This window comes from Citrobacter amalonaticus (genome assembly GCF_037053465.1).
Classification (GTDB): domain Bacteria; phylum Pseudomonadota; class Gammaproteobacteria; order Enterobacterales; family Enterobacteriaceae; genus Citrobacter_A; species Citrobacter_A amalonaticus_H.
In genome coordinates this window covers 56762-114432 of the sequence record NZ_JBALIF010000002.1, presented here as the reverse complement: position 1 = coordinate 114432, position 57671 = coordinate 56762, and the positions used below count along the sequence as shown (strand labels likewise).

At 52.6% G+C, this 57671-nt stretch carries 44 protein-coding genes (2 of these 44 running past the window's edge); 28 read left to right on the top strand and 16 right to left on the bottom strand.

Annotated features, from left to right (window positions below; translation table 11 throughout):
- A protein-coding gene (locus WB371_RS03345) for a PTS sugar transporter subunit IIB (protein ID WP_336218712.1) crosses the window boundary here: on the bottom strand, positions 1–255 show its 5' portion. The gene continues 21 nt to the left of window position 1, outside the view; 255 of the gene's 276 nt are visible here — the first part of the coding sequence; its start codon is at positions 253–255; the stop codon falls past the left edge of the window.
- Positions 256–376: 121 nt separating this feature from the next.
- Here WB371_RS03345 and WB371_RS03340 point away from each other — a divergent pair, with 121 nt between their 5' ends.
- Positions 377–1225, top strand: a complete 849-nt coding sequence (locus WB371_RS03340; RefSeq protein ID WP_336218711.1) for a MurR/RpiR family transcriptional regulator — start codon at positions 377–379, stop codon at positions 1223–1225.
- 231 nt (positions 1226–1456) lie between these two features.
- Here the strand turns inward: WB371_RS03340 and pflA are convergent, their stop codons facing one another.
- The 4 genes from pflA to ycaO form a co-directional block, all read right to left on the bottom strand.
- Complete coding sequence (pflA, locus tag WB371_RS03335; protein WP_336218710.1) at positions 1457–2197, bottom strand: pyruvate formate lyase 1-activating protein; 741 nt, start codon at positions 2195–2197, stop codon at positions 1457–1459.
- Positions 2198–2400: 203 nt separating this feature from the next.
- Positions 2401–4683: a formate C-acetyltransferase gene (gene pflB, locus WB371_RS03330; protein WP_043001198.1), complete on the bottom strand. Its 2283-nt coding sequence runs from the start codon at positions 4681–4683 to the stop codon at positions 2401–2403.
- 58 nt (positions 4684–4741) lie between these two features.
- A complete protein-coding gene (gene focA, locus WB371_RS03325) occupies positions 4742–5599 on the bottom strand; it encodes a formate transporter FocA (protein WP_336218709.1) in 858 nt (285 codons plus the stop codon).
- Positions 5600–6004: 405 nt separating this feature from the next.
- Positions 6005–7765 carry a 30S ribosomal protein S12 methylthiotransferase accessory factor YcaO gene (gene ycaO / locus WB371_RS03320; protein WP_336218708.1) on the bottom strand — a complete coding sequence of 587 codons (1761 nt, stop codon included), beginning with the start codon at positions 7763–7765 and terminating at the stop codon, positions 6005–6007.
- Positions 7766–7900: 135 nt separating this feature from the next.
- On the opposite strand from ycaO, the gene WB371_RS03315 reads away from it, so the two are divergent.
- The 13 genes from WB371_RS03315 to WB371_RS03255 all read left to right on the top strand — a co-directional run bounded on the left by WB371_RS03315 (position 7901) and on the right by WB371_RS03255 (position 22838).
- Complete coding sequence (locus WB371_RS03315) at positions 7901–8593, top strand: DUF421 domain-containing protein (protein WP_336218707.1); 693 nt, start codon at positions 7901–7903, stop codon at positions 8591–8593.
- 203 nt (positions 8594–8796) lie between these two features.
- A complete protein-coding gene (gene serC, locus WB371_RS03310; protein ID WP_336218706.1) occupies positions 8797–9885 on the top strand; it encodes a 3-phosphoserine/phosphohydroxythreonine transaminase in 1089 nt (362 codons plus the stop codon).
- 71 nt (positions 9886–9956) lie between these two features.
- A complete protein-coding gene (gene aroA / locus WB371_RS03305; RefSeq protein WP_336218705.1) occupies positions 9957–11240 on the top strand; it encodes a 3-phosphoshikimate 1-carboxyvinyltransferase in 1284 nt (427 codons plus the stop codon).
- Between the two features lie 181 nt (positions 11241–11421).
- Positions 11422–12105: a (d)CMP kinase gene (cmk, locus tag WB371_RS03300; protein ID WP_042320210.1), complete on the top strand. Its 684-nt coding sequence runs from the start codon at positions 11422–11424 to the stop codon at positions 12103–12105.
- A 113-nt stretch (positions 12106–12218) separates the two neighbouring features.
- Entirely contained in the window at positions 12219–13892 is a 1674-nt protein-coding gene (rpsA, locus tag WB371_RS03295) for a 30S ribosomal protein S1 (RefSeq protein WP_336218704.1), read from the top strand.
- Positions 13893–14033: 141 nt separating this feature from the next.
- Complete coding sequence (gene ihfB, locus WB371_RS03290; protein ID WP_000167332.1) at positions 14034–14318, top strand: integration host factor subunit beta; 285 nt, start codon at positions 14034–14036, stop codon at positions 14316–14318.
- A gap of 203 nt (positions 14319–14521) precedes the next feature.
- The gene (locus tag WB371_RS03285) at positions 14522–16786 is read left to right on the top strand and encodes a ComEC family protein (RefSeq protein ID WP_336218703.1); all 2265 of its coding nucleotides are present in this window, start codon (positions 14522–14524) and stop codon (positions 16784–16786) included.
- 36 nt (positions 16787–16822) lie between these two features.
- Positions 16823–18571: a lipid A ABC transporter ATP-binding protein/permease MsbA gene (msbA, locus tag WB371_RS03280; RefSeq protein ID WP_336218702.1), complete on the top strand. Its 1749-nt coding sequence runs from the start codon at positions 16823–16825 to the stop codon at positions 18569–18571.
- Positions 18568–19545: a tetraacyldisaccharide 4'-kinase gene (gene lpxK / locus WB371_RS03275; protein ID WP_336218701.1), complete on the top strand. Its 978-nt coding sequence runs from the start codon at positions 18568–18570 to the stop codon at positions 19543–19545. The genes msbA and lpxK overlap by 4 nt, the downstream gene beginning before the upstream one ends.
- 37 nt (positions 19546–19582) lie before the next feature.
- Positions 19583–20815 (top strand): winged helix-turn-helix domain-containing protein, encoded by a 1233-nt coding sequence (locus tag WB371_RS03270; protein WP_336218700.1) that lies wholly within the window; start codon positions 19583–19585, stop codon positions 20813–20815.
- A 51-nt stretch (positions 20816–20866) separates the two neighbouring features.
- On the top strand, positions 20867–21049 hold the full coding sequence (ycaR, locus tag WB371_RS03265) for a protein YcaR (protein ID WP_336218699.1): 183 nt from the start codon (positions 20867–20869) through the stop codon (positions 21047–21049).
- Positions 21046–21792, top strand: a complete 747-nt coding sequence (gene kdsB, locus WB371_RS03260) for a 3-deoxy-manno-octulosonate cytidylyltransferase (RefSeq protein WP_336218698.1) — start codon at positions 21046–21048, stop codon at positions 21790–21792. Before ycaR ends, kdsB begins: the two co-directional genes overlap by 4 nt.
- 152 nt (positions 21793–21944) lie before the next feature.
- Entirely contained in the window at positions 21945–22838 is an 894-nt protein-coding gene (locus tag WB371_RS03255; RefSeq protein WP_336218697.1) for a YcbJ family phosphotransferase, read from the top strand.
- Here the strand turns inward: WB371_RS03255 and elyC are convergent.
- Positions 22815–23594: an envelope biogenesis factor ElyC gene (elyC, locus tag WB371_RS03250; protein WP_336218696.1), complete on the bottom strand. Its 780-nt coding sequence runs from the start codon at positions 23592–23594 to the stop codon at positions 22815–22817. The genes WB371_RS03255 and elyC overlap by 24 nt on opposite strands.
- A 135-nt stretch (positions 23595–23729) precedes the next feature.
- Between elyC and cmoM the strand changes: the two genes are divergently transcribed.
- The 7 genes from cmoM (at position 23730) to WB371_RS03215 (ending at position 34454) form a co-directional block, all read left to right on the top strand.
- Positions 23730–24509, top strand: coding sequence for a tRNA uridine 5-oxyacetic acid(34) methyltransferase CmoM (gene cmoM, locus WB371_RS03245; protein ID WP_336218695.1), 780 nt, complete (start codon positions 23730–23732; stop codon positions 24507–24509).
- A gap of 3 nt (positions 24510–24512) precedes the next feature.
- Complete coding sequence (mukF, locus tag WB371_RS03240; RefSeq protein WP_336218694.1) at positions 24513–25835, top strand: chromosome partition protein MukF; 1323 nt, start codon at positions 24513–24515, stop codon at positions 25833–25835.
- Entirely contained in the window at positions 25816–26520 is a 705-nt protein-coding gene (mukE, locus tag WB371_RS03235) for a chromosome partition protein MukE (protein ID WP_336218693.1), read from the top strand. The genes mukF and mukE overlap by 20 nt, the downstream gene beginning before the upstream one ends.
- Positions 26520–30998, top strand: a complete 4479-nt coding sequence (gene mukB, locus WB371_RS03230) for a chromosome partition protein MukB (protein ID WP_336218692.1) — start codon at positions 26520–26522, stop codon at positions 30996–30998. Before mukE ends, mukB begins: the two co-directional genes overlap by 1 nt.
- Positions 30999–31233: 235 nt before the next feature.
- Positions 31234–33060: a L,D-transpeptidase gene (ldtD, locus tag WB371_RS03225; protein WP_336218691.1), complete on the top strand. Its 1827-nt coding sequence runs from the start codon at positions 31234–31236 to the stop codon at positions 33058–33060.
- 178 nt (positions 33061–33238) lie between these two features.
- Positions 33239–33787, top strand: coding sequence for a YcbK family protein (locus WB371_RS03220; RefSeq protein ID WP_336218690.1), 549 nt, complete (start codon positions 33239–33241; stop codon positions 33785–33787).
- 19 nt (positions 33788–33806) lie between these two features.
- Positions 33807–34454 carry an MBL fold metallo-hydrolase gene (locus WB371_RS03215; RefSeq protein WP_336218689.1) on the top strand — a complete coding sequence of 216 codons (648 nt, stop codon included), beginning with the start codon at positions 33807–33809 and terminating at the stop codon, positions 34452–34454.
- A 97-nt stretch (positions 34455–34551) separates the two neighbouring features.
- Here WB371_RS03215 and aspC read toward each other — a convergent pair whose 3' ends face one another.
- The 4 genes from aspC to pncB all read right to left on the bottom strand — a co-directional run bounded on the left by aspC (position 34552) and on the right by pncB (position 40431).
- Complete coding sequence (aspC, locus tag WB371_RS03210; RefSeq protein WP_336218688.1) at positions 34552–35742, bottom strand: aspartate transaminase; 1191 nt, start codon at positions 35740–35742, stop codon at positions 34552–34554.
- Positions 35743–35925: 183 nt separating this feature from the next.
- Positions 35926–37050, bottom strand: coding sequence for a porin OmpF (ompF, locus tag WB371_RS03205; RefSeq protein ID WP_336218687.1), 1125 nt, complete (start codon positions 37048–37050; stop codon positions 35926–35928).
- Positions 37051–37653: 603 nt separating this feature from the next.
- Complete coding sequence (asnS, locus tag WB371_RS03200; protein WP_336218686.1) at positions 37654–39063, bottom strand: asparagine--tRNA ligase; 1410 nt, start codon at positions 39061–39063, stop codon at positions 37654–37656.
- 165 nt (positions 39064–39228) lie between these two features.
- Positions 39229–40431 carry a nicotinate phosphoribosyltransferase gene (gene pncB / locus WB371_RS03195; RefSeq protein ID WP_336218685.1) on the bottom strand — a complete coding sequence of 401 codons (1203 nt, stop codon included), beginning with the start codon at positions 40429–40431 and terminating at the stop codon, positions 39229–39231.
- Positions 40432–40697: 266 nt separating this feature from the next.
- Between pncB and pepN the strand changes: the two genes are divergently transcribed.
- Positions 40698–43310 carry an aminopeptidase N gene (gene pepN / locus WB371_RS03190; RefSeq protein WP_336218684.1) on the top strand — a complete coding sequence of 871 codons (2613 nt, stop codon included), beginning with the start codon at positions 40698–40700 and terminating at the stop codon, positions 43308–43310.
- Positions 43311–43415: 105 nt separating this feature from the next.
- On the opposite strand, the gene ssuB is transcribed toward pepN, so the two are convergent.
- The 5 genes from ssuB to ssuE are packed head-to-tail and all read right to left on the bottom strand — an operon-like array spanning position 43416 to position 47664.
- The gene (gene ssuB, locus WB371_RS03185; RefSeq protein WP_336218683.1) at positions 43416–44183 is read right to left on the bottom strand and encodes an aliphatic sulfonates ABC transporter ATP-binding protein; all 768 of its coding nucleotides are present in this window, start codon (positions 44181–44183) and stop codon (positions 43416–43418) included.
- Entirely contained in the window at positions 44180–44971 is a 792-nt protein-coding gene (ssuC, locus tag WB371_RS03180) for an aliphatic sulfonate ABC transporter permease SsuC (RefSeq protein ID WP_336218682.1), read from the bottom strand. Before ssuC ends, ssuB begins: the two co-directional genes overlap by 4 nt.
- Positions 44972–44982: 11 nt before the next feature.
- On the bottom strand, positions 44983–46128 hold the full coding sequence (gene ssuD, locus WB371_RS03175) for an FMNH2-dependent alkanesulfonate monooxygenase (RefSeq protein ID WP_336218681.1): 1146 nt from the start codon (positions 46126–46128) through the stop codon (positions 44983–44985).
- The gene (locus tag WB371_RS03170; protein ID WP_336218680.1) at positions 46125–47096 is read right to left on the bottom strand and encodes a sulfonate ABC transporter substrate-binding protein; all 972 of its coding nucleotides are present in this window, start codon (positions 47094–47096) and stop codon (positions 46125–46127) included. Before WB371_RS03170 ends, ssuD begins: the two co-directional genes overlap by 4 nt.
- Positions 47089–47664 (bottom strand): NADPH-dependent FMN reductase, encoded by a 576-nt coding sequence (gene ssuE, locus WB371_RS03165; protein WP_336218679.1) that lies wholly within the window; start codon positions 47662–47664, stop codon positions 47089–47091. Before ssuE ends, WB371_RS03170 begins: the two co-directional genes overlap by 8 nt.
- Before the next feature lie 241 nt (positions 47665–47905).
- On the opposite strand from ssuE, the gene pyrD reads away from it, so the two are divergent.
- Together pyrD and zapC are read left to right on the top strand one after the other, a co-directional pair.
- Complete coding sequence (gene pyrD, locus WB371_RS03160; RefSeq protein WP_336218678.1) at positions 47906–48916, top strand: quinone-dependent dihydroorotate dehydrogenase; 1011 nt, start codon at positions 47906–47908, stop codon at positions 48914–48916.
- A 180-nt stretch (positions 48917–49096) separates the two neighbouring features.
- A complete protein-coding gene (zapC, locus tag WB371_RS03155; protein WP_336218677.1) occupies positions 49097–49639 on the top strand; it encodes a cell division protein ZapC in 543 nt (180 codons plus the stop codon).
- On the opposite strand, the gene WB371_RS03150 is transcribed toward zapC, so the two are convergent.
- A complete protein-coding gene (locus WB371_RS03150) occupies positions 49636–50751 on the bottom strand; it encodes a YcbX family protein (protein WP_336218676.1) in 1116 nt (371 codons plus the stop codon). The two genes, zapC and WB371_RS03150, sit on opposite strands and share 4 nt — an antisense overlap.
- 97 nt (positions 50752–50848) lie before the next feature.
- On the opposite strand from WB371_RS03150, the gene rlmKL reads away from it, so the two are divergent.
- The 4 genes in view from rlmKL to pqiB are tightly spaced (at most 14 nt apart) and all read left to right on the top strand, a layout consistent with a single transcriptional unit that may run on beyond the window.
- On the top strand, positions 50849–52957 hold the full coding sequence (rlmKL, locus tag WB371_RS03145; protein WP_336218675.1) for a bifunctional 23S rRNA (guanine(2069)-N(7))-methyltransferase RlmK/23S rRNA (guanine(2445)-N(2))-methyltransferase RlmL: 2109 nt from the start codon (positions 50849–50851) through the stop codon (positions 52955–52957).
- A gap of 11 nt (positions 52958–52968) precedes the next feature.
- Complete coding sequence (locus tag WB371_RS03140; protein ID WP_336218674.1) at positions 52969–54876, top strand: ABC transporter ATP-binding protein; 1908 nt, start codon at positions 52969–52971, stop codon at positions 54874–54876.
- Between the two features lie 14 nt (positions 54877–54890).
- Positions 54891–56144: a membrane integrity-associated transporter subunit PqiA gene (gene pqiA / locus WB371_RS03135; protein WP_336218673.1), complete on the top strand. Its 1254-nt coding sequence runs from the start codon at positions 54891–54893 to the stop codon at positions 56142–56144.
- A gap of 4 nt (positions 56145–56148) precedes the next feature.
- A protein-coding gene (gene pqiB / locus WB371_RS03130) for an intermembrane transport protein PqiB (RefSeq protein ID WP_336218672.1) crosses the window boundary here: on the top strand, positions 56149–57671 show its 5' portion. The gene runs 118 nt beyond the window's last position; 1523 of the gene's 1641 nt are visible here — the first part of the coding sequence; its start codon is at positions 56149–56151; its stop codon lies beyond the right edge, outside the window.

Sequence of the window (57671 nt, the reverse complement as noted above, 5' to 3'; positions counted from 1 at the left end):
GGTGAGAGCGGTTTCCATTTCTTCGCTGTTCATCAAGTCGGTTATACCGATAGCTTTGAATCCGGCGGCTTCGATTTCATCGGTGAGATCGCGCATGGTGATAACAAAATCGATCCCTTGCCAGGTGGCGAGGCCCGATAAAACATCGTGTTCGAGTTCGACATCCCAGCCATGTTTATCGATGATTTTCTGCGCTTTGATTTTGAGCATTAAGGAGCTGCCCATGCCAGTGCGACAGACAATAAGACCTTTCATTTTTTTTCTCCTGCATTGTAAAAATAATTATTTTTCTTTTATGTGTGTATGAAAAAAATTATTATCCCTGCAGGAAGAGAAAGATGTGATTGTGTTTGCATTTTGAGCAAAAAGGCGAAAAATGAGTCATATTAATACTAACTTGCTGATAAATATCAGGAATGAGGCAAGTGAACTCAGCCCCATTCTGGAAAAAGTAGGCCGTTTTGTGGCGGAAAATCCTGACTTTGTGATGCGGCACACAATTACTGAGTTGGCGGATTCGATCGAAACCAGCGAGGGAAGTATCACGCGCTTTTGCCGGGCATTTGGATTTAAAGGTTTCTCTGATTTCAGAACTGCACTTGCTCTGGAGCAAGGGGCAGCCCGTCCTGAAGAACAGGGGCATGAGGAGATCTCTGCCGTTGTAGCAAGCATTCGCGACAGTCATGCCATTATTAATACCCAGGAGTTACAGTCCGCGGCAGCCTGGCTCAACCAGGTGAATAACGTCGCTATTTATGCAGTCGGTACGGCAGTACCGGTAGCGCTTTTCTTGCAGATGAACCTGATTAAAATGGGGAAGGCAGCGAGTTTTGTTGAGCGTTTTTACCTTACAACGTCTTCCATCATGGTTGAGCCACAAAATCAGGGGATCATTGTGGTTCACACTGAACAGACATCGGCAGATATGATGCAGGCGCTGGCACTGGCAAAACAGCAGGGAGTGAAAATTCTTTCGCTCACACGAGGAACCTTCGCACCTTTGGGGCGTCTTTCAGACTGGAATTTACAGGCCGCTGTGGCGCTAAAGGGGGAAGGGGAATATGGGTTCGCTGAAATCGCAGGTGCAATGATGGTAGCGGACAAATTACTTAATGCGCTTGAGGTACAAGATGAGCGCTATGCGGAGTGTCGCAAAGCACATCAGAAGAGTATCTTCTCGATCGAGAGCGTAGCGAATAAGCTGTCTGAGTATTTTATGTCGTAAAACCTCTATTCAAACGGCGCCAGTTTTCAGAACGATATACTTTTAGCGCCGGGTGAGTAGCGCATTATCAAGATAAAAAACAGAACGCGATCGTATCTGCGGTATCGTCACCGTTGTAAAAGTAACGGAGCTTCGGTCCTGCGTTAGCCCGGACCGAAGTAAAGTAGAGTGTAAAAAGAAGAGCGAAATTCCATATCGCAAAAATCTGTCCATGAGTCATTTTCGGGTATATCAGTACATCACTTTGTGGCCATACTGCTCAAGAATACCCTTCACGCGTTCCATGGTCTCTTTCTTCGGTGGATGGACGCCATCAAGTTTATATTCTTCACCCATCGCTACCCATTTGTGTTTACCCAGCTCGTGATAGGGCAGAAGCTCGATTTTCTCCACGTTGCCCATATCTCGCGTAAATTCACCCAGACGATGTGCCGAATCGTCATCGTCAGACCAGCCAGGCACGACAACATAACGGATCCAGACGTTGATGTTTTTGTTTGACAGATAGCGCGCAAACTCCAGCGTACGATGGTTGGATACACCCACCAGGTTCTGGTGGATTTCATCGTTCATCTGTTTGAGGTCGAGCATTACCAGATCGGTGACTTCCAGCAATTCATCAATCACCGGATCGTAACGACGGACAAAACCATTGGTATCCAGGCAGGTATGGATACCTTCCTTCTTACAGGCGCGGAACCAGTCACGCACAAACTCTGCCTGCAGAATGGCTTCACCGCCGGATGCCGTAACGCCGCCGCCAGAAGCATTCATAAAGTGGCGATAGGTCACCACCTCTTTCATCAGTTCTTCAACGGTGACTTCTTTACCGCCATGCGTATCCCACGTGTCGCGGTTATGGCAATACAGGCAGCGCATCAGGCAGCCCTGGAAGAAGGTAATGAAGCGGATGCCCGGGCCGTCAACCGTACCACAGGATTCAAAGGAGTGAATGCGACCAATAACTGACATTGCGGTGTTTCTCCAGATGTGGCCCATCCGGGGCCGTGTTGGTGCACAGCTCACTGGCTGTGTCGAGTCTGTTTTGGCGGATATCCACTCAGTATAGATAGCTGACAAAACAGGCTATGTTGGGAAACGACCTGTTAAAAAGGCCCCACTGACGTGGAGCCTTTATTGTACGCCTTTTAACGCGTGATTTCAGTCAAAAACCATTACATGGTCTGAGTGAAGGTACGGGTGATAACGTCCTGCTGCTGTTCTTTCGTCAGGGAGTTAAAACGTACTGCGTAACCGGATACACGGATGGTCAACTGCGGATATTTTTCCGGATGTTCCATCGCGTCCAGCAACATTTCACGGTTCATAACGTTCACGTTCAGGTGCTGACCACCTTCGATGGACGCTTCGTGATGGAAGTAACCATCCATCAGGCCTGCCAGGTTGGTTTTACGAACTTCGTCGTCTTTACCCAGTGCGTTTGGCACGATAGAGAAGGTATAAGAAATACCATCTTTCGCGTAAGCAAACGGCAGTTTTGCAACGGAGGTCAGAGAGGCAACAGCACCTTTCTGGTCACGACCGTGCATCGGGTTAGCACCTGGTCCGAACGGCGCGCCAGCACGACGACCATCTGGGGTGTTACCGGTTTTCTTACCATACACAACGTTAGAGGTGATGGTCAGAACAGACTGAGTCGGGATAGCGTCACGATAGGTTTTCAGTTTCTGAATTTTCTTCATGAAACGTTCAACCAGGTCAACCGCCATGTCATCAACGCGAGCGTCGTTGTTACCAAACTGCGGGTATTCGCCTTCGATTTCGAAGTCGATAGCCAGACCGTCTTCGTCACGAATCGGTTTAACTTTCGCATATTTGATTGCAGACAGGGAGTCAGCAGCAACGGACAGACCAGCGATACCACACGCCATGGTGCGGATAACGTCACGGTCGTGCAGCGCCATCAGAGAGGCTTCGTAGCTGTACTTGTCGTGCATGTAGTGAATCACGTTCAGTGCGGTGACATACTGTTTTGCCAGCCAGTCCATGAAGTGATCCATGCGCTCCATGACTTCGTCATAGTTCAGCACGTCGCCTTTGATAGGTTCAGATTTCGGACCCACCTGCATTTTCAGTTTTTCATCAACGCCGCCGTTGATAGCGTACAGCATGGTTTTCGCCAGGTTTGCACGCGCACCGAAGAACTGCATTTGTTTACCAACAACCATTGGGCTTACGCAGCACGCGATAGCGTAGTCGTCGTTGTTGAAGTCCGGACGCATCAGGTCATCGTTCTCATACTGCAGAGAAGAGGTGTCGATGGACACTTTAGCGGCGAATTTCTTGAAGTTCAGAGGCAGTTTTTCAGACCACAGAACGGTGATGTTCGGCTCCGGAGACGGCCCCATGGTGTACAGGGTGTTCAGGAAACGGAAGCTGTTTTTGGTGACCAGAGTACGTCCATCAACGCCCATACCACCGATAGATTCCGTTGCCCAAATCGGGTCGCCGGAGAACAGTTCATCATATTCAGGAGTACGCAGGAAGCGAACCATACGCAGCTTCATGACCAGGTGGTCAATCATTTCCTGAGCGTCTTGTTCGGTGATTTTACCTGCTTTCAGGTCACGTTCGATGTATGCATCCAGGAAGGTAGAGACACGACCGAAGGACATTGCTGCGCCGTTCTGAGATTTAACCGCAGCCAGGTAACCGAAGTAGGTCCACTGGATAGCTTCCTGAGCGTTGGTAGCCGGACCAGAGATATCACAGCCATATTTTGCGGCCATCTCTTTGATCTGACCCAGCGCACGGTGCTGTTCAGCAATTTCTTCACGCAGACGGATAGTCGCTTCCAGGTTTACGCCGTTTTCCAGGTCAGACTGCAGGGAAACGAACTGCGCGTATTTGTCTTTCATCAGGAAGTCGATACCGTACAGCGCAACGCGACGGTAGTCACCGATGATACGGCCACGGCCATACGCATCTGGCAGACCAGTCAGAACACCGGATTTACGGCAGTTCAGAATGTCTTTGGTGTAAACATCGAAAACACCCTGGTTGTGGGTTTTACGATATTCAGTGAAGATTTTTTTCAGCATTGGGTCCAGTTCGCGGTTATACGCTTTGCAGGAACCCTCAACCATTTTGATACCGCCGAACGGGATAATCGCACGTTTCAGCGGCGCTTCAGTTTGCAGACCAACGATTTTCTCAAGGGCTTTGTTGATGTAGCCAGCGTCGTGAGAAGTGATGGTAGAAGCAACAGAGGTGTCAAAGTCAACAGGCGCGTGAGTACGGTTTTCCTGTTTAACGCCTTCCATTACGCTGTCCCACAATGCAGTGGTCGCATCAGTCGCGCCAGCCAGGAAGGACTCGTCACCCTCGTACGGAGTGTAGTTTTTCTGAATGAAGTCACGGACGTTTACTTCATTCTGCCAGTCACCTTTGGTAAAACCTTCCCAGGCTGTGGCTAACTTTTCATTAAGCTCGGACATGTAACACCTACCTTCTTAAGTGGATTTTTTATTTACTACGTGTGGCGGGCATCAGAGATTAATGATGATCGTTGCCACGTAGATAAATGACCCAGTATGTCAACCCAACCAACAAACCCCCGCCGATAATGTTACCGATCGTAACCGGAATCAGGTTATCAGTGATGAAGTTCATCACGGTCAGGTGAGAAAAACTCTCCGGTGTGGAACCGACTGCGCTCCAGAATTCCGGTGTCGCCAAATCACGGATTACAATACCCATAGGGATCATAAACATGTTTGCGATACTGTGCTCAAAACCGCTGGCGACAAACATCGCGACCGGCAGAACCATAATAAATGCTTTGTCCATCAGGCTACGGCCTGAGTAGCTCATCCACACGGCCAGGCAGACCATCAGGTTTGCGAGGATACCGAGACAGACGGCTTCAATAAAAGTATGGTGCATTTTGTGGTCGGCGGTTTGCAGGACGTTAAGTCCCCATTGGCCGTTAGCGACCATGTACTCACCTGAAAGCCACATCAGAACTACAAAGAGCAGGCAACCAATCAGGTTACCAAAATAGACGTTGAGCCAGTTTTTCGCCAACTGACCCCAGGTAATGCGACCGCTGGCTTTGGCAACCACAATCAACACGGTTGATGTAAAGAGATCCGCACCGCAGATTACGCAAAGAATCAACCCCAGAGAGAAGCAAATACCGCCAATCAGTTTTGCCATACCAAAAGGCATCGTACCCGTACCGGTCGTTGCAGTGATATAGAAAACAAAGGCGATGGAAATGAACACACCGGCAGTAATCGCCAGGTAGAAAGTCTTAAGCGGATGTTTCGTTGCTTTATAGACACCTGCTTCTTCGGCCACTTTGGCCATTGCGGCAGGAAGTAAAAGATCAAAAGGGTTGTCAGCTTTCACACTAACTCTCTCTTTATTAAGTCGGCGACGAGATACTAACAAAGCATTATAGATGAGAAATTGATGCAGATCATATCTCGCCTGGCTTATAGGCCCGTAAAGCGCATGGTTTTTATGCAATTACGGTGTAATTGTTTGATTATAAAGATAAAAATAAATTTTAAATTTTAGCAAATGTGTTGAAGATTTTCCTTCCAGGGTCTGTTAGCCAGTTAATTAATATAGAGTAATTAACAAATAAAGTAACAAAGCATTGTTGATTTATGTAATGTCAACTACCAATATTTAACCTTACCATTACATTTGTTTTGGTCTTTTCAAAAATAAATAAAGCGGGGCACTTAATGCGCCCCGTAATATAGCGTAGACAATTATTTAAGCCTACTCAGGTCAGGTTATTTGCCTTTATTTTGACCAGTATGCTGTTTTCGCTCGCTGCAATTTCTCATAGGCCTTCAGCAGAGACTGGTGGGACGCAAACGCCTTCAGATCGCTGTCAACGGGCTGCAGGCCATAGAATGCCGCTTCGCCGCTCAGCGCAGCGCTTGCCGCTTCAACGGCTTCTGCGCCATACATGCGTATAAAGGCGTTGAGATATTGCAGGGGCTCACGTTCCTCTTCCTGAGAGAGCAGCAGCAGCGTTTGCAGGCAGCGATAATAATTGGCACGTTCCGCGCTGAAGATTGACGCGTTGAACTCCATTGTCCATTCGGTCCAGATCAACGCCTGTTCCAGGTCGCCGCCCGCCAGTGCCAGCATCGCCTTCAGTTCACCAATGCGCAGGGTGTACCAGCCATTGTCCGGACCGGTTGCCAGACCCAACAACTCGCGCACGCGGGTAAAGTCATCAAACCCTTCTTCGTCCAGTTGTTCGATCAGATTAAGATAATCTTCTTTATCCCACGCACTGTCTGGCAGCGAGAGCAGGGTGTCCCGCAGATGGCTGCCCATGCTGTTGTTAGCCAGCCACAGATCTTCGGCAGGATAAATATCAGACATGCCGGGAACGATAATTCGGCAGGCGTAGACCCCGAGGTGCTCGTAATCGGCGATATACACTTCTTTGTCTTCGGCATTGAAGATAGCCATCAGGGTGGCGAACTCTTCTTCCGTGGTGCCGGAGAAACTCCAGTCAACGAACGGGTAGTCGGCATCCTGCTTGAACAGATCCCAGGAGATCAGACCGCTGGAGTCAATGAAGTGAGTTTCCAGGTTCGTATGTTCAGCCACTTCTTCATCGTCGAAGGTCGGCGGTGTGAAGACATCAAGGTCTTTAAGACCACGCCCCTGTAGCAGTTCGGTTACGGTACGCTCCAGTGCGACGCCGAAATCAGGGTGCGCGCCGAAAGACGCAAAGCACGTCCCGTTGGCCGGGTTAAACAGCACCACGCAGATCACCGGATACTGACCGCCCAGCGAACCGTCATAAGCAAAGATCGGGAAGCCTTCTGCTTCCAGTTTCGCGATGGATTCCACAACTGCCGGGTAGCGGGCCAGTACATCAGCCGGGATTTCCGGCAGACTGATGCTTTCAGCAATAATGCGGTTTTTCACATAGCGTTCGAAGACTTCAGAAAGCCCCTGTACGCGCGCTTCATTACGCGTGTTACCGGCAGACATGCCATTGGAAACATACAGGTTGCCAATAATGTTCATCGGGATATAGACAATCTGGTTATCCGACTGGCGGGTAAACGGCAGGCCGCAGACGCCGCGCTCTTCATTGCCCGATTGCAGATCGATAAGCATGCTGCCGGCCAGTTCGTTCTCGGGATCGTAGAATGCACGCAGACGCGCATCCAGCAGGCCGTCCGGCACGTCATCATTTTCAGTTAACGGGAACCATTTTTCGTTTGGATAGTGAACGAACGGACCGTTAGCGATAGTTTCCCCCAGCCAGAAATCAGCAAAGAAATAGTTCGTCGACAGACGCTCAAAATATTCGCCCAGCGCAGAAGCGAGTGCGGCTTTTTTCGTTGCCCCTTTACCGTTGGTAAAACACAGCGCGCACTCTTTGTCGCGAATGTGCACAGACCAGACGTTTGGCACCGGATTCAGCCACGAGGCTTCTTCAATATGGAATCCGAGATCGAGCAGTTTCTGCTGGAAGCGAGCGATGGAATCTTCCAGAGCGGCGTCTTTGCCGGGAATAAATGTTTGCGTCATGAAAATCACTTTTGTCGTACGGAAAGCGCGCAATGATACGGGTTTTATGTAACTGACGCTATCGTCGCCACGGACACGGCGTAAATAAAAGTTTTGGCTATGCTTTTATGCAGTCTTCCGGATAAGAGCATAAAAATGAAAGCGTTTGATTTACAACGTATGGCCCTGGATAAGGTGCCCCTGGAGTTTCTCGGCGAAGTGGCGCTGCGCAGTCTGTATACCTTTATTCTGGTCTTCCTGTTTCTCAAAATGACCGGTCGACGGGGCGTGCGGCAAATGTCGTTGTTTGAAGTGCTGATCATCCTGACGCTGGGATCGGCGGCAGGTGATGTGGCCTTTTACGATGATGTGCCCATGTTGCCGGTACTGGTGGTTTTTATTTCTCTGGCAATCCTCTACCGCCTGGTGATGTGGCTGATGGCGCGCAGCGAAACGCTGGAGGATTTGCTGGAAGGGAAACCTGTCGTCATCATTGAAGATGGCGAACTGGCGTGGTCAAAACTGAGTAATGCTAATATGACCGAGTTTGAGTTCTTTATGGAGCTGCGCCTTAACGGAGTTGAACAACTGGGACAGGTGAGACTGGCCATTCTTGAAACCAATGGGCAGATCAGCGTCTATTTCTTCGAAAATGAAAAAGTGAAGCCGGGGCTCAGTATCCTTCCTGCGTACTGTACGCAGCGTTTCAGGGTTATGCCGGAAGCGGGGGATTACGCCTGTGTTCGCTGTAGTGAAGTAATCGCTATGAATGCGGGTGACAGCCAATTTTGTCCGCGCTGTAAAAATCCAGAATGGTCGAAGGCCAGCCGGGCAAAACGGGTCGTTTGACAGCAAAAATATCGGTGTTTCACCTTCACTCCAGGAGATTCTGTTGTGTGAGCGAACACTCATTTTTGCCGTGGTCAGTTTTAGCCATTGCGGCGCGTGTCACTGAATGATAAAACCGATATCCACAGGAATAACGTATACCCACTCTCTGTTCATGTTCGAAAAGAGAATGGGTTTATAACAACGCAAGGTGGTGAGGGGAAATGGCTCAGGTCTTCAATTTTAGTTCAGGTCCGGCAATGTTACCGGCAGACGTGCTCAAACTGGCTCAAAAGGATCTTTGTGACTGGAACGGTCTTGGGACGTCCGTCATGGAAGTGAGTCACCGCGGCAAAGAATTCATCCAGGTCGCAGAAGAAGCGGAGCAGGATTTTCGCGATCTCCTGAATATTCCCTCAAACTACAAAGTGCTGTTTTGTCACGGTGGCGGTCGCGGCCAGTTTTCCGCTATTCCTCTGAACATTCTCGGCGACAAAACAACGGCCGACTACGTTGATGCGGGTTACTGGGCCGCCAGCGCGATCAAAGAAGCGAAGAAATATTGCACCCCGAATGTGATTGATGCCAAAGTTACCCTTGATGGTAAGCGCGGCGTTAAACCGATGCGCGAGTGGCAGCTTTCAGAGGGCGCGGCGTATCTGCATTACTGTCCGAACGAAACTATTGACGGGATCGCGATTGATGAAACGCCTGATTTTGCCTCAGATGTGGTGGTCGCTGCTGATTTTTCCTCTACCATCCTGTCAGCGCCGTTAGATGTTTCGCGCTATGGCATCATCTACGCCGGTGCGCAAAAGAACATTGGTCCGGCCGGGCTGACTATCGTCATTGTGCGTGAAGATTTGCTGGGTAAAGCCAATGTGGCGTGCCCGTCTATCCTCGATTACACCATCCTGAACGACAATGACTCCATGTTTAATACGCCACCGACTTTCGCCTGGTATCTCTCCGGCCTGGTGTTTAAGTGGCTGAAGGCCAATGGCGGTGTGGCGGCGATGAATAAAATCAATCAGCAAAAAGCCGAACTGCTGTACGGCGTGATTGATAAAAGTGACTTTTACCGTAACGATGTAGCGACCGCGAACCGTTCACGCATGAACGTACCGTTCCAGTTGGCAGACAGCGCGCTGGATAAACTTTTCCTGGAAGAGTCTTTTGCTGCGGGCCTGCACGCGCTGAAAGGCCACCGCGTTGTTGGCGGTATGCGCGCGTCCATTTACAACGCGATGCCGCTGGAAGGGGTTAAAGCGCTGGCTGATTTCATGATCGATTTCGAGCGCCGTCGCGGTTAATTATTGCCTCTGTTCATCCCCACAGCACAGCCTGTGGGGTTTTTATTTCTGCCTTTTGAGAGTTGAGTTTCATGGAATCCCTGACGTTACAACCCATCGCACGAGTTGATGGCACGATTAATCTGCCAGGCTCAAAGAGCGTCTCTAACCGCGCGCTGTTACTGGCGGCACTGGCACACGGCACCACCGCTCTGACGAACCTGTTAGACAGCGATGACGTTCGTCATATGCTTAACGCCCTGAGCGCGCTGGGGATTCATTACACTCTTTCAGCGGACCGCACGCGCTGTGAGATCTCTGGCAACGGTGGTCCGCTGCATGCTGAAGGCGCTTTAGAACTGTTTCTCGGCAATGCCGGAACGGCGATGCGACCACTGGCTGCCGCGCTGTGCCTGGGTGAGAACGACATTGTTCTGACCGGCGAACCGCGTATGAAAGAACGTCCGATTGGTCACCTGGTGGATGCGTTGCGTCAGGGCGGGGCGAAAATCGACTATCTGGAGCAGGAAAACTATCCGCCGCTTCGTCTGCGTGGTGGTTTTACCGGGGGACAGGTTGAGGTCGACGGTAGCGTTTCCAGCCAGTTTCTCACTGCACTTCTGATGACGGCTCCGCTGGCACCCCAGGATACGGTGATTAGCATCAAAGGCGAGCTGGTATCGAAACCGTACATCGATATCACGCTGAACCTGATGAAAACCTTTGGCGTCGGAGTCGAAAACCAGAATTACCAGCGTTTTGTCGTGAAAGGCGGTCAGCAGTACCACTCTCCTGGTGTCTATCTGGTTGAAGGCGATGCCTCCTCTGCATCTTACTTTCTTGCGGCTGGTGCCATTAAAGGTGGGACGGTGAAAGTGACCGGGATCGGGCGTAACAGCATGCAGGGTGATATTCGCTTTGCCGATGTGCTGGAGAAAATGGGCGCGACAATCACCTGGGGGGATGACTTTATTGCCTGTACCCGGGGTGAACTGAATGCCATTGATATGGACATGAACCACATTCCGGATGCAGCGATGACCATCGCCACTGCGGCGCTCTTTGCCAACGGCACCACGACGCTACGTAACATCTATAACTGGCGCGTGAAAGAGACCGATCGTCTGTTTGCGATGGCGACCGAACTGCGTAAAGTAGGCGCCAAAGTGGAAGAGGGGCATGATTTTATCCGTATCACGCCACCGGCACAGCTCAAGTTTGCTGAGATAGGCACTTATAACGATCACCGCATGGCGATGTGTTTCTCGCTGGTGGCGCTCTCTGACACGCCGGTCACGATCCTTGATCCGAAATGTACTGCTAAAACCTTCCCGGACTATTTCGAGCAGTTAGCGCGTATCAGTACGCCTGCCTGAACAACGTAAAACATTGTCATCTTTCGGGCTGGTTCCTCTCCAGCCCGCTATAATTGCGCAATTATTCTTCATCTGATTACAGACAAAACCGGTTTTTGCACACAACGTTAACGATTGTGGCCGTTGGCGCGTATAATGCGCGGCGTTTACGTTAACAGTACGCCTGTTTAAGGAGAAAAAGATGACGGCAATTGCTCCGGTAATTACCATTGATGGCCCAAGCGGTGCAGGAAAAGGCACCTTGTGCAAAGCAATGGCGGAAGCACTGCAATGGCATCTGCTGGACTCGGGTGCAATTTATCGCGTACTGGCGCTGGCGGCATTACATCATCATGTCGATGTCGCCTCAGAAGATGCGCTGGTGCCGCTGGCAACGCATCTTGATGTCCGCTTTGTCTCAACGGATGGCAACCTGGAAGTGATCCTGGAAGGGGAAGATGTCAGTGGGGAAATCCGCACGCAGGAAGTCGCCAATGCCGCTTCTCAGGTTGCTGCTTTCCCGCGAGTGCGTGAAGCGCTTCTGCGTCGTCAGCGGGCATTCCGTGAGGCGCCGGGACTGATCGCAGATGGTCGAGACATGGGGACCGTCGTTTTCCCGGATGCGCCGGTTAAAATATTCCTTGACGCGTCCTCAGAAGAGCGTGCGCATCGCCGTATGCTACAGTTGCAGGAGAAGGGCTTTAGTGTTAACTTTGAACGCCTTTTGGCCGAGATCAAAGAGCGCGACGATCGCGACCGAAACCGTGCTGTAGCGCCATTAGTTCCCGCTGCTGATGCTTTAGTTTTAGATTCAACACGATTAAGCATTGAGCAAGTGATTGAAAAAGCGCTACAATACGCGCGCCAAAAACTGGCACTCGCTTAAGTGCGACCGAATTTGCAGTACCCCCGTTGCAATGGAATGACAGCGGGTATGTTAAACAACCCCATCCGGCATGGAGCCAGGTGGACGTTAAATATGAAACCTGAAGATTAAACATGACTGAATCTTTTGCTCAACTGTTTGAAGAATCCTTAAAAGAAATCGAAACCCGTCCGGGTTCCATCGTTCGCGGTGTTGTTGTTGCTATCGACAAAGACGTTGTTCTGGTTGATGCAGGCCTGAAATCTGAATCTGCAATCCCTGCAGAGCAGTTCAAAAACGCAGCTGGCGAACTGGAAATCCAGGTGGGTGACGAAGTTGATGTTGCTCTGGATGCAGTAGAAGACGGCTTCGGTGAAACCCTGCTGTCTCGTGAGAAAGCGAAACGTCACGAAGCATGGATCACGCTGGAAAAAGCTTACGAAGATGCTGAAACTGTTACCGGTGTTATCAACGGCAAAGTTAAGGGCGGCTTCACTGTTGAGCTGAACGGTATTCGTGCGTTCCTGCCAGGTTCACTGGTAGACGTTCGTCCGGTGCGCGACACGCTGCACCTGGAAGGCAAAGAGCTTGAATTCAAAGTCATCAAGCTGGATCAGAAGCGCAACAACGTTGTTGTTTCTCGTCGTGCCGTGATCGAATCCGAAAACAGCGCAGAGCGCGATCAACTGCTGGAAAACCTGCAGGAAGGCATGGAAGTTAAAGGTATCGTTAAGAACCTCACTGACTACGGTGCATTCGTTGATCTGGGTGGCGTTGACGGCCTGCTGCACATCACCGATATGGCCTGGAAACGCGTTAAGCATCCGAGCGAAATCGTAAACGTTGGCGACGAAATCACTGTTAAAGTGCTGAAGTTCGATCGCGAGCGTACCCGTGTATCTCTGGGCCTGAAACAGCTGGGCGAAGATCCGTGGGTAGCTATCGCTAAGCGTTATCCGGAAGGTACCAAACTGACTGGTCGCGTAACCAACCTGACTGACTACGGCTGCTTCGTTGAAATCGAAGAAGGCGTTGAAGGCCTGGTACACGTTTCCGAAATGGACTGGACCAACAAAAACATCCATCCGTCCAAAGTTGTTAACGTTGGCGATGTAGTGGAAGTGATGGTTCTGGATATCGACGAAGAACGTCGTCGTATCTCCCTGGGCCTGAAACAGTGCAAAAACAACCCATGGCAGCAGTTCGCGGAAACCCACAACAAGGGCGACCGTGTTGAAGGTAAAATCAAGTCTATCACTGACTTCGGTATCTTCATCGGCCTGGACGGCGGCATCGATGGCCTGGTTCACCTGTCTGACATCTCCTGGAACGTTGCAGGCGAAGAAGCAGTACGTGAATACAAAAAAGGCGACGAAATCGCTGCAGTTGTTCTGCAGGTTGACGCAGAACGTGAGCGTATCTCCCTGGGCGTTAAACAGCTCGCAGAAGATCCGTTCAACAACTGGGTTGCACTGAACAAGAAAGGCGCAATCGTAAACGGTAAAGTGACTGCTGTTGACGCGAAAGGCGCAACTGTAGAACTGGCTGACGGCGTTGAAGGTTACCTGCGCGCTTCTGAAGCATCCCGTGACCGCGTTGAAGATGCTACCCTGGTTCTGAGCGTGGGTGACGACGTTGAAGCTAAATTCACCGGCGTTGACCGTAAGAACCGTGCAATCAGCCTGTCTGTTCGTGCTAAAGACGAAGCTGATGAGAAAGATGCCATCGCAACTGTTAACAAACAGGAAGATGCAAACTTCTCTAACAACGCAATGGCTGAAGCTTTCAAAGCAGCTAAAGGCGAGTAATTCTTTGAAACTTCGGGATGTTTCGTCCCGAAGTAAGACGAGATTACTTGACAGATTATAGAATTCGTTCTGTAATCAATGACAAAGGGCGGCCACGGCCGCCCTTAATCAATGCAGCAGCTTATTGGAACCGGAGGAAGCATGACCAAGTCAGAATTGATTGAAAGACTTGCCACTCAGCAGTCTCATATTCCCGCGAAAGCGGTTGAAGATGCTGTAAAAGAGATGCTGGAGCATATGGCCTCGACTCTTGCGCAGGGCGAGCGTATTGAAATCCGCGGTTTCGGCAGCTTTTCTTTGCACTACCGCGCACCACGTACCGGGCGTAACCCGAAGACTGGCGATAAAGTGGAGCTGGAAGGAAAATACGTTCCGCACTTTAAGCCGGGTAAAGAATTGCGCGATCGCGCCAACATTTACGGTTAAGTTTTTCGCAAAACGTGACCTCAGAAAAAGCACCGTAAAGGTGCTTTTTTCATATTTCGCTTCCTGAACAGGAAGAGAGATCGCATTTCATGACGCACGTTACCGCTCAGAGATAAATACAGCGGAACCTCGTGCGTAAAACCGCTTTTTGCCACCAGACAACGCCTCAATGAATCAGCACACTTCCGCCAATGGAGGTGTTCATGAAATTAACGACGGTCAGTCTGTGCGCGTTATGCGGCATATTCCCGCTGATCTTGCTGCCAACGTTGCCTGGGACATTGTGCGTTCTGGCGCTGTTTACCGTGGCCTGCCTGTTAAGTCTTCTGCCTTACAATGTGATGCAATGCTCTGCACTGGTTCTGTTATTTTTTTTATGGGGCGTCATGGCAGCAAAGCAGTCGTTGTGGGCGGTAAATACGCTGCCAGTGAAGACTCAGGACGCTATCGTAGAAATCACGGCGACAGATAACCAGACGACGCATACAGGGCGGATCACGCACCTTAACGGACATGCGCTTTTCCCGCCGGTAGGCATCGTGCTTTATGATCAATACCTGCCATTACCGCCATGCGCAGGACAGCGTTGGGCGATGACGCTCAAGGTCCGTGCTGTTCACGGAGAGTTAAATGAGGGCGGATTTGATAGCCAGCGTTATGCATTAGCGCAGCATCAATTGCTTACGGGGCGTTTCTTAAAGGCCAGGGTTATCGACAGCGCATGCAGTCTGCGCGCCCGTTACCTCGCTTCGCTAACTTCTTCTTTGGCACCATATCCGTGGCAGCAGGTGATACTCGGGTTGGGAATGGGGGAGCGCTTACTGGTCCCGCAGGAAGTAAAAGAGACAATGCGCGATACCGGTACCACGCATTTAATGGCAATTTCCGGTTTGCATATTGCTTTTGCAGCATTACTCGTCGCAATTCTGCTTCGCGGCGGGCAATTCTTACTCCCGACACGCTGGATCCACTGGCAGTATCCCTTAGTTGGCGGGCTTCTCTGCGCCGCGTTTTACGCCTGGTTGACGGGGTTGCAACCGCCAGCGTTACGGACGGTGGTGGCGTTACTGGTATGGGGAGCGCTGAAATTAAGCGGACGGCAATGGAGTGGGTGGTCGGTGTGGTGGTGTTGTCTGGCGGCAATCGTGGTCGTCGATCCTGTTGCCATTCTCTCTCAAAGCCTCTGGCTATCTGCATTTGCGGTTGCCGCGTTGCTATTCTGGTATCAGTGGTTTCCGTGTCCTGCCTGGTCCTTACCCCGGGCTGGACAAATGCTGGTTGAACTGGCTCACCTTCAACTGGGGATGACCCTGTTGCTCCTGCCGTTACAAATTGCGCTGTTTCACGGCATTAGCCAGACCTCTTTTGTTGCAAATCTGTTTGCCGTGCCGCTGGTGACGTTTATCAGTGTACCGTTGATTCTGGCGGGTATGCTGGTACACCTGACCGGACCATTAATAATAGAAAATGGATTATGGTTTCTGGCTGATCGCTCGCTGGCAATATTGTTCCAGGGACTCAGGCAATTGCCTGCGGGATGGCTCAGTGTCGATGAGCGTTGGCAGTGGCTGGTCTTTGCTCCCTGGCTTATGCTTATTGCCTGGCGATTTACGGCATGGCGCGTTTTGCCCGGCATCTGTCTGGCCATGTTGGCCCTGCTGAGTTGGCCGTTCTGGAGTTCCTCTCACTGCGGGACATGGCAGGTACACATGCTGGACGTCGGACAAGGATTAGCAATGGTCATTGCCCGCAATGGTAAAGCGGTGCTTTATGATACCGGGCCAGCCTGGCCGGGAGGAGACAGTGCCCAACAGACGATCATTCCGTGGCTGCGCTGGCATCATCTGCAACCTGAAGGAATTATTCTCAGCCATGAGCATCTTGATCACCGGGGTGGACTACACTCTTTGCAGAGTGTCTGGCCAATGCTTTGGATCCGCAGTCCCTTGGGCTGGAGGGACCATTTACCGTGCAATCGTGGAGAGACATGGCAATGGGAAGGGCTACGTTTTAGCGCCCATTGGCCGCTGCAAGGAGATCAAACGCAGGGAAATAACCGCTCCTGCGTCGTAAAAATTGATGATGGTACGCACAGTATTCTGCTGACGGGCGATATAGAGTCCGTGGCGGAACAGAAAATGCTTAGCCATTACTGGCAACATCTTTCGGCAACGGCTATTCAGGTTCCACATCATGGCAGCAATACATCCTCGTCATTAGCGTTGATTCAACGCGTTAATGGCCGGGTGGCGGTGGTCTCTGCATCGCGCTATAACGCCTGGCGGCTACCTTCGTGGAAGGTCGCGCAGCGCTATCAACAACAGGACTACCAGTGGCTCGATACGCCACACCAGGGGCAAATTTCGCTGGTTTTTTCAAAAGAAGGCTGGCGAGTCTACAGCCTACGGGAGCAAATTTTACCGCGTTGGTATCATCAGTGGTTTGGCGTGCCAGACGATAACGGGTAGAATATGCGGCTATTTCAACAAATGCTGGTTTTTTGAATGCATAACGATAAAGATCTCTCTACGTGGCAGACGTTTCGCCGACTGTGGCCAACCATTGCGCCTTTCAAATCGGGTCTGATCGTGGCGGGTGTTGCGTTAATCCTCAACGCGGCCAGCGATACCTTCATGTTATCGCTCCTCAAACCATTACTGGACGATGGTTTTGGTAAAACAGATCGCTCAGTGTTGCTTTGGATGCCGCTGGTGGTGATCGGGCTGATGATATTGCGTGGTATCACCAGCTATATTTCCAGTTACTGTATTTCCTGGGTGTCCGGCAAAGTGGTGATGACCATGCGTCGCCGCTTATTTGGCCATATGATGGGTATGCCCGTTTCCTTCTTTGACAAGCAGTCCACCGGGACGCTGTTATCGCGGATTACCTATGATTCTGAACAGGTTGCCTCTTCCTCTTCCGGGGCGCTGATTACTGTTGTGCGCGAAGGCGCATCGATTATCGGCCTGTTTATCATGATGTTTTATTATAGCTGGCAACTGTCCATCATCCTCGTGGTGCTTGCGCCGATTGTGTCGATTGCGATTCGTGTCGTCTCTAAACGTTTTCGTGCCATCAGTAAAAATATGCAGAATACGATGGGGCAGGTGACGACCAGCGCTGAGCAAATGCTGAAAGGCCACAAAGAAGTGCTGATCTTCGGCGGTCAGGAAGTGGAAACCAAACGCTTCGATAAAGTCAGCAACCGAATGCGTCTGCAAGGGATGAAGATGGTGTCAGCGTCTTCTATTTCCGATCCTATTATCCAGTTGATTGCTTCCCTGGCGCTGGCATTCGTCCTGTATGCAGCAAGCTTCCCAAGCGTGATGGACAGCCTGACGGCAGGGACGATCACCGTGGTCTTCTCTTCCATGATTGCGCTGATGCGTCCACTGAAATCACTGACCAACGTCAACGCCCAGTTTCAGCGTGGTATGGCGGCGTGTCAGACCTTGTTTGCGATTCTGGATAGCGAGCAGGAAAAAGACGAAGGTAAACGTGTTATTGAACGTGCGACAGGCGATCTCGAATTCCGCAATGTGACCTTTACCTATCCGGGCCGCGAAGTGCCTGCGCTGCGCGACATTAATCTGAAAATCCCTGCGGGTAAAACCGTTGCGCTGGTAGGGCGTTCAGGTTCCGGTAAATCAACCATTGCCAGCCTGATCACGCGTTTCTATGACATCAATGAAGGCGAGATCCTGATGGATGGTCACGATCTGCGCGAGTACACGCTATCCTCGTTACGTAATCAGGTCGCGCTGGTGTCGCAAAACGTCCATCTGTTTAACGACACTGTGGCGAATAATATCGCCTACGCCCGCAACGAGGTGTACACCCGCGAACAAATTGAAGAAGCGGCCCGCATGGCGTATGCCATGGACTTTATCAATAAGATGGATAACGGCCTTGATACGGTGATTGGTGAAAACGGCGTGCTGCTTTCGGGTGGTCAACGTCAACGTATCGCCATTGCCCGTGCGCTGCTGCGTGATAGCCCCATTCTGATCCTTGACGAAGCGACGTCTGCGCTGGATACCGAGTCTGAGCGTGCTATTCAGGCGGCGCTGGACGAGTTGCAGAAAAACCGTACCTCGTTGGTGATTGCGCACCGTCTTTCCACGATTGAACAGGCCGACGAAATTGTGGTTGTGGAAGATGGGGTGATTGTAGAACGCGGTACGCATGTTGAGCTGCTGGAACATCGTGGCGTCTACGCTCAACTGCACAAAATGCAATTTGGTCAATGATCGCACGAATCTGGTCAGGTGAGTCGCCCTTGTGGCGGCTATTGCTTCCTCTCTCCTGGCTTTATGGTCTGGTGAGCGGCGTGATTCGCCTTTGCTATCGGCTCGGGTTCAAGCGTGCCTGGCGAGCGCCGGTGCCGGTAGTGGTGGTGGGCAACCTGACGGCTGGCGGCAACGGTAAAACGCCCGTGGTTATCTGGCTAGTCGAGCAACTTCAACGACGCGGTATCCGTGTCGGCGTCGTTTCCCGTGGCTACGGTGGAAAAGCGGCGTCTTATCCGTTATTGCTGAATAGCGAAACCACAACCGCCGAGGCAGGTGATGAGCCGGTATTGATTTTCCAGCGTACCGGGGCGCCTGTTGCGGTATCGCCCGACAGGGCGGAAGCGGTGGCCGCAATTTTAGCGAATCATAATGTGGATATCATCGTAACGGATGATGGTCTGCAACACTATCGTCTGGCGCGTGATGTCGAAATTGTGGTAGTGGATGGCGTTCGTCGGTTCGGTAACGGCTGGTGGCTTCCGGCCGGTCCAATGCGTGAACGCGTGAGTCGTTTGAAATCTGTGGATGCCGTTATCACCAATGGCGGTATACCGCATGCGGGAGAGATCCCGATGCGCCTGGCACCCGGTCTCGCCGTAAACCTGCGTACAGGTGAGCGGCGTGATGTCGCGCAGTTGCACAATGTTGTTGCGATGGCGGGTATTGGTCATCCTCCGCGTTTTTTCGCCACGCTTGAGGCATGTGGCGTCCACCCGCAAAAATGTGTTCCTCTGGCGGATCATCAGGCACTGACTGCTGAGGACGTCAACGCTTTGTTGAGTAACGCACAAACGCTGATCATGACGGAAAAGGATGCTGTTAAGTGTCGCGCCTTTGCCAGGGATAACTGGTGGTATCTCCCTGTTGATGCGTGTCTGTCCGGGGCAGAACCTGAGGCATTACTTGAAAAATTGACCTCGCTGGCTCGTTAGTTCGACCACGGCAGCGAACGAACGATGGGAGTCATGAATGTCGTTGCCACACCTCTCTCTTACGGATGCCCGTAACCTTCATCTTGCCGCTCAGGGGTTATTAAAAAAACCGCGCCGCCGTGCAGTGGCAAGCGATATTCTGCCGACAATTACCCGCATGTCGCTGTTGCAAATCGACACCATCAACGTTGTCGCGCGTAGCCCCTATCTGGTGCTGTTCAGCAGACTGGGCGATTACACGTCGCAGTGGCTGGATGAGGCGCTTACACACGGCGAACTGATGGAGTACTGGGCTCATGAAGCCTGTTTTCTGCCGCGCAGCGACTTTATGCTGATACGTCACCGGATGCTGGCGCCAGAAAAAATGGGCTGGAAGTATAAAGCGGCGTGGATGAAAGAACATGCCCACGAAATTAGCCAACTGTTAGAGCACATCCATCATAATGGACCGGTTCGATCTGCCGATTTTGAGCACCCGCGCAAGGGTGCCAGCGGCTGGTGGGAGTGGAAACCGCATAAACGGCATCTGGAAGGGCTATTTACCGCCGGCAAAGTGATGGTTGTCGAACGGCGTAATTTCCAGCGTGTGTACGATCTCACTCATCGCGTCATGCCGCACTGGGACGACGAACGTGATTTGCTTTCACAGGCGCAGGCTGAACGTGTCATGCTGGACAACAGTGCGCGCAGTCTGGGGATTTTCCGCGAACAGTGGCTGGCCGATTACTACCGTCTGAAACGGCCTGATGTAAAAGAGTGGCGCGACATACGAGCTGAGCAGCAGCAAATTTTCCCCGTAGAGGTCGAAACGCTGGGAACACTGTGGTTGCACGCCAACCTTCTTCCGTTTCTTGAACAGGCGCTGGCGGGAAAATTGACCGCGACCCATAGCGCCGTGCTGTCGCCGTTTGATCCGGTGGTGTGGGATCGTAAACGGGCGGAACAACTCTTTGATTTCAGCTACCGTCTGGAGTGCTATACGCCAGCGCCGAAGCGGCAATACGGTTACTTTGTCCTGCCCTTGCTGCATCGCGGGCAGTTAGTCGGGCGCATGGATGCCAAAATGCATCGTAAAACGGGCGTGCTGGAAGTCATCTCGCTTTACCTGGAAGAGGGGGTAAAGCCAGGCGTAATGCTGCAAAAAGGGCTTAAACAGGCAATAACGGATTTTGCCCGCTGGCAAAATGCGACTCGCATTACCCTGGGGCACTGCCCGCAAGGTCTTTTTGTCGACTGTCGCCTGGGTTGGGAAATAGACGCAGTCGCGTGAGTGTGTATGATAAGATTCCCCGATTCACTACCCGGTCCATCTGGAGGAACTATGGATCATCGTCTGCTTGAAATCGTTGCCTGCCCGGTCTGTAACGGGAAACTCTGGTACAACCAGGAAAAACAAGAGCTTATCTGCAAACTGGATAACCTCGCCTTTCCCCTGCGTGATGGCATTCCCGTGTTACTGGAAACCGAAGCCCGCGTATTAACGGCTGATGAGCGTAAATCATGAGTTTTGTCGTCATTATTCCTGCCCGTTATGCATCTACGCGTCTGCCGGGTAAACCGCTGCTGGACATTAACGGCAAACCCATGATTGTGCATGTGCTGGAGCGCGCGCGTGAATCCGGTGCTGAGCGCATTATTGTTGCAACCGATCACCAGGACGTGGCGCGTGCGGTGGAAGCGGCGGGAGGCGAGGTGTGCATGACCCGCGCCGATCACCAGTCCGGCACTGAGCGCCTTGCTGAAGTGGTTGAAAAGTGTGGCTTCAGCGATGACACGGTCATTGTCAATGTGCAGGGTGATGAGCCAATGATCCCGGCTGTCATCATTCGCCAGGTCGCGGAAAACCTGGCGCAGCGTCAGGTCGGAATGGCTACGCTCGCGGCACCGATTCACGGCGCAGAAGAAGCTTTCAATCCTAATGCGGTGAAAGTGGTGCTGGATGCAGAAGGTTATGCGCTCTACTTCTCGCGCGCGACAATCCCCTGGGATCGTGATCGCTTTGCAAAAAGTCTGGAAACTGTTGGCGACACCTTCCTGCGTCATCTCGGCATTTATGGCTATCGTGCTGGGTTTATCCGCCGTTATGTGAGCTGGCAACCCAGTCCACTGGAAAATATTGAAATGCTGGAGCAACTTCGCGTGCTGTGGTATGGCGAAAAAATCCATGTGGCGGTAGCGAAAGAAGTGCCCGGTACTGGCGTGGATACCGCAGAAGACCTTGAGCGCGTTCGCGCTGAAATGCGTTAATTTCCTTTGCGACATTCCGCTCTGTGATGAGAGGAGTGTCGTACCGTTACGATTTTCCTCGCTTTTTCTTTTCAGGAATTGATCTCATCCAGGTGACATCTGGCGATGGGGCGCTCATTATAAAAGCAGTAGCTTTTATGAGGGCAATCTGAATGGAACAGCTGCGCGCCGAATTAAGTCATCTGCTGGGCGAAAAACTGAGCCGCATTGAATGCGTGAGTGAGAAAACCGACTCAGCGTTGTGGTCACTCTATGACAGCCAGGGTAATCCGATGCCATTGATGGCGCGAACCTTCACCACACCGGGTGTCGCACAACAAGTGGCCTGGAAAACAACCATGCTGGCGCGAAGTGGCACTGTGCGTATGCCGGTCATTTACGGTGTGATGACCCACGAGGAACATCCCGGGCCGGATGTATTACTGCTGGAGCGTCTGCGCGGCGTCCCGGTTGAAGCACCGGCGCGAACGCCAGAGCGCTGGGATCAGCTTAAGGATCAGATTGTCGAAGGGCTGCTGGCATGGCACCGGCAGGACAGCCGTGGCTGCGTCGGGGCGGTGGATAATACTCAGGAAAACATCTGGCCGTCCTGGTATCGGCAACGCGTCGAGGTGCTGTGGAGCACCCTCAATCAGTTCAACAACACCGGGCTGACGATGCAGGATAAACGTATTCTGTTTCGTACCCGTGAGTGTCTGCCTGCATTATTTGAAGGTTTTAACGATAACTGTGTGCTGGTTCACGGCAACTTCAGTCTGCGCAGTATGTTGAAAGATGCCCGTAGCGATCAGCTCCTGGCAATGGTTGGGCCGGGCATCATGCTGTGGGCGCCCCGGGAGTATGAACTGTTTCGACTAATGGATAATGCGCTGGCGGAAGGTCTGCTCTGGCATTATCTGCAACGCGCGCCAGTGGCGGAGTCGTTCATCTGGCGGCGCTGGCTCTATGTGTTATGGGATGAAATCTCCCAACTGGTCAACACCGGGCGTTTTAACCGGTCGAATTTTGATCTGGCCGCGAAATCACTCTTGCCCTGGCTCGCCTGAGGTACCTTTCAGCCACTGCCAGACCCTTCCCAGCGTCTCATAACCTGCACGGTCGCTGTGCATCAGCCATACGGGCGAAGGAATAGCGCGCTCCCAGGGATTCAGCGGTGAATCAATGGCTAACTGATTGGCCGGAGCGGGCCGGGGGTTTAGCCCGGCCTGTCTGAAAAAAATCATTGCCCGCGGCAGGTGAGACGCGGATGTCACCAACAGAAAAGGCGCGTTGCCAATCGCCTGCTTCACGGCGGCGGCCTCTTCCTCAGTATCTTTTGGCTCGTTCAGCGTAATAATATCCGCTAAGGGAACGCCCAGTGATTGCGCCACGCGTGCGCCGGCCTCAGCCGTACTCACAGGATTCGTTCTGGCGTTTGCGCCGGTAAAAATCAGTTTCGATCCCGGGTTCGCCCGCCACAAACGAATCCCCTCATTGAGACGCGGCAGGCTGTTATTGATCAAATTGGAACTGGGAGCCCATTGAGGATTCCAGGTATAGCCTCCACCTAACACCACAATGTACTTCACTTTCTGTGTGTTCTGCCAGGTTGGATAGCTATCCTCAATGGGGCGCAGTAAGCGATCCGCGACGGGTTGCAGACTGAGTAAGAGGAGAACCAGCCAGCCAACGCTGATAAATATCTTTCCCGTTTTCTGAAAACGAGTGCACCAGAGTAGCGCCAGGCCAATACCCATGATAAGAAGCAGAAAAGGGAGGGGCAGTAGCATACCGCCAATCACTTTCTTGAGTGTGAAAAACATCCTTATTGGTTCCTTTTTTAACCACCCGGCAGAAGAATAGTCGGGATATTACACCAGACAGGTTCATTCTCCGCGCGGGTGTGACAAAATAGCGGTTTTATCAGAGAACAGCCAGACCAGCCAGTGGAGAGCCCGATGCGCGATCGCAATTTTGATGACATCGCTGAGAAGTTTTCCCGTAATATTTACGGCACGACGAAAGGTCAGCTCAGGCAGGCGATCCTGTGGCAGGATCTGGACCGTATGCTGGAGGACCTCGGACCACAGAAATTACGGGTGCTGGATGCTGGAGGCGGTGAGGGGCAGACGGCCATTAAAATGGCGGAGCGTGGTCACCATGTGACCTTGTGCGATCTCTCCGGGGAAATGATCGCCCGTGCGCAGCAGGCGGCTGAAGCAAAAGGTGTGAGCGATAACATGCATTTTATACAATGCGCTGCTCAGGACGTTGCTACGCATTTGGAAAGCCCCGTTGATCTGATATTGTTTCACGCTGTGCTGGAGTGGGTAGCCGAACCGGTCAGTGTGTTAGAAACCCTGTGGTCGGTACTGCGTCCCGATGGCGCACTGTCGTTAATGTTCTACAATGCCAACGGTCTGTTGATGCATAACATGGTGGCCGGGAACTTTGACTATGTGCAGGTGGGGATGCCTAAGCGTAAAAAGCGTACGCTTTCGCCAGACTATCCCCGTGAGCCGGGACAGGTTTACCAGTGGCTGGAACGGATCGGCTGGCAAATTACCGGTAAGACCGGTGTGCGCGTGTTTCATGATTATCTGCGTGAGAAACATCAGCAGCGTGAGTGTTATGAGATATTGCTCGAACTAGAAACGCGTTATTGTCGCCAGGAGCCGTATATCAGCCTGGGTCGATACATTCATGTCACCGCGCGTAAACCGCAGATGCAAGGATAACTTATGAGTGAATTTTCCCAGACAGTCCCCGAACTGGTTGCCTGGGCCAGAAAAAATGACTTTTCTATCTCGCTGCCGGTAGACCGACTCTCGTTCCTTCTGGCGGTTGCCACCCTGAACGGTGAGCGCCTTGACGGCGAGATGAGTGAAGGCGAACTGGTGGATGCGTTTCGCCATGTCAGTGATGCGTTTGAGCAAACCAGCGAAACCATTGGCGTGCGCGCGAACAATGCGATCAACGATATGGTTCGTCAACGTCTGCTGAACCGCTTTACCAGCGAGCAGGCCGAAGGGAACGCGATCTATCGCCTGACGCCGCTCGGTATTGGTATTACCGATTATTATATCCGCCAGCGCGAGTTTTCCACGCTGCGTCTGTCGATGCAGTTGTCGATCGTGGCGGGTGAACTTAAGCGTGCGGCAGACGCGGCGGACGAAGGCGGTGATGAGTTTCACTGGCACCGCAATGTTTACGCGCCGCTCAAATATTCGGTGGCCGAGATTTTTGACAGTATCGATTTGACCCAGCGCATCATGGATGAGCAGCAGCAGCAGGTGAAAGACGATATTGCTCAGTTGCTGAATAAAGACTGGCGGGCAGCGATTTCGAGTTGTGAGCTGCTGCTTTCGGAAACGTCCGGCACGTTACGGGAATTACAGGATACGCTGGAAGCCGCTGGCGACAAATTACAGGCCAACCTTTTGCGGATTCAGGATGCAACGCTGACCCAGGAGGACCTGCATTTTGTCGATCGTCTCGTATTTGACCTGCAGAGCAAGCTGGATCGTATTATTAGCTGGGGCCAGCAATCCATCGATCTGTGGATTGGCTATGACCGCCACGTCCACAAATTTATCCGTACCGCCATTGATATGGATAAAAACCGCGTCTTTGCCCAGCGCTTACGTCAGTCGGTTCAGACCTACTTTGACGACCCGTGGGCACTGACCTACGCCAACGCCGATCGTCTGCTGGATATGCGTGATGAAGAGATGGCGTTGCGTGAGGAAGAGGTCACCGGGGAACTTCCTCCGGATTTAGAGTACGAAGAGTTTAACGAAATCCGCGAACAACTGGCGGCGATTATCGAAGGCCAACTGGCCATCTATAAATCCAAAGAGACGCCGTTGGATCTCGGTCTGGTTGTGCGTGAGTATCTTGCACAATACCCGCGTTCACGTCACTTCGACGTGGCGCGTATTGTTATCGATCAGGCGGTACGTCTTGGCGTAGCGCAAGCAGACTTCACCGGACTGCCCGCAAAATGGCAGCCGATTAATGATTACGGAGCCAAGGTACAGGCGCATGTCATTGACAAATATTGAACAAGTGATGCCGGTTAAGCTGGCGCAGGCGCTGGCGAATCCGTTATTTCCGGCGCTGGATAGCGCATTACGTTCAGGCCGTCATATTGGTCTGGATGAACTGGATAATCATGCCTTTTTGATGGACTTTCAGGATTACCTGGAAGAGTTTTACAGCCGCTATAATGTGGAGCTGATCCGCGCGCCGGAGGGATTCTTCTATCTGCGTCCACGTTCGACGACCATTATTCCGCGGTCCGTTCTGTCCGAGCTGGACATGATGGTCGGCAAAATTCTCTGTTATCTCTATCTCAGCCCGGAGCGTCTGGCGAATGAGGGAATTTTTACCCAGCAGGAGCTGTACGATGAACTGCTGACGCTGGCTGACGAAGCAAAACTGTTGAAACTGGTGAATAACCGTTCCACCGGTTCTGACGTTGACCGCCAGAAGTTACAGGAAAAAATGCGCTCGTCTTTAAACCGGCTGCGTCGTTTAGGCATGGTGTGGTTTATGGGGCACGACAGCAGCAAGTTCCGCATTACGGAATCGGTGTTCCGCTTTGGCGCGGATGTTCGTACCGGCGATGACCCACGCGAGGCGCAACGCCGCTTGATCCGCGATGGTGAAGCCATGCCGGTCGAAAACCACCTACAGCTCAATGATGAGACCGAAGATAATCAGTCGGATAGTGGAGAAGAAGAATAATGATTGAACGCGGTAAATTTCGCTCACTGACGCTGATTAACTGGAACGGTTTCTTTGCCCGTACCTTTGACCTGGATGAACTGGTTACCACTCTTTCTGGGGGGAACGGGGCGGGTAAGTCCACCACCATGGCGGCGTTCGTGACGGCGCTGATCCCTGACTTAACGCTGCTGCACTTTCGTAACACCACTGAAGCCGGAGCGACCAGCGGCTCACGCGATAAAGGCCTGCACGGTAAGCTGAAGGCGGGTGTCTGTTATTCGATGCTGGATACGATCAACTCCCGCCATCAGCGCGTGGTGGTCGGCGTACGTCTGCAACAGGTTGCCGGACGCGATCGTAAAGTCGACATCAAACCGTTTGCCATTCAGGGACTGCCAATGTCAGTGCAGCCCACGCAACTGGTAACGGAAACCCTGAACGAACGCCAGGCCCGCGTTCTGTCACTGAACGAGCTGAAAGAGAAGCTCGATGAGATGGAAGGCGTGCAGTTTAAGCAGTTCAACTCAATTACTGATTACCATTCATTGATGTTCGATCTGGGCATCATTGCCCGCCGCCTGCGCTCTGCGTCTGACCGTAGTAAATTCTACCGTCTGATTGAAGCGTCGCTATACGGCGGTATTTCCAGCGCGATTACCCGTTCTCTGCGCGACTATTTGCTGCCGGAAAATAGCGGCGTGCGTAAGGCATTCCAGGATATGGAAGCCGCTCTGCGGGAAAACCGTCTGACGCTGGAAGCCATTCGCGTGACGCAGTCCGACCGCGATCTGTTCAAACACCTGATCAGCGAAGCCACCAACTATGTAGCGGCGGACTATATGCGTCACGCCAATGAGCGCCGGATCCATCTGGATAAAGCGCTGGAATTTCGTCGTGAACTCTATACCTCGCGTAAGCAACTGGCGGCGGAACAGTATAAACACGTCGACATGGCGCGTGAGCTGGGTGAACAAAACGGGGCGGAAGGCGATCTCGAAGCCGATTATCAGGCGGCGAGCGATCACCTGAACCTGGTGCAAACCGCGCTGCGTCAGCAGGAAAAAATTGAGCGTTATGAAGCGGATCTTGATGAATTGCAGATCCGTCTCGAAGAACAAAATGAAGTGGTAGCGGAAGCCGCCGATCGTCAGGAAGAGAACGAAGCGCGCGCCGAGGCCGCTGAGCTGGAAGTCGATGAGCTGAAAAGTCAGCTAGCGGATTACCAGCAGGCGCTGGACGTGCAGCAAACCCGCGCAATTCAATATAACCAGGCGATTTCCGCGCTGGAGCGCGCTAAATCGCTTTGCCATCTGCCAGATTTAACGGCGGAGAGCGCTGCGCAATGGCTGGAAACATTCCAGGCAAAAGAGCAGGAAGCGACGGATACCTTGCTCTCTCTTGAGCAGAAAATGAGCGTGGCGCAAACGGCGCACAGCCAGTTCGAGCAAGCGTATCAGTTAGTGGTGGCGATTAACGGGCCGCTGGCGCGTAATGAAGCCTGGGACGTTGCCCGCGAACTGTTGCGCGAAGGTGTTGATCAGCGTCACCTGGCCGAGCAGGTTCAACCGCTACGCATGCGTCTGAGCGAACTGGAGCAGCGTCTGCGCGAACAGCAGGAAGCCGAACGTCTGCTGGCGGAATTCTGTAAACGCCAGGGCAAGAATTTCGATATTGATGAGCTGGAAGCCCTGCATCAGGAGCTGGAAGCGCGCATTGCCTCGCTGTCTGATAACGTCTCCAGCGCGCATGAACAGCGCATGGCGTTGCGTCAGGAACAGGAGCAGTTACAGTCCCGCATTCAGCATTTAATGCAGCGTGCGCCAGTCTGGCTGGCAGCGCAAAATAGCCTGAGCCAGCTCAGCGAGCAGTGTGGCGAAGAGTTTACCTCCAGCCAGGAAGTCACCGAATACCTGCAACAATTGCTGGAACGCGAACGTGAAGCGATTGTGGAACGTGACGAAGTCGGCATGCGCAAAAACGCGGTCGACGAAGAGATTGAGCGTCTGAGTCAGCCTGGCGGGTCGGAAGATCAACGCCTGAACGCACTGGCCGAACGTTTTGGCGGCGTCCTGCTGTCGGAAATCTATGATGATGTCAGCCTTGAAGATGCGCCGTACTTCTCTGCACTGTATGGGCCGTCCCGTCATGCCATTGTGGTGCCGGATCTGTCGCTGATCGCCGATCAACTGGAAGGGCTGGAGGAGTGCCCGGAAGATTTGTATCTGATCGAAGGGGATCCGCAGTCGTTTGACGACAGCGTTTTCAGCGTCGATGAACTGGAAAAAGCGGTGGTGGTGAAGGTAGCCGATCGCCAGTGGCGCTATTCCCGCTTCCCGTCCGTACCGCTGTTTGGTCGTGCGGCGCGTGAAAACCGGATTGAGATTCTGCATGCTGAACGCGAAGGGTTGTCTGAACGTTTTGCCACACTCTCTTTTGACGTACAGAAAACGCAGCGCCTGCATCAGGCGTTCAGCCGCTTTATCGGCAGCCATCTGGCGGTCGCGTTTGAGCCCGATCCGGAAGCAGAAATTCGCCAGCTGAATGCGCGTCGTGTTGAACTGGAACGTACGCTGACGACCCATGAAAATGACAATCAGCAACAGCGCCTCCAGTATGAGCAGGCCAAAGAGGGCGTTTCTGCACTGAATCGCCTGCTGCCGCGTCTGAATCTGCTGGCGGATGACAGCCTGGCGGACCGCGTCGAAGAGATCCGTGAGCGTCTGGATGAAGCACAGGAAGCCGCGCGCTTTGTGCAACAGCACGGTAATCAACTGGCGAAACTGGAACCGATCGTCTCAGTGCTGCAAAGCGATCCGGAGCAGTTTGAACAGCTAAAAGAAGATTATGCGTATTCCCAGCAGACGCAGCGCGATGCGCGTCAGCAGGCGTTTGCGCTGACGGAAGTGGTTCAGCGTCGTGCGCACTTCGGCTACTCCGACTCAGCGGAAATGCTCAGCGGTAATAGCGATCTGAATGAAAAACTGCGTGAACGACTGGAACATGCAGAAGCCGAACGTACCCGCGCCCGTGAAGCGCTGCGTGGACATGCGGCACAGCTCAGCCAGTACAATCAGGTACTGGCCTCGCTGAAAAGCTCTTACGACACCAAGAAAGAATTGCTCAACGATTTACAGCGTGAACTGCAGGATATCGGCGTCCGCGCCGACAGCGGGGCGGAAGAACGGGCACGAATTCGCCGTGATGAACTGCATGCGCAGTTGAGCAATAACCGCGCGCGTCGTAACCAGCTCGAAAAAGCGCTGACCTTCTGCGAAGCGGAGATGGATAACCTGACCCGCAAGCTGCGTAAACTGGAGCGCGATTATCACGAAATGCGTGAGCAGGTGGTGACCGCAAAAGCCGGGTGGTGCGCGGTCATGCGGCTGGTGAAAGACAGTGGCGTAGAGCGTAGGTTGCATCGTCGTGAACTGGCCTATCTCTCAGGTGATGAGCTGCGTTCGATGTCGGATAAGGCGCTGGGTGCGCTGCGTCTGGCGGTTGCGGACAACGAACATCTGCGCGACGTCCTGCGTCTGTCTGAAGATCCTAAACGTCCGGAGCGCAAGATTCAGTTCTTCGTCGCGGTTTATCAGCATCTTCGCGAGCGTATTCGCCAGGATATTATTCGCACCGACGATCCGGTGGAAGCCATCGAACAGATGGAAATCGAACTGGGCCGACTGACCGAAGAACTTACCTCCCGTGAACAGAAGCTGGCGATCAGCTCTCGCAGCGTGGCGAACATTATTCGCAAGACCATCCAGCGCGAACAAAACCGCATCCGCCAGCTCAACCAGGGCTTGCAGAGCGTGTCGTTCGGCCAGGTTAACAGTGTGCGTCTGAACGTTAATGTCCGTGAAACGCATGCCATGCTGCTGGAAGTGTTGTCTGAGCAGCATGAGCAGCATCAGGACCTGTTCAAAAGCAACCGTCTGACCTTCTCTGAAGCGTTAGCGAAACTGTATCAGCGTCTGAATCCGCAGATCGATATGGGACAGCGCACGGCACAAACCATTGGCGAGGAGTTGCTGGATTACCGAAACTACCTTGAAATGGAAGTGGAGGTTAACCGCGGTTCCGACGGCTGGCTGCGTGCGGAGTCCGGCGCGTTGTCGACCGGGGAAGCGATCGGTACCGGTATGTCGATACTGGTGATGGTTGTTCAGAGCTGGGAAGATGAAGCGCGTCGCTTACGCGGGAAAGATATCTCCCCGTGCCGCCTGCTGTTCCTCGATGAAGCCGCGCGACTTGATGCCCGTTCTATCGCGACATTGTTCGAGCTGTGCGAGCGTTTGCAGATGCAACTTATCATTGCAGCGCCGGAAAACATCAGTCCGGAAAAAGGCACCACTTATAAACTGGTCCGTAAAGTCTTCCATAATACGGAGCATGTTCATGTGGTCGGTTTGCGCGGCTTTGCGCCGCAATTGCCTGAGCCACTTCCCGGCGTGACTGATGCTCCGTCAGAGGCCAGCCAGATAACAAAAGGCGGCTGACAAACGATGGACTGCCCGGTGGCGTAAGCTTATCGGGCCGACCAAATTTGTATAACGCATTGATATGGCGATTTTATGTAAGCCGGATAAGGCGTCAGCCGCCATCCGGCAAAACCTCCACCGATTTTCTTTAAACTTCTTTACATTAGGTTAGGCAATCACATCTTTGCCTTTCTATAATAAAATAAAGCTCCGGTAGATGTGAGCATGTCGTAATGTAACCAGAGGGCAAGGGATGTTGCTTAAAAAAATGAGTGGTCGTCGGCTTTCGGCAATGAGTTTGTGTCTGGCTGTAGCATTCGCTCCACTGTTCAGTGTTCAGGCCGATGAGCCTGAAGTTATTCCTGGCGATGCACCTGTTGTTGCCAGTGAGCAAAGCCTCGCTCAGCCGCAGGCGCAATCTGCGGCAACTGCCATGATGGCGGGTTTACAGCCTCTCCCTGAAGGGGCGGCGGAAAAAGCGCGTACTGAATTGCAGTCACATCTCCCCGCTGGCTACACGCCGGTGTATATGAACCAGCTTGAACTGCTCTACGCAGCACGCGATATGAAACCGATGTGGGAAAATCGCGACGCCACCAAAGCGTTCCAGCAGCAGCTTGCTGAGGTGGCTATTGCCGGTTTCCAGCCGCAATTTACGACCTGGGTGGCCCTGTTGACCGATCCGTCCGTCAACGGTTTGACGCGCGATCTGGTGCTGTCCGATGCCATGATGGGTTATCTCCACTTTCTCGCTAATATTCCGGTAAAAGGGAATCGCTGGCTTTACAGCAGTAAGCCGTATGCGCTGGCGACGCCGCCGCTGTCGGTGATTAACCAGTGGCAGGTTGCGCTGGATAATGGGCAGCTCCCGACATTCATTGCCGAACTGGCGCCTCAGCATCCGCAATATGCGTCGATGCATGCTTCGCTAGTGCAACTGGTCGGAGATTCTCGCCCGTGGCCGCAGTTAACCAGCAAAACGACGCTGCGACCGGGTCAGTGGAGTAATGATGTACCGGCACTGCGTGAAATCCTGCAGCGCACCGGAATGCTGGAAAGCGGGCCAAAAATTGCGCTGCCTGAAGATGGAACATCCGCAGAAGCGGTGGTGAGTCCATCTGCGGCTAATGTTGATCAGAACGCACCGCGCAGTAAGCCGGCTCCGGCGGTACGTGCGGCCTATGATAACGAGCTCGTCGAAGCCGTTAAGCGTTTCCAGTCCTGGCAGGGACTGGGGGCGGACGGGACCATTGGACCTGCCACACGTGACTGGTTAAATGTGACCCCGGCGCAGCGTGCGGGCGTGCTGGCGCTCAATATCCAGCGTCTGCGTCTGCTCCCGGCGGAGCTGTCGACGGGAATTATGGTCAATATTCCGGCATACTCGCTGGTCTATTATCAGAACGGCAATGAGGTGCTGGCATCCCGTGTCATTGTCGGACGTCCTGATCGTAAAACACCAATGATGAGTAGTGCGCTGAATAATGTGGTGGTCAACCCGCCGTGGAATGTCCCGCCGACGCTGGCGCGAAAAGATATTTTGCCAAAACTGTGGAACGATCCGGGCTACCTCGAACGTCATGGCTATACGGTGATGCGCGGCTGGAACAGTAAAGAGGCGATAGATCCCTGGCAGGTTGATTGGTCAACGATCACGCCGTCAAACCTGCCGTTCCGCTTTCAGCAGGCACCCGGCGCGCATAACTCACTTGGCCGCTACAAGTTCAATATGCCAAGTTCAGATGCCATCTATCTACACGATACGCCAAATCATAATCTGTTCCAGAGAGATACCCGGGCGTTGAGTTCGGGTTGTGTACGCGTGAACAAAGCGTCGGAACTGGCGAATATGTTGCTACAGGATGCGGGCTGGAACGATACGCGGATTTCCGATGCGTTGAAGCAGGGCGATACGCGCTATGTCAATATCCGCCAGACAATCCCGGTTAACCTTTACTACCTGACGGCATTTGTTGGCGCGGATGGACGCACGCAGTATCGTACAGATATTTACAATTATGATCTCACAGCGCGATCCAGCGCACAAATCGTGGCAAAAGCAGAACAATTAATCAGGTAAATGAAGACGTTCTGGTTAATCTGTTGTCGTAATAGTTGGCAGTGACAGGGGCATCGGGCCAGAAGCCCCGCCATTACTGGAGTCAGGTTATCTTGACGGCGGCTTTGTTGCCAGTTAAGGTGCCTCCCGTGCGCTGAAGCATATAGACGATAACTCTTGACCTGTAGACCTTATTACCATGGATACATTTGACGCTAATCGCCGCAAACTGCTGGTGTTAGGTGGGGCTGCCCTCGGCGCCGCCATCTTACCTTCGCCTGCATTTGCCACACTCTCTACCCCGCGTCCGCGCATTTTGACTCTCAACAACCTCCATACGGGAGAGTCAATTAAAGCGGAATTTTTTGATGGCAGAGCTTATATTCAGGATGAATTAGCCAAACTTAACCATTTTTTCCGTGACTACCGCGCGAATAAGGTAAAGTCCATCGATCCGAGGCTTTTCGACCAGCTTTTTCGTTTGCAGGGGTTGTTGGGAACCCGCAAACCAGTGCAGTTGATATCCGGCTACCGGTCGCTGGATACCAATAATGAATTGCGTTCTCGCAGTCGTGGGGTTGCAAAGCAAAGCTATCACACGAAAGGCCAGGCCATGGATTTTCACATTGAAGGGATTTCGTTAAGTAATATTCGCAAAGCCGCGTTATCTCTGCGCGCAGGTGGTGTAGGATACTACCCACGCAGTAACTTTGTGCATATTGACACCGGGCCGATGCGGCACTGGTGATTAACGAAACAGGAGCAGTATGAACTATCGTATTATTCCGGTCACCGCCTTTTCCCAGAACTGCTCATTGATCTGGTGTGAGCAAACGCGTCTTGCTGCGCTTGTCGATCCTGGCGGCGATGCCGGGAAAATTAAACAGGAAGTGGACGCCAGTGGCGTAACGTTGACACAGATTCTGCTTACGCATGGGCATCTCGATCATGTCGGGGCTGCGGCGGAACTGGCGCAGCATTATGCCGTACCGGTATTCGGGCCGGAAAAAGAAGATGAGTTCTGGCTGCAGGGATTACCTGCTCAGAGTCGCATGTTTGGCCTGGGTGAGTGTCAGCCACTGACTCCGGACCGTTGGTTTAACGAAGGAGACCGTGTCAGCGTAGGGAATGTGACTTTACAGGTGTTACATTGCCCTGGTCATACGCCCGGACACGTTGTTTTCTTTGACGAGCATTCCCGGCTTCTTATTTCAGGCGATGTGATTTTTAAAGGCGGCGTAGGGCGCAGTGATTTCCCGCGCGGCGATCACAACCAGCTGATTGACTCAATCAAACGTAAGTTGCTGCCACTGGGCGATGATGTGACCTTTATTCCCGGTCATGGACCGCTGTCGACGCTGGGCTACGAACGGTTGCATAATCCGTTCCTGCAAGATGAAATGCCTGTCTGGTAACAGAACGATAATTCCTGCCAGGCCGGATAAGACGTGAGTCGCCATCCGACAAAAAAAGCCCGCATCCGCGCGCGGGCTTTATCTTTTGAGTGAATCCTTACAGCACGGCGACAATCGCTTCACACAGCGGCGCCATATTATCCGGTGTCATACCGGCAACGTTTACACGGCCGGAAGCCACCGCGTAGACACCAAACTCTTCACGCAGACGCAGAACCTGTTCTTTGGTCAGGCCGCTGAAAGAGAACATTCCATTTTGCTTAATGATAAAGCTGAAATCGCGCTCAGCACCTTTCTCCTGCAGGGTATTCACAAACAGCAGACGCATACGCTGAATGCGCTGGCGCATGTCGGTCAGTTCCTGCTCCCAGATTGCGCGGAGCGCATCGTTGCTAAGGATTGTTGCAACAACGGACGCACCGTGGGCCGGAGGGTTGGAGTAGTTTGCACGAATCGCCGATTTCATCTGGCTGAAAGCGCGGTCAACGGTTTCCGCATCCGCGGCTACCAGCGTACAAGCTCCCACGCGTTCGTTATACAGGCCAAAGTTTTTAGAGTAGGAACTCGCAACGATCAGCTCTTTGTGCAGCGCGGCAAACGCGCGAAGGCCTTCCGCATCTTCTTCCAGACCGCGGGCGAAGCCCTGGTAAGCGAAATCGAACAGCGGTAACCAACCTTTTTCTACGGAAAGCTGGGCTAAGGTCTGCCATTGCTCCAGCGTGGGATCAATACCGGTTGGGTTGTGGCAGCAGCCGTGGAACAGAACAACATCGCCCGCCTGGGCTTCGTTCAGGCTGTTCAGCAACGCGTCGAAATCCAGAGAATGGTTCTCTGCGTCGTAATAACGGTACTCGCAGACTTCAAGACCCGCAGAATTGAAAACGCTCTTATGATTCGGCCAGCTTGGATTGCTCACCCATACGCGTTTTACCGAAGTATTTTTCGCCAGGAAGTCTGCCGCGACGCGCAGAGCGCCGGTACCGCCTGGTGTTTGCGCCGTGCGGGCACGCTTGTCGCTAACCAGCGCGCTGCCCTTGCCGAACAGCAATTCCTGTGTGCAACGGCCGAATTCCGGAATACCGTCAATGCCGAGGTAGTTTTTTGTTGTTTCATTTTCGAGTAAATACTGCTCGGCTTTTTTAACACTGGTCAGCACTGGCGTTTTGCCAGTTTCATCTTTATAGACACCGATCCCAAGGTTAATTTTTGAAGGACGGTCATCAGCACGAAACAGATCGGCCAGACCCAGAATAGGGTCGGCAGGAGCGGCGGTTATGTTCTCAAACATGACGAGGTTCCATTGTGGTTACTGAAGGGAAATCCGTTATCAGGTTAACGGTAGATTTACAAAATGCCAACCGTTAGTGATGAAAAGTCCGTAGGTTTTGTGAAGTCGCAAGATTTTGCTATTCGGCATAAAAAAACAGGACCGAAGTCCTGTTTTTTAGGCATTTAGCAAAGGGCTCTGCTATTAGAACTGGTATACGATACCGACAGCGACGGTGTCGTCAGAGCCTACGCCCAGTTTGTTGTCAGAATCGATCTGGTTGATGATGTAGTCAACATAGGTAGACATGTTTTTGTTGAAGTAGTAAGTTGCACCGACTTCAACGTAGTTCACCAGATCTTCGCTACCAACACCTTCTACGTCTTTCGCTTTAGACTTGGTGTAAGCGATGGACGGACGCAGACCGAAGTCGAACTGGTACTGAGCCACTAACAGGATGTCCTGAGTTTTGTTCGCGAAACCACCGCTGATCGGGGTAGCGTTACGGGTTTCACCGTAGTTCGCTGCCAGATAGATGTTGTTCGCATCGTATTTCAGACCGGTTGCCCACTGCTCAGCTTTTTTGCCCTGACCACGGAGCAGCGGATTCTCTTGTGCATCGGTACGGTCAGCTGCGCCGTAAGCACCGACAATGCCGAAGCCTTCGAATTCATAGCTGATTGAACCGCCAACGCCGTCGCCGTTAGAACGACGAACATCGCTGAAGTTGTTGCTGGTCGGATCGGTTGGGTCAACTTCGTAGCTGCTTGCGCGCTCGTTTTTACCCAGATACTGCACGCCAAAGTTCAGGCCTTCAACCAGACCGAAGAAGTTGGAGTTACGGTAAGTTGCAACGCCGCCCACACGACCTACGAAGAAGTCATCGGTGTATGCGGTATCGCCACCAAATTCTGGCAGCATATCGGTGTAACCCAGCGCATCGTATACGATCCCGTAGTTACGACCATAGTCGAAGGAGCCAGCGTCACCGAATTTCAGACCTGCGAAGGCCAGACGGGTTTTGTTGCCATTCTGTGCGTCAGAACCACCTTCGGAATTGCTACCCTGGAAGTTGTATTCCCACTGGCCGTAACCGGTCAGTTGGTCATTAATCTGTGTTTCCCCTTTGAAGCCAAGACGAGCATAAGTCTGGTCGCCATCGCCAGCATAGCTGTTTTCGCCATTGTTTTTAGAAAAATAGTGCAGACCGACAGCTTTACCGTACAGGTCCAGCTTGTTGCCGTCTTTGTTATAGATTTCTGCAGCGTTAGCTGCGCCGGCTACCAGCAGGGCAGGGATTACCACTGCCAGAATATTGCGCTTCATCATTATTTATTACCCTCATTGGTTTTTTTATGACACCTGCCACTGCCGTCAATAAATTCTGTCAATAAATATTTACGGAACTATTGATGAGAGTTTGGTGTCTTTATGTGTCTGACAGGCATCTTTCCATTCAAACCAGGGTTTCGCTACAGTGAAAGTGCTACAAAGGTAAAGAATTAGTTTCAAAAAGAAAAAATATGTAACCAAATGTTGAATTTTTGGAACTTTGTGAACGACTTCAAACTTCGAAACGATTTCAGTTTCAAAACTCGCCACCCTTATCTATTTATATGATTTTCTTATCTTTAATTTAGATAAAAGAAAAGGCATGTACAGAAAGTAGCCGTATTCGATTTTGCTTATGGCAGTTTATGGACGTCTGGAATGCTGTGAATGTGTCTAAAAACCATGCTATTGATGAGAAAATACTAATCCGCAATAATAATGCGGTTTATTTTTTGTACGCAAATATTACAGCGTAATGTCTGGTCACAGATGCGGGAATTTAATGACAGGGATCGGAGAATTGCTGACTTATACACACAAAAAATAACATTTTACGCGAGTAAAAAAGGCCAGTAAAACTGGCCTTTGTGGAAATGGTTATTAGAACGACGCGTTACGAGGCGTACGTGGGAAGGGAATCACGTCGCGTACGTTTTGCACACCGGTGACATAGGCGATCAGACGCTCGAAGCCCAGACCGAAACCGGAATGTGGAACGGTACCGTAGCGACGCAGATCGCGATACCACCAGTAATCTTCTTTGTTCAGGCCCATTTCAAGCATACGCGCATCCAGAATATCCAGACGCTCTTCACGCTGAGAACCTCCGATGATTTCACCAATGCCCGGAGCGAGAACGTCCATCGCTGCGACGGTTTTACCGTCTTCGTTAAGGCGCATATAGAACGCTTTAATGTCTTTCGGATAGTTTTTAACCACTACCGGCGCTTTAAAGTGTTCTTCAGCCAGATAACGTTCGTGCTCGGAAGACAGATCTACGCCCCAGTAAACCGGGTTCTCGAATTTTCTGCCTTTCTTAATGCACTCTTCCAGAATGGCTACGGCATCGGTGTAATCCACCTGGGCGAAATCTGCCTCAATGAAGCGCTCCAGACGGTTAATGGCATCTTTGTCCACGCGCTCTGCGAAGAACTTCATGTCGTCAGCACGCTCAGTCAACACGGCATTGAATGCATATTTCAGCATGGCTTCCGCCAGGCCGGCAATGTCATTCAGGTTGGCGAACGCGACTTCGGGCTCCAGCATCCAGAACTCCGCCAGATGACGGCTGGTGTTGGAATTTTCCGCACGGAACGTCGGGCCGAAGGTATAGATTTTCGACAGCGCGCAGGCGTAAGTTTCGCCGTTCAACTGACCGGATACCGTCAGGAAGGATTCTTTACCAAAGAAGTCTTTGTCAAAGTCAACTTTGCCCTGATCGTTACGCGGCAGGTTCTCCAGATCCAGTGTCGACACGCGGAACATCTCGCCGGCACCTTCGGTATCTGAGGCAGTTATCAGCGGGGTTGAAACCCAGAAGAAACCCTGCTCATCGAAGAAGCGATGCAGTGCTTGAGCCAGCGTATGACGAACGCGTGCGACGGCACCAATCATGTTGGTACGCGGACGCAGGTGTGCGACTTCACGCAGGTACTCAATGCTGTGGCGCTTGGCGGCCATCGGGTAAGTATCGGGATCTTCAACCCAACCGCTGACTTCAACCTCTGTCGCCTGAATCTCAAAACTCTGTCCTTGTCCAGGAGAGGCAACCACTTTACCGGTCACGATAACAGAGCAGCCTGTGGTCAGACGCAGCACTTCTTCATTGTAATTGGGCAGAGAATTATTGATGACGGCCTGTACAGGATCAAAGCAGGAACCGTCATAAACGGCGAGGAAGGAGATGCCAGCTTTTGAATCTCGGCGGGTACGTACCCATCCGCGCACGGTGACTTCGCTGTCAACGGCTACGCGGCCCTGGAGTACGTCGGCTACAGGCACAACGCTCATAATATTCTCTCTGTTAATAGTCCGATATATAAAAAGATGTCCCCCGAAATAGGGGGGATTCCTATGTTACCTGGCATCTGCAATCAGACAAGCAGAATTCACAGGCAAAGAGAAAGATTTCAGAAATAAACGTGAAAAGGGAGTCGATGCGACTCCCTGAGAAGATTAACTGGCTTTCTTGATATGTGGTAAATCGAATGCTTTACGCAGCGCCCGAACAAAGGCTTTATCGTGACAAATCGTTTTGCCGGGACTGTCAGACAGTTTTGCCACCGGTTTGCCGTTACACTCGACCAGCTTGATGACAATGTTCAGCGGCTTAACCTGGGGGAGATCACAGGTGAGTCGTGTGCCGATACCGAAACTGAGTTTTACGCGAGAAGAGAAGTGGCGATAAAGTTCGACTGCTTTATGCAGATCAAGGTTATCGGAGAACACCAGCGTTTTGCTGTGTGGATCGATACCTAATTTTTCATAATGGGTGATAGCCTTCTCGCCCCATTCAACCGGATCGCCTGAATCATGACGCAGTCCCTGATAGCGCGTGGCGAATTCAGCGCCAAAGTCGCGTAAAAAGGCGTCCATCGTAATGCAATCCGTCAACGCGATACCCAGTTTATCCGGATATTCATTCAACCATGCGGCCAGAGCGGCGCGCTGGCTGGTGGCGAGCTCGGGACTAATTTGCTGATGCGCCTGGAACCACTCGTGCGCCTGTGTCCCCATTGGCGTGAGCGACAGGCGGCGGGCCAGATCGTAGTTGCTGGTGCCGACAAACCACGGCTCTTGTTGCAAACGTTGCACAATGGCCTGCTGCACGTCGCGAGAAAAACGACGGCGGGTACCAAAATCCATCAGATGGAAGCGGGACATATCGAGATTGGCGGTTAACGCAGAGAAATCGACTAATTTAGACTCCAGCGTTTCAAGGGCTTGTGCGACGCCCATTTCCGGCGAGCGATAGCGATGGACAAGTTCGCTGATTACGGCCAGCAGCGGGACTTCCCACATAATGACTTCGCGCCAGGGGCCGGTTAAACGGATATTCAGTTTCCCGTTGTCATTGCTGACAGTAACCTGTTGCGGGTTATAGCGAAAATCGCGCAGCCAACTGAGGTAATCCGCTTTGAAGAACGGCAGGCCAGAGAGCCACTGATACTCTTCATCCTGAAGCCGCAGATGCTGCATCGCATTGACCTGCTCGCGAATAATATCGGCGTAGATCCCCAACAGGTCATCGCCACGGCAACGAAATTCAGCCGCTACCTGCACATCATAGTAGTGGTGAAATACGGCTTGCTGCATATGCAATTTATAAGCATCTGTATCCAGCAACGAGTGCAGAACAGGAGAAGCGAATTGTGTCATAGGTGCGCAGTAGCATCCTCTCGCGGGAGCGTTTAGTACAATAAACAACTAAGAAAACCGCTGGAGTATACCTTGTTTAGCGATTTATTGAACCCCGATCACACCATAAGCTGATGTTGGGGTCGAGTGCATTTCGTGCCGCGTGTTATAAAAATGTAGCAAAATGAGTGTTTGTCCCTGAAAAGATGAACATTCTGCGTAGCGCGTTTTACGCAACAGGAATAGACTGGAGTCGAGACTCTTCAAAAGATGCTAAAGGTTTTTTTATGACACAACAGCCACAAGCCAAATACCGCCACGACTACCGTGCGCCGGATTACCAGATTACTGATATTGACTTGACCTTTGACCTGGACGCTGAAAAAACGGTGGTCACGGCAGTGAGTCAGGCTGTTCGTCATGGCGCATCGGATGCCCCACTGAAGCTGGACGGGGAAGATCTGACGCTGGTCTCTCTTCACGTCAACGATAAGCCGTGGACTGCATATAAAGAAGAAGAGGGTGCGCTGGTAATAAGCGAGCTGCCTGAGCGTTTTACGTTACGTATTGTTAATGAAATCAGCCCGGCGGCGAACACGGCGCTGGAAGGCCTGTATCAATCAGGCGATGCGCTGTGTACGCAGTGCGAAGCAGAAGGTTTCCGTCATATCACCTGGTATCTCGACCGTCCGGATGTACTGGCGCGTTTTACCACCAAAATCATCGCTGACAAAGTGAAGTATCCCTTCCTGCTCTCAAACGGCAATCGTACTGGCGAAGGCGAACTGGAAAACGGTCGTCACTGGGTTCAGTGGCAGGATCCGTTCCCGAAACCATGCTATCTGTTTGCGCTGGTTGCCGGTGATTTCGACGTCTTGCGTGACACGTTCACCACCCGTTCCGGGCGTGAAGTGGCGCTGGAGCTGTATGTTGACCGGGGAAATCTCGATCGTGCGCCGTGGGCGATGACATCGTTGCAGAACTCCATGAAGTGGGACGAAGAGCGCTTCGGCCTGGAGTACGATCTCGACATCTATATGATTGTCGCCGTCGACTTTTTTAATATGGGCGCGATGGAGAACAAAGGCCTTAATATCTTTAACTCTAAATACGTGCTGGCGCGCACCGATACCGCAACCGACAAAGATTATCTCGATATTGAACGTGTCATTGGTCACGAGTATTTCCACAACTGGACCGGTAACCGCGTCACCTGTCGGGACTGGTTCCAGTTGAGCCTGAAAGAGGGGCTTACCGTTTTCCGCGATCAGGAGTTCAGTTCAGATCTCGGTTCCCGCGCGGTTAACCGGATCAGCAACGTACGCACAATGCGTGGCCTGCAATTTGCCGAAGATGCCAGCCCGATGGCGCATCCCATCCGCCCGGACATGGTCATTGAGATGAACAACTTCTACACCCTGACCGTTTATGAGAAGGGCGCGGAAGTGATTCGTATGATTCATACCTTACTGGGCGAAGCGAATTTCCAGAAAGGGATGCAACTGTATTTTGAGCGCCATGATGGCAGTGCGGCCACCTGTGATGATTTTGTTCAGGCGATGGAGGACGCTTCAAACGTCGATCTGTCCCATTTCCGCCGCTGGTACAGCCAGTCCGGCACGCCGGTTGTCACGGTTAAAGATGACTACAACCCGGAAACCGAGCAGTACACACTGACGATAAGCCAGCGCACGCCGGCAACGGCAGACCAGGCTGAAAAACAGCCCCTGCATATTCCTTTTGCCATTGAACTGTACGACAACGAAGGCAAGGTAATTCCGCTGCAAAAAGGCGGGCATCCGGTTAACGCGGTGCTGAACGTCACGCAGGCGGAGCAGACGTTTGTGTTCGATAACGTTTATTTCCAGCCGGTACCGGCGCTGCTATGCGAGTTTTCTGCTCCGGTGAAACTGGAGTATAAATGGAGCGATCAGCAACTGACATTCCTGATGCGCCATGCCCGCAACGACTTCTCCCGTTGGGACGCGGCGCAAAGCCTGCTGGCAACGTATATCAAGCTGAATGTAGCGCGTCATCAGCAGGGGCAACCGCTCTCTTTGCCAGTTCATGTGGCAGACGCTTTCCGTGCGGTATTACTGGACGAGAAGATCGATCCGGCGCTGGCGGCGGAAATCCTGACGCTGCCTTCCGCGAACGAAATGGCCGAACTGTTTGATATCATCGATCCGCTGGCGATTGCGGAAGTTCGCGAAGCGTTAACGCGTACGCTGGCGACTGAACTGGCGGATGAGTTCCTGGCGATTTATAACGCCAATCATCAGGCTGAGTATCGCGTAGAACATGCGGACATTGGCAAGCGCACGTTGCGTAACGCCTGTCTGCGTTTCCTGGCTTTTGGTGAAACGACGCTGGCGGACACGCTGGTAAGCAAGCAGTATCATGAAACCAACAACATGACCGATGCGCTGGCGGCGCTGTCTGCGGCTGTCGCTGCGCAGTTGCCGTGCCGGAATGCGCTGATGCAGGAATATGACGATAAGTGGCATCAGGACGGTCTGGTGATGGACAAATGGTTTATCCTGCAGGCGACCAGCCCGGCGGATAACGTCCTGGAAACGGTACGTCGTCTGTTGAAACACCGTTCATTCAGCATGGGTAACCCGAACCGTATTCGTTCACTGATTGGCGCGTTTGCAGGCAGCAACCCGGCGGCGTTCCATGCGGAGGATGGCAGTGGCTATCAGTTCCTGGTGGAGATGCTTACCGATCTTAACAGTCGTAACCCGCAGGTAGCCTCACGTTTGATTGAACCGTTGATCCGTCTGAAACGTTATGATGCCAAACGTCAGGAAAAAATGCGTGCGGCGCTTGAACAGTTGAAAGGGCTGAAGGATCTTTCCGGCGATCTGTTTGAGAAGATAACCAAAGCGTTAGTCTGAGACGTTGACCCGTCGTTTTGTAGGCCGGATAAGGCGGTAAAACCGCCATCCGGCAAAAATGCCCGGCGGCGTTCACGCTTACCGGGCCTGGAAGATCCTGAACGCTTATCCATGCCGACGGAGCGGCTGTTCCGTTACCCCACGCTGCATCACCCGGTTCAATACATCGGCTTCCAGTTCTGCTAAACGTACCGATCCCATGCGACGTGGTCGCGGAAGATCCACAGTCAGATCCAGCCCGATTTTGCCATCCTCAATAAGCAACACGCGATCAGCCATCGCGACGGCTTCGCTGACGTCGTGCGTCACCAGCAGCACAGTGAAACCGTGCTCCTGCCATAATGAGACAATAAGCTCCTGCATTTCGAGACGCGTTAACGCATCAAGAGCGCCAAGCGGTTCATCCAGCAACAGTAAACCCGGGCGGTGAATCAGCGCGCGGGCGAGGGCGACTCGCTGCTTTTGCCCACCGGAAAGCGCCGCCGGCCATTCTGCGGCCCGGTTTTCCAGTCCGACCGCTGCCAGCGCCTGACGCGCGTTGTCCCGCCAGTTTCCTTTTAGTCCCAACCCTACGTTATCAATAACAGACTTCCACGGCAGAAGTCGGGCATCCTGGAACATCATGCGGGTATCGTCCTGGTTCTCGCCAAGCGGCGTCGTCCCGGCTAACAGTTCACCCGCATTCGGCGATTCGAGTCCCGCCAGCAGGCGCAGCAGCGTACTTTTTCCACCGCCGCTACGGCCGACAATGGCGACAAACTGGCCTGCCGGAATGTGTAAATCGAGCCGGTTCAGGACGGTGTGATTCGCGTACTTTTTTGTCACCGCATTCAGCAAAAGCGGCGTACCCTGGTTCAGGCGGGCGGTGTTCATACGGTGGCCTCCTTTACATAATAAGCCGGGTTCCAGCGTAGCCAGAAGCGCTCCAGTATCTGCGCGCTGATATCAGCCAGTTTGCCGAGCAGAGCGTAAAGAATAATGGCGACAACAACGACATCCGTTTGCAGGAATTCCCGCGCATTCATCGCCAGATACCCGATCCCGGAATTGGCCGAAATGGTTTCCGCCACGATAAGCGTCAGCCACATCAGTCCCAGGGCAAAGCGCACGCCGACCATAATAGAGGGCAGGGCGCCAGGCAGGATCACATGAAGAAACAGTGAAAAACCGGATAACCCATAGCTACGCGCCATCTCAACCAGGCCGCGATCGATATTGCGGATCCCGTGCCAGGTGTTGATGTAGAGGGGAAAAAGCGTACCCAGAGCCACCAGAAAGATCTTGGCGGTTTCATCAATGCCAAACCACAAAATAACCAGCGGGATCAGCGCCAGATGCGGGATGTTACGCAACATCTGGATTGAGGTATCCAGCAGGCGTTCACCCCAGCGCGATAAGCCGCTGATAAGCCCCAGCGTCAGGCCAATCGAGCCGCCGATGGAAAAGCCAATCAGCGCCCGCCAGGAACTGATCGCCAGATGCTGCCAAAGTTCACCGCTGGCGGAGAGGGTCCAGAAAGCGGTCACCACGCCTTCCGGTGAAGGGAAAATTCGCCCGGAAAGCCAGCCAGCGGAGGAAGCCAGTTGCCAGACGACCACGATGCCCACCGGTAAAAACCAGGGAGCAACGCGTAATAACCATTTTTTGGTTGGCGTTGCCATCCTCTTACTCCTTAACTTTGCGCCGCTTTACGCGGGATAAATTCATTCGCCACCGCTTCGCCCTGCTGGTGCAAGCGCTGTGGCTGTGGGATTTCAGGTACTGCCACATCCAGATGCGGGAACAGCAGTTCCCCGACCTTGTAAGCCTCTTCCAGATGCGGATAACCAGAAAGCACAAAGCTATCAATGCCCAGCGCCGCATACTCATTGATCCGTGCCGCCACCGTTGGGCCGTCACCCACTAACGCGGTTCCTGCGCCACCGCGCACCAGACCGACGCCTGCCCACAGATTGGGGCTTATTTCCAGTTTGTCGCGTTTACCGTTATGCAGTGCCGCCATCCGGTGCTGACCGACAGAGTCAGTGCGGGCGAAGGCTGCCTGTGCTTTCGCAATGGTGTCGTCATCAAGATGGGCGATCAGTCTGTCTGCCGCTTGCCATGCCTCTTCGTTGGTTTCACGAACAATGACATGCAGACGAATGCCAAAACGCAGGGTACGTCCACGCGCCGCCGCTTTGGCGCGCACCTGGGTTATCTTCTCTTTCACCAGTTCTGGCGGTTCGCCCCAGGTGAGATAAAGATCGACCTGCTCTGCCGCCAGGTCCTGAGCGACGTCAGAAGAGCCGCCGAAATAGAGTGGCGGGTGCGGCTGCTGGATCGGCGGAAAGAACAGCTTTGCCCCGCGAACGTGGATATGCTTGCCGTTGAAATCCACGGTTTCACCCTGCAATAAACGACGCCAGACCTGGGTGAATTCAGAAGAGGCTTCATACCGTTCACTGTGATCGAGAAACACGCCGTCGCCTGCCAGTTCCTGCGGATCGCTACCGGTGACGAGGTTAAACAGCGCACGACCGTTGGAGAGCCGGTCGAGCGTGGCTGCCTGTCGTGCGGCGACGGTAGGAGACGTCACGCTCGGTCGCAGCGCCACCAGAAACTTGAGACGCTGGGTCACCGGGATCATGGATGCCGCGACCAGCCACGCGTCTTCGCAGGATCGTCCGGTTGGGATCAGCACGCCGGTAAATCCCAGCCGATCCGCCGTCTGGGCAATCTGCTGTAAATAACCGTGATCGACCGGGCGGGATCCTTCTTCTGTGCCCAGATAATGACCGTCACCGTGCGTTGGTAAAAACCAGAACATATTCAGGCTCATAATGATTTTCCTTCCTGTTGCGTGGGTTGCCAGATGCGCTGGCGGATATCGATTTTTTTCGGGACAAGGCGGTTGTCATAAAACAGATCTGCCGTTTGTTGTTGCAAAGCCGCAACGGAGGGGCTGACCGGTGAAATGGTGGTTGGCGGGCGATGATCGAGATACGAGGCAATCACCGGTTCCGGCAGCCCCATTGTTTTCGCCAGCAGCGCAATACTTTCCTGACGCTGGCTGAGGGTTAATGCGTCCGCCTGACTGAAGGTATCCAGCACGCCCTGAATGAATGCGCCATTTTTCTCAGCATACGGTCGCGCGGCGAGATAGAACGATCCCGTCTGTTTCAGATCGCTACCGTCTTTCAGTACGCGCACGCCACCCTGCAATAATGCCGCGGAATAGTAGGGATCCCAGATGGCCCAGGCATCGACGTTACCCTGCTGAAAGGCTGCACGGGCATCGGCGGGCGTCAAATAGATAGGTTGAATATCCGTAAATTTCAGTCCTGCCTGTTGCAGCGCGCGCAGCAACAGGTTGTGCGAACTGGACCCTTTCTGAAATGCCACCTTATGACCTTTCAGTTCCGCCACGGTTTTGATGGGACTGTTTTGTGGAACCAGAATCACTTCCGCTTTGGGCTTCGGTGGTTCAACACCGACATACACCAGGTCCGCACCGGCGGCCTGAGCGAAAATAGGGGGAATGTCCCCGGTGCTGCCCAGATCAATACTGCCGACATTCAGGGCTTCCAGCATTTGTGGTCCGGCCGGGAATTCTGTCCAGGTGATTTTGGTTTGCGGATAGCGTGTTTCCAGAAGTTGATGGCTTTTCGCCAGAACCATACTGACGCTGCCTTTCTGGTAACCGATACGCAGCGTAGCAGGAGAGGGTTCTGCCTGTGCCAGACCGGATAAAGCCAGAAGTCCAGCGAATGCCAGCCACGCCTTGCGAAGATGAATAAAATTACGCATGGGTCGCACCTCGCAGGGTAGCAACAGGGGGAACCTTGATGTCCCGGCGATGCAGGGCGTACCAGAACGTTTCCAGCGCGCTATCAAGGCGTAGTTGTAAATTGGGGGTGAAATCGGGCTTATGCTGGTAATCAAGGACCTGTGAATCATCGGCGAAAACACCGTGAAGGATTTCCTGCGCCTTCAGAGCGCTGAGCACCGGTTTCAGTGCGTAATCAACAGCAAGCAGATGCGCAACGGTGCCGCCCGTTGCCAGCGGCAACACCACTTTGCCTTCCAGCGCCCGTTCCGGCAGCAGATCGAGCAACGTTTTTAGCGCGCCGGAATACGCCGCTTTATAGACTGGCGTGGCGACAATGAGGCCATCGGCCTCATTCAACTGTGCAATAAGTGTTTTCAGGGCCGGGCTGTCAAAACGGGCATATAACAGATCGTCGGGTTCAAAATTGTGCAGATTCCAGTGGTAAATTTCCACGTCCCGCTGATTGAGTTTTTCCCGGGCGTACTCAAGCAGAGCACTGGAACGGGAGGGAAAGCGTGGGCTTCCCGCCAGAGTAATGACGCGCATAGATGCATTCTCCCCTTATAACTGAAAGTTCATTTTTATTTAATATTGATAACATTTTTGCAGTCTGACAGAGGGGAATGGGGAATCGAAATGATTTATGCGGCATAGAAAAGCTGAAAATTGCATAAAAAGATCGCAGCAAGGGAAACGTTTGCTTTTATTGCCACAGGTCAATTCCCTTTTTGGGCAATATCGCCCATAATACGCCCCCGGTTTGCACACCGGGAATCCAGGAGAGTTCATGTACTACCCCTTCGTTCGTAAAGCCCTTTTCCAGCTCGATCCTGAGCGCGCTCATGAATTAACATTTCAGCAATTACGCCGGGTAACGGGAACGCCGCTTGAAGCGTTGATCCGCCAGAAAGTGCCCGCAAAACCGGTAACCTGCATGGGATTAACGTTTAAAAATCCTCTTGGTCTGGCCGCTGGTCTGGACAAAGACGGCGAGTGTATTGACGCTCTCGGCGCGATGGGATTTGGGTCGATCGAGATAGGCACTGTGACACCGCGTCCACAGCCAGGCAACGATAAGCCGCGACTCTTTCGCCTGGTCGATGCTGAAGGTTTGATCAACCGTATGGGTTTTAATAACCACGGTGTGGATAACCTGGTTGAGAACGTTAAGAAAGCAAATTACGATGGTGTACTCGGGATTAATATTGGCAAAAATAAAGATACGCCGGTTGAGCAAGGTAAAGATGACTATCTGATTTGTATGGAAAAAATCTATTCCTGTGCCGGTTATATTGCGATTAATATATCCTCACCGAATACGCCGGGATTACGTTCACTGCAATATGGTGAGGCGCTGGATGATTTACTGGCGGCGGTTAAAAATAAGCAAAACGATCTGCAAACGATCCACCATAAATATGTTCCGATCGCCGTAAAGATCGCGCCGGATCTTTCTGAGGAAGAATTGATCCAGGTTGCTGATAGTTTAGTACGTCATAATATTGATGGTGTCATCGCCACCAATACGACACTCGATCGTTCCCTGGTTCAGGGAATGAAAAATTGCGATCAAATGGGTGGATTAAGTGGCCGCCCTCTGCAATTAAAAAGTACAGAAATTATTCGCCGCCTGTCTCAGGAATTAAAAGGTCAGTTACCGATTATTGGTGTCGGCGGAATCGACTCTGTCATTGCCGCGCGGGAGAAGATGGCTGCCGGGGCGTCACTGGTTCAGATCTATTCTGGCTTTATTTTTAAGGGGCCGCCACTGATTAAAGAAATCGTCACGCATATTTGATTAATTCTCTCTCTTTATCAGAATATCAGACAACCAGGGGTTTATTTCCGCGCCTGGTTGTTTTATATTCTTTCACTGTTGCTAATTTAAACATTTTAGGCTTTGCTTATTTAAGGTAATAAACGAAGCGGTGAAAAAGGACATTTTTGCAACGGGGCGATGGAGAGGGGGGAGAAAACAATGCGAATTAAACCTGACGATAACTGGCGCTGGTATTATGACGAAGAGCATGACCGAATGATGCTCGACTTAGCCAATGGCATGTTATTTCGCTCGCGTTTTGCCCGCAAAATGCTCACTCCGGATGCATTCGCGCCGTCTGGTTTTTGTGTGGATGATGCCGCGCTTTATTTCTCCTTTGAAGAAAAATGCCGTGACCTTGACCTGTCAAAAGAGCAGCGCGCGGAACTGGTGCTCAATGCGCTGGTGGCGATTCGCTATCTGAAACCGCAAATGCCGAAGAGCTGGCACTTTGTGGCGCACGGTGAGAACTGGTCGCCCACGACGGGCGATGCGGCCTGTGTCTGGCTGAGTGATACTCAGGAACAAATCAGTCTGTTGGTGGTAGAACCTGGCGAAAACGCGGCGCTGTGTCTGCTGGCGCAGCCGTGCGTTGTGGTGGCCGGACGCACCATGCAGCTTGGCGACGCGATTAAAATCATGAATGACCGACTGAAGCCGCAGTTACGTTCCGACAGCTTCAGCCTGGAACAAGCGGTTTAAGGTGCCAGCTTCAGCGCCGTTTTGGGTACACAGCTACAACTGAGCAGGGTGCCGTCATCACCCAGCGCTGATTTTTTCAGCGGGTTTACTTCCCCTTCCACCAGTTTGATACGACAGCAGCCACAAATTCCCGCCCGACACGAATAGGGAACCCGAATCCCCTGATTTTCCAGTTGTTCGAGCAGCACTTGCTGATTATTCCCCTGAAACACCTGTCCCTGCCAGTCGATGGTAACCGTTGCCGCCGCCTGCGGTGTGCCGCCAGTGTCATGAAGATCCTCGGTATCAGCGGCCCCGTAAACGCGAGCCGGGCCGGTGGATAAAATTTCCACTTCATCGCCGACGCGAATCACTCCGCTGTTACGCGCAATCAGGTTTTGTCCGAAATCGACATCACCGTTATCGGGCGCGGTACGGAACGTTTGCAGCGTTGCCAGCGGTTCGCCGGAAGGGTGTTTTTGCCCTTTTTCCGGGCTGACGGTGGTAAAAATACAACGGCTGCACGGTTTCGCCACATCAAAAATGACATCACCAATGCGGATCGCTTTCCAGGTATCTTCTTCCCATGCGGCTGCGCCTGACACCACGATGTTCGGGCGAAACTGTTCAATCTGAACGCCTGCGGGGCAGCGCTGTTGCAGATCGCGCAGCGAAGCGTCGTTAACCAGCAGATAAGGGTAACCATCGGCAAAGGACAGCGGCACACCCGCGTGACGTTTAACGCGACGAGTAAGCTGTGGCCCCACCCAGCGGAGCTGTACGTTTCGGGAGAAAAAGCCGCTTAGCCATTGGTTAATGGCATCCGGGGCGACGCGTGCGGTGAAATGGTTACCCCAGACTTCCGTTGGCGCATCCTGTCGTGCAAAGTCAGCAAAACGCACCAGCGCACTGCTGCCATCCGGCGCGGTCAGATGCAGGCCGTCATGCAGGGGCGAAGGAGTAAAGCGCACCATTTGTGGAAACTGGCGCGCGGTAATGAAGGTGCCATCAGGTTCGGTGATCATAAAAATACGATCAAAAGCCAGACCGCTGACGTCTGCCAGGGCGTGAGTCAGTCCAATGCCGCGCATGGATTTGACGGGATGAATGAAAAGCCTGGATAACGTCAACACAGTACAGTCCCTCGAAAGAAATAGGCCCTCAACTTTATGACATAGCGCCCATATTAGCTATAATGCGCAGCAATTTTCTTCGAGTATAAGTGACGCTATGAATTCTTTGTTTGCCAGTACGGCCCGTGGGCTGGAAGAGCTGTTAAAAACTGAACTGGAAAGCCTCGGTGCCGCCGAGTGCCAGGTGGTTCAGGGTGGAGTCCATTTTAAGGGCGACACCCGGCTTGTATACCAGAGCCTGATGTGGAGCCGTCTGGCCTCGCGCATTATTTTACCGTTGGGTGAGTGCAAAGTTTACAGCGACTTAGACCTTTATCTTGGCGTACAGGCAATCAACTGGACGGAAATGTTCAATCCCGGCGCGACCTTTGCTGTCCATTTTAGTGGTCTTAATGACACGATTCGTAACAGCCAGTATGGTGCGATGAAAGTTAAAGATGCGATTGTGGATGCCTTCACCCGCAAAAATCTGCCGCGACCGAATGTCGATCGCGAATCGCCGGATATTCGTGTGAATGTCTGGCTGCATAAAGATACCGCCAGCATTGCGCTGGATTTGAGCGGAGATGGTCTGCATTTACGCGGTTATCGCGATCGCACGGGCCTTGCGCCGATTAAAGAGACGCTGGCCGCAGCCATTGTGATGCGCTCCGGTTGGCAGCCGGGTACGCCTTTGCTCGACCCGATGTGCGGTTCAGGCACACTGCTGATTGAAGCGGCGATGTGGGCGACCGATCGCGCGCCGGGTTTACATCGTGGACGCTGGGGATTCAGCGGCTGGGCGCAGCACGATGAAACCATCTGGCAGGAAGTAAAAGCAGAAGCGCAAACCCGAGCCCGTAAAGGCCTGGCAGACTACACCTCACATTTTTATGGTTCCGACAGCGATGGGCGTGTGATTGAACGCGCACGCAGCAACGCCCGTCGAGCAGGTATCGGCGAGCTAATCACCTTCGAGGTGAAAGATGTGGCGCAGTTGAGCAATCCGCTACCACAGGGGCCATACGGAACGGTTATCAGCAACCCGCCTTATGGCGAACGTCTGGACAGTGAACCGGCGTTGATTGCTCTCCACAGTCTGCTTGGTCGCACGATGAAGAACCAGTTCGGCGGCTGGAATCTCTCGCTGTTCAGCGCGTCACCGGATCTGCTAAGCAGTCTGCAACTGCGCGCGGACAAGCAGTTTAAAGCGAAAAACGGTCCGCTGGACTGTGTGCAAAAGAACTACCATGTCGCAGAAACCACGCCGGACAGCAAGCCCGCGACGGTGGCGGAAGATTATGCCAACCGCCTGCGCAAGAACATCAAGAAACTGGAGAAATGGGCGCGTCAGGAAGGTATTGAGTGCTACCGACTGTACGATGCTGATCTGCCAGAGTACAACGTGGCCGTAGATCGTTACGCCGACTGGGTGGTGATTCAGGAATACGCGCCGCCGAAAACGGTTGATGCGCAGAAAGCACGTCAGCGGCTGTTTGACATCATCGCCGCCACGCTCTCGGTGCTTGAAATTGCCCCGAATAAACTGGTGTTGAAAACCCGTGAGCGGCAGAAAGGGAAAAATCAGTATCAGAAGATGAACGAGAAGGGGGAATTCATTGAGGTTGGAGAATACAACGCCCGCCTGTGGGTGAACCTGACCGATTATCTGGATACCGGATTGTTCCTCGATCACCGTATTGCACGGCGAATGCTGGGTCAGATGAGTAAGGGTAAAGATTTCCTCAATTTGTTCTCCTATACCGGTAGCGCCAGCGTCCATGCGGGACTGGGCGGCGCGCGCAGCACCACAACGGTTGACATGTCACGTACCTATCTGGAATGGGCAGAACGCAATTTGCGTCTGAACGGCCTGAGCGGTCGTGCGCATCGCCTGATTCAGGCTGACTGTCTGGCATGGCTGCGTGAAGCCAATGAACAGTTTGATCTGATTTTTATCGATCCACCGACCTTCTCCAACTCAAAGCGGATGGAAGACGCCTTTGACGTCCAGCGCGATCATCTGGCGCTGATGAAAGATCTGAAACGTTTGCTGCGTAAAGGTGGCACGATCATGTTCTCCAACAACAAACGCGGATTCCGTATGGATCTCGACGGTCTGGCGGCACTAGGGTTGAAAGCACAAGAAATCACCCAAAAAACGCTTTCCCAGGACTTTGCCCGCAACCGCCAGATCCACAACTGCTGGCTGATTACCGCAGCCTGAAAGGATAAATAATGTCATTAATCAGTATGCATGGCGCATGGCTGTCGTTCAGCGACGCGCCGCTTCTCGATAATGCGGAACTGCATATCGAAGATAACGAACGCGTTTGTCTGGTTGGCCGTAACGGTGCCGGAAAATCAACGCTGATGAAGATCCTCAACCGTGAGCAGGGTCTTGACGATGGACGCATCATTTATGAACAGGATCTGGTTGTGGCGCGCCTGCAACAGGATCCGCCGCGCAACATTGAAGGAACGGTTTACGATTTTGTTGCTGAAGGCATTGAGGAACAGGCGGAATATCTGAAGCGTTATCACGATATTTCGCGTCTGGTGATGACCGACCCAAGCGACAGAAACCTCAACGAGCTGGCGAAAGTGCAGGAGCAGCTCGACCACCATAATCTGTGGCAACTGGAAAACCGGATTAACGAAGTCCTGGCACAGTTAGGACTGGATCCTAACGCGGCGCTTTCATCGCTTTCCGGTGGCTGGCTTCGTAAAGCCGCACTGGGCCGGGCGCTGGTTAGCAATCCTCGCGTTCTATTGCTGGATGAACCGACCAACCACCTCGATATAGAAACCATCGACTGGCTGGAAGGGTTCCTGAAATCGTTCAACGGGACGATCATTTTTATCTCCCACGACCGCTCTTTTATTCGCAACATGGCGACGCGCATTGTCGATCTCGATCGCGGCAAACTGGTAACCTATCCGGGTAATTATGACCAGTATCTGCTTGAGAAAGAAGAAGCCCTGCGCGTGGAAGAGTTACAGAATGCCGAGTTCGATCGCAAACTGGCGCAGGAAGAGGTGTGGATCCGCCAGGGAATCAAAGCGCGTCGTACCCGTAACGAAGGCCGTGTTCGCGCATTGAAAGCGATGCGTCGTGAACGCAGCGAACGCCGTGAAGTGATGGGAACGGCGAAGATGCAGGTTGAAGAAGCGACCCGTTCCGGCAAGATCGTCTTCGAAATGGAAAATGTCGATTACCAGGTGGACGGCAAACAGCTGGTGAAAGACTTTTCTGCTCAGGTGCAGCGTGGCGATAAAATTGCCCTGATTGGGCCTAACGGTTGCGGCAAAACTACGCTATTAAAGCTGATGTTAGGCCAGTTACAGGCGGACAGTGGTCGTATTCATGTTGGTACTAAACTGGAAGTGGCTTATTTTGATCAGCACCGTGCGGAGCTGGATCCAGATAAAACCGTGATGGATAACCTCGCGGAAGGTAAGCAGGAAGTGATGGTCAACGGTAAACCACGCCATGTGCTGGGATACCTGCAGGACTTCCTGTTCCATCCGAAACGGGCGATGACGCCAGTGCGTGCGCTGTCCGGCGGTGAACGCAATCGTCTGTTGTTAGCACGTCTTTTTCTGAAGCCGAGCAATTTATTGATTCTCGATGAACCGACTAACGATCTCGACGTCGAAACGCTGGAATTACTGGAAGAACTGATTGATGGCTACCAGGGGACCGTGTTGCTGGTGAGTCACGATCGCCAGTTTGTTGATAACACCGTGACCGAGTGCTGGATTTTTGAAGGCAACGGAAAAATAGGTCGTTATGTCGGTGGGTATCACGATGCTCGTGGTCAGCAGGAGCAACATCTGGCTTTTAAACAGCCTGCCGTGAAAAAAACAGAGGAAGTAGTTGCCCCGAAAGCAGAAATTGTAAAACGCGGCAGTAGCAAACTAAGCTATAAACTGCAGCGCGAACTGGAGCAATTGCCGCAGTTGTTAGAAGAGCTGGAAGCGAAACTGGAGGCGTTACAGGCGCAAGTTGCCGATGCGGCCTTTTTCAGCCAGCCTCATGAACAGACGCAGCAGGTGTTAGCAGATTTAGCAAACGCGGAACAAGAACTTGAGCAGGCCTTTGAGCGCTGGGAGTATCTTGAAGCATTGAAAAACGGCGCATAATTAAAGGAGCGCATATGTGCGATCATCATCATGCCGCAAAGCACATTTTGTGCTCGCAGTGTGACATGCTGGTGGCGTTACCCCACCTTGAGCATGGGCAGAAAGCGGCCTGTCCGAGATGTGGCACAACGCTAACAACCGTGTGGGACGCGCCGAGGCAGCGTCCCACTGCCTATGTTTTAGCTGCCCTGTTCATGCTGTTGCTCTCTAACCTGTTTCCTTTTGTGAATATGAATGTCGCAGGGGTGAGCAGTGAAGTGACGCTGCTGGAAATTCCCCGCGTTCTCTTCTCAGAAGACTATGCCAGTCTTGGCACTTTCTTTCTGTTGTTTGTACAACTGGTCCCTGCGTTTTGCCTGTTCACCATTCTTTTGCTGGTTAACCGCGCTCAAATGCCAGAGCGACTCAAAGCCCAGCTTGCGCGCATTTTATTTCAGTTAAAGAGCTGGGGAATGGCAGAAATATTCCTCGCTGGCGTACTGGTGAGCTTCGTCAAACTCATGGCGTATGGCGATATTGGCGTCGGCAGCAGCTTTATCCCATGGTGCTTCTTTTGCATCCTGCAGTTGCGCGCTTTCCAGTGCGTTGATCGTCGCTGGCTATGGGATGATATCGCCCCAATGCCGGCAATTAAGCAACCATTAACGCCCGGTATTCCGGGCATTCGCCAGGGGTTGCGCTCCTGCCCTTGCTGTACGGCTATTCTTCCGGCGGATGAACATGTTTGTCCGCGCTGTGAAACAAAAGGCTATGTACGTCGCAGAAACAGTCTGCAATGGACGCTGGCATTACTGTTCACGTCGATAATGCTGTATCTGCCGGCCAATATCTTACCGATCATGATTACCGATCTGCTGGGGTCGAAATTGCCCTCAACGATCCTCGAAGGGGTTGTCTTAATCTGGAGTGAAGGTTCCTATCCGGTGGCGGCGGTTATCTTTATCGCCAGTATTATGGTGCCGACGCTGAAGATGATCGCGATTGCCTGGCTCTGTTGGGATGCTAAAGGGCACGGTAAACGCGACAGCGAGCGGATGCACCTGATTTATGAAGTTGTTGAATTTGTCGGTCGTTGGTCAATGATCGATGTGTTTGTTATCGCGGTACTCTCTGCGCTGGTGCGCATGGGAGGTTTAATGAATATTTATCCTGCTATGGGTGCGTTGATGTTTGCTTTAGTCGTCATTATGACAATGTTTTCTGCGATGACCTTCGACCCGCGTTTGTCGTGGGATCGTGAACCCGAACCAGGCCATGAGGAGTCCTGACAACATGGAATCTAAAAGTGGGGAAGCTAAAGTCCAGAAGGTAAAAAACTGGTCTCCCGTGTGGATTTTTCCCATCGTCACCGCACTCATCGGGGCCTGGGTTTTGTTTTATCACTACAGCCATCAGGGACCCGTGGTCACGCTGATAACCACGAACGCAGAAGGTATTGAGGGTGGGAAAACGACCATCAAAAGCCGCAGCGTTGATGTGGGTGTTGTGGAGAGCGCGACGCTGACCGACGACCTGACGCACGTTGAAATCAAAGCGCGTCTGAACTCTGGGATGGAAAAGCTATTGCATAAAGATTCCGTCTTCTGGGTAGTTAAACCACAGGTTGGACGTGAAGGGATCAGCGGTTTAGGGACGCTGCTTTCTGGTGCCTACATTGAGCTGCAACCCGGAAACAAAGGCAGCAAACTGGAAAATTATCAGTTGCTGGATGCGCCGCCGCTGGCGCCACCTGATGCGAAAGGGATCCGCGTAGTACTTGAGAGTAAAAAAGCCGGGCAACTTAGTCCAGGGGATCCGGTTCTCTTTCGTGGCTATCGCGTCGGATCGGTAGAAACCAGTACCTTCGATCCGCAGAAGCGTAGCATCAGTTATCAGTTGTTTATCAATGCGCCAAACGATCGTCTGGTGACCAGCAACGTCCGTTTCTGGAAAGACAGCGGTATTGCAGTGGATCTGACGTCGGCGGGAATGCGTGTTGAAATGGGCTCGTTGACTACCCTGTTTGGTGGCGGTGTTAGCTTTGATGTGCCCGACGGACTAGAACAAGGCCAGCCAGTTGTCGAAAAGGCCGCCTTCAGTCTTTACGACGATCAGCGAAGCATTCAGGATTCGCTTTATACCGACCATATCGATTACTTGATGTTCTTTAAAGATTCGATTCGTGGTCTCCAGCCCGGCGCGCCGCTGGAATTCCGCGGTATTCGTCTGGGGACGGTAAGCAAAGTGCCGTTCTTCTCACCGAATATGCGTCAGGTGTTTAACAACGATTACCGTATTCCCGTTCTGGTGCGTATTGAACCTGAGCGTTTGAAAGCGCAATTGGGTGAAGAAACGGATGTCGGGGCGCATCTGGCTGACCTGCTTAAACGCGGCTTGCGTGGCTCGCTGAAAACAGGAAATCTGGTGACCGGTGCGCTGTACGTCGATCTGGATTTCTACCCGAAAGAGCCACCGCTGACGGGGGTTCGGGAGTTTAACGGTTATCAAATCATCCCGACGGTAAGTGGTGGTTTTGCGCAAATTCAGCAGCGACTGGTGGAAACACTGGATAAGATCAATAACTTGCCATTGAATCCGATGATTGAGCAGGCAACCAATACGCTAAATGAAAGCCAGCGCACAATGAAACATCTGCAAACGACGCTGGATAACATGAACAAGATTACCTCCAGTCAGTCAATGCAACAGTTGCCAGCGGATATGCAGAACACCTTGCGTGAACTGAACCGCAGCATGCAGGGCTTCCAGCCGGGATCTGCCGCTTACAACAAGATGGTGGCTGATATGCAGCGTCT

Coding starts and splice junctions, on each gene's coding strand:
- cmk (WP_042320210.1), top strand. CDS start 11,422: ATGACGGCAATTGCTCCGGTAATTACCATTGATGGCCCAAGCGGTGCA.
- mukB (WP_336218692.1), top strand. CDS start 26,520: ATGATTGAACGCGGTAAATTTCGCTCACTGACGCTGATTAACTGGAAC.
- pepN (WP_336218684.1), top strand. CDS start 40,698: ATGACACAACAGCCACAAGCCAAATACCGCCACGACTACCGTGCGCCG.
- mukF (WP_336218694.1), top strand. CDS start 24,513: ATGAGTGAATTTTCCCAGACAGTCCCCGAACTGGTTGCCTGGGCCAGA.
- elyC (WP_336218696.1), bottom strand. CDS start 23,594: ATGTTTTTCACACTCAAGAAAGTGATTGGCGGTATGCTACTGCCCCTC.
- ldtD (WP_336218691.1), top strand. CDS start 31,234: ATGTTGCTTAAAAAAATGAGTGGTCGTCGGCTTTCGGCAATGAGTTTG.
- zapC (WP_336218677.1), top strand. CDS start 49,097: ATGCGAATTAAACCTGACGATAACTGGCGCTGGTATTATGACGAAGAG.
- ssuC (WP_336218682.1), bottom strand. CDS start 44,971: ATGGCAACGCCAACCAAAAAATGGTTATTACGCGTTGCTCCCTGGTTT.
- asnS (WP_336218686.1), bottom strand. CDS start 39,063: ATGAGCGTTGTGCCTGTAGCCGACGTACTCCAGGGCCGCGTAGCCGTT.
- lpxK (WP_336218701.1), top strand. CDS start 18,568: ATGATCGCACGAATCTGGTCAGGTGAGTCGCCCTTGTGGCGGCTATTG.
- WB371_RS03255 (WP_336218697.1), top strand. CDS start 21,945: ATGGAACAGCTGCGCGCCGAATTAAGTCATCTGCTGGGCGAAAAACTG.
- WB371_RS03270 (WP_336218700.1), top strand. CDS start 19,583: ATGTCGTTGCCACACCTCTCTCTTACGGATGCCCGTAACCTTCATCTT.
- ssuB (WP_336218683.1), bottom strand. CDS start 44,183: ATGAACACCGCCCGCCTGAACCAGGGTACGCCGCTTTTGCTGAATGCG.
- pyrD (WP_336218678.1), top strand. CDS start 47,906: ATGTACTACCCCTTCGTTCGTAAAGCCCTTTTCCAGCTCGATCCTGAG.
- pflB (WP_043001198.1), bottom strand. CDS start 4,683: ATGTCCGAGCTTAATGAAAAGTTAGCCACAGCCTGGGAAGGTTTTACC.
- WB371_RS03285 (WP_336218703.1), top strand. CDS start 14,522: ATGAAATTAACGACGGTCAGTCTGTGCGCGTTATGCGGCATATTCCCG.
- WB371_RS03220 (WP_336218690.1), top strand. CDS start 33,239: ATGGATACATTTGACGCTAATCGCCGCAAACTGCTGGTGTTAGGTGGG.
- WB371_RS03340 (WP_336218711.1), top strand. CDS start 377: ATGAGTCATATTAATACTAACTTGCTGATAAATATCAGGAATGAGGCA.
- cmoM (WP_336218695.1), top strand. CDS start 23,730: ATGCGCGATCGCAATTTTGATGACATCGCTGAGAAGTTTTCCCGTAAT.
- WB371_RS03170 (WP_336218680.1), bottom strand. CDS start 47,096: ATGCGTAATTTTATTCATCTTCGCAAGGCGTGGCTGGCATTCGCTGGA.
- mukE (WP_336218693.1), top strand. CDS start 25,816: ATGTCATTGACAAATATTGAACAAGTGATGCCGGTTAAGCTGGCGCAG.
- pflA (WP_336218710.1), bottom strand. CDS start 2,197: ATGTCAGTTATTGGTCGCATTCACTCCTTTGAATCCTGTGGTACGGTT.
- serC (WP_336218706.1), top strand. CDS start 8,797: ATGGCTCAGGTCTTCAATTTTAGTTCAGGTCCGGCAATGTTACCGGCA.
- rpsA (WP_336218704.1), top strand. CDS start 12,219: ATGACTGAATCTTTTGCTCAACTGTTTGAAGAATCCTTAAAAGAAATC.
- msbA (WP_336218702.1), top strand. CDS start 16,823: ATGCATAACGATAAAGATCTCTCTACGTGGCAGACGTTTCGCCGACTG.
- ycaO (WP_336218708.1), bottom strand. CDS start 7,765: ATGACGCAAACATTTATTCCCGGCAAAGACGCCGCTCTGGAAGATTCC.
- WB371_RS03140 (WP_336218674.1), top strand. CDS start 52,969: ATGTCATTAATCAGTATGCATGGCGCATGGCTGTCGTTCAGCGACGCG.
- ssuE (WP_336218679.1), bottom strand. CDS start 47,664: ATGCGCGTCATTACTCTGGCGGGAAGCCCACGCTTTCCCTCCCGTTCC.
- ycaR (WP_336218699.1), top strand. CDS start 20,867: ATGGATCATCGTCTGCTTGAAATCGTTGCCTGCCCGGTCTGTAACGGG.
- WB371_RS03215 (WP_336218689.1), top strand. CDS start 33,807: ATGAACTATCGTATTATTCCGGTCACCGCCTTTTCCCAGAACTGCTCA.
- WB371_RS03315 (WP_336218707.1), top strand. CDS start 7,901: ATGAAAGCGTTTGATTTACAACGTATGGCCCTGGATAAGGTGCCCCTG.
- ihfB (WP_000167332.1), top strand. CDS start 14,034: ATGACCAAGTCAGAATTGATTGAAAGACTTGCCACTCAGCAGTCTCAT.
- ompF (WP_336218687.1), bottom strand. CDS start 37,050: ATGATGAAGCGCAATATTCTGGCAGTGGTAATCCCTGCCCTGCTGGTA.
- aroA (WP_336218705.1), top strand. CDS start 9,957: ATGGAATCCCTGACGTTACAACCCATCGCACGAGTTGATGGCACGATT.
- pqiA (WP_336218673.1), top strand. CDS start 54,891: ATGTGCGATCATCATCATGCCGCAAAGCACATTTTGTGCTCGCAGTGT.
- ssuD (WP_336218681.1), bottom strand. CDS start 46,128: ATGAGCCTGAATATGTTCTGGTTTTTACCAACGCACGGTGACGGTCAT.
- rlmKL (WP_336218675.1), top strand. CDS start 50,849: ATGAATTCTTTGTTTGCCAGTACGGCCCGTGGGCTGGAAGAGCTGTTA.
- kdsB (WP_336218698.1), top strand. CDS start 21,046: ATGAGTTTTGTCGTCATTATTCCTGCCCGTTATGCATCTACGCGTCTG.
- aspC (WP_336218688.1), bottom strand. CDS start 35,742: ATGTTTGAGAACATAACCGCCGCTCCTGCCGACCCTATTCTGGGTCTG.
- pncB (WP_336218685.1), bottom strand. CDS start 40,431: ATGACACAATTCGCTTCTCCTGTTCTGCACTCGTTGCTGGATACAGAT.